Origin of the sequence: Thermosporothrix hazakensis, assembly GCF_003253565.1 — a bacterium.
Lineage (GTDB): Bacteria > Chloroflexota > Ktedonobacteria > Ktedonobacterales > Ktedonobacteraceae > Thermosporothrix > Thermosporothrix hazakensis.
On record NZ_QKUF01000027.1, the window covers coordinates 1 to 55,763 of the forward strand.

The window sequence follows — 55,763 nt, forward strand, 5'->3', positions numbered from 1 at the left end:
GTGACCGGGTCCATCCAGCTGCCGGAAGGGGTAGAGATGGTGATGCCTGGTGACAACATCGAGATGACGGTGGAGCTGATAAACGGTATCGCAATGGAAGAGGGCGTGAAGTTCGCCATCCGCGAAGGTGGACGCACCGTCGGTGCTGGCTACTGCACCCAGGTTATCGAATAGGTTTCTTGCAGATAAATCAGGAGAGGCTGTCACAATAGCCTCTCCTCCCCTGTGAGAGACCATTTCCAGGAGAAAGAAATGGCAACGGGAACAAAACAGCGAATTCGCATTCGCCTCAAGGCGTTTGATCACCGCATTCTCGATCAGTCGGCAATGCAAATTGTGGATACCGCACAGCGAACCGGCGCTCGGGTCTCTGGACCAGTGCCTCTGCCCACGAAAATTAACAAGTATACGGTGATGCGCTCCACCTTTATTGATAAGGATGCTCGCGATCAGTTCGAGATTCGCACGCACAAACGCCTGATTGATATTGTGGATCACACAAACAAGACTGTCGAAGCCCTGACTCATTTAAATCTGCCCGCAGGCGTAGACATCGAGATCAAGCTGTAGGAAACAAAAACCTGACGGCTGTAGTGACCGAAAGTACACGAAGCGAGTAACCGGGCCTGAATTTCTGAGAAGAAACCAGTGCTCAGGGCATTATTGTGTTTTTTCGATGCCACGGCTCGGTGAAAGTGGCGACGATACAATGCGGGTCCCTACAGATGAGTAATGGCATTCAGGATCATGTGTCCATCTACAATTGAGCATGAGCGCTGAATGTATAGGATGAGGTAAAAGAGTATGTTAAATGCGTTGTTGGGCAGGAAGGTCGGCATGACCCAGGTGTTTGGACCGAACGGATCAGTCATCCCGGTGACGGTTATTGAAGTCGGCCCCTGCGTCGTCACCCAGATCAAGAAGGCTGACCGCGATGGCTATGATGCGGTCCAGATTGGTTTTGAGCAGGTCACAACGAAGAATGTTACACGGCCTGTTCTGGGACATCTCGGACACAGCCTGCCACTACTGAAGGCACAGCGAAAGCAGTTACAGGCTTATCAGCAAGAGCAGAAGGCCAACACTGAGAAGAGCGAAGAGGGCGAGGAGAAACTGAGCAAGCAGATGCGCAAACTGCTCAAGATTTCTGAGAATCGCCAGCGCCGCCCGGGACCGGAACTCGGCCCGTTCCGTGTACTGCGTGAGGTACATCTGCAAGAAGGCATTACCCCGGAGCAAGTGGAACTGGGGACAGTGTTTGATGCCAGCATCTTCAATGATGGCGAAGTTGTGGATATCGTGGGAACGTCCAAAGGTAAGGGCTTCCAGGGTGTCGTGAAGCGCCACGGTTTCGGTGGTGGTCCCCGCACTCATGGTCAGTCTGACCGCTGGAGAGCTCCTGGTTCAATTGGCTCTGGAACTACTCCGGGTCGTGTACTCAAAGGCACGCGTATGGCTGGTCGAATGGGAAATGCACGCGTGACCGCGAAGAAATTGCAAGTCATACAGTCTGATCCTGAGCGTAACCTGCTGGTGGTAAAAGGTTCTGTGCCTGGTGCCAATGGCGGCTTGCTCATGATTAAGAAGCATGTGATGAGGTAACCGACATGCCTTCGACAACAGTGTATAATCTGGCCGGAGAGGCCGTAGATAAGCTCGAACTGAGCGAGCAGGTTTTCGGAATTACTCCGAATATGGCTGTATTGCATCAGGTAGTGACGGCACAGCTCGTCAACCGCCGTCAGGGAACAGCCTCGACCAAGACGCGCGCAGAGGTTTCGGGTGGTAATAAGAAACCGTATCGGCAAAAAGGGACGGGCCGCGCTCGCCAGGGTAGCACCCGCGCACCGCAGTTCCGTGGTGGCGGCACCGTGTTCGGACCGAAGCCGCATCCCTATCATCAGGATGTGCCCAAGAAGATGCGCCGTCTGGCTATTCGTTCGGTATTATCTGATAAGCTGGCGAATGAGAATCTGATCATTGTCAACGATTTGAGCCTTGAGCAGCCGCGCACCAAAGATATGCTCGCCATTCTGGAGAAACTCCCAACGAGCGAGGGCAAGCGCGTGCTGATGATGCTGCCTCAGCGTGACGAAAACGTTGTTCTGTCGGCGCGTAACATTCCTACGGCGAAAGTGCAGCATGTTTCCTCGATCAACGTCGTGGAACTGCTCAAGCATGATTTTGTGGTCATGCCGATTAAAACCGTGAAATGGATTGAACTGGTCTTTGGCGAAGGTCTGAGCGCCGAGGAAGCCAGCAAAAAGATCGCTGAAGAGACTCCGGTTGAGTCTGGTAGCGAAGCGTAGCGAGGAGGGAAACTGTGGAAATCACAGAAGTGCTGCGCCGCGGAATTGTCACCGAGAAGACGGTGAAGCAGCAAGAGCAGAACAAATATACGTTTGAAGTGGCACTGAAAGCTACGAAAGTGGACGTTCGTCGTGCTATTGAGACGCTCTTTAATGTGAAGGTTGAGAAAGTCAACATCATGCGCATGCCTGGTAAGGCTCGCCTGCTCCGCAGAAGAGGGGCGTACCCTCGACCGATTGAGGCGCGCGAGTGGAAAAAGGCGATTGTCACCCTGAGCGAAGGACAGACAATCGACGCATTGAAGGCGTAAGGGATAGAGAAGATGCCAGTTAAACAGTATCGACCAACGTCTCCCGGGCGTCGTGGCATGTCTGTCTCGACCTTCGAGGAGATCACAAAGACAAAGCCAGAGAAGTCACTGACCGTTAAGCTGAAAAAGCACTCTGGCCGCAATAATCAGGGTAAGATTACGACGCGACATCGTGGCGGTGGGGCAAAGCGTGCCTATCGTCTGATTGATTTTAAGCGCAATAAGTTGGGCGTTCCTGCTCGCGTCGCAGCGATCGAATACGATCCGAACCGCACAGCCAATATCGCGCTGCTGCATTATCTGGACGGTGAAAAGCGCTATATTTTAGCGCCCGTTGGTTTGAAGGTTGGCGACCAGGTGATGGCCGGCCCTGAGGCCGAGATTCGCCCTGGCAATGCGCTGCCGTTAAAGAATATTCCGACCGGTACGACTCTTCATAATATTGAGCTGGAAATTGGCCGGGGCGGTCAGCTTGGCCGCAGTGCCGGTAGCGCCATCCAGCTTATGGCGAAAGAGGGAAATTACGCGCTTCTGCGTCTGCCCTCTGGTGAGCAGCGATATGTTCATATCCAGTGTATGGCAACCGTCGGCCAGGTAGGAAATGTGGATCATGAGAACCTGACGATTGGTAAAGCCGGTCGAGCCCGCCACATGGGCCGCCGCCCGACCGTTCGAGGCTCGGTGATGAACCCGCGGGACCATCCTCATGGTGGTGGTGAGGGTCGTGCACCGATTGGTGGTAAGCCTCAGACGAAGTGGGGCAAACCTGCGCTGGGCTTCAAGACTCGTAGGAACAAACGCACTGATCGCTTCATTGTTCGCCGTCGCAATGCGGGCAGGAGGAAGTAAGTAAATGTCGCGCTCAAGAAAAAAGGGACCGTACATACACGAATCGCTCAGGAAAAAGGTTCTTGCGCTCAGACGCAGCGGCGAGAGACGCGTAATTAAAACCTGGTCTCGCGCTTCCATGATTTTTCCTGAAATGGTCGGAATGACTATTGCTGTACATAATGGAAAGACTCATGTGCCGGTTTATGTAACCGAGAATATGGTGGGTCATAAGTTAGGAGAATTTGCCCCCACAAGGCATTTCCGTGGTCATGCGGGTGGCAAGAATGAAAAGACCACTTCGGTGAGGTAGAGATGCAAGTCAGAGCTATTGCTAGAGATCTCGGCATATCGCCGCGCAAAATGCGTCTGGTTACAAACGCGGTGAAAGGGCTTCGCGTGAATGAGGCTCTGGCTGTTCTTCAGTTCTTGCCCAACGCAGGTGCGGAGCCTGTACGGAAGGTGGTAGCCTCAGCAGCGGCAAACGCGGAGAACAACTACAATCTGAATCCAGATGACCTGTACATTTTGAATATTGTGGCGGATGACTCATTCCGCATTAAGCGTGTGAAGCCACGTTCACATGGCCGAGCAGCCCGCATGCTGCGCCGTTTCTGCCATGTGACGGTCATCGTCTCGGACGACCCGGCGGACGCAGGCCGCTAAGTTAGAGGAGGATACTCTTGGGACAGAAGGTACACCCCATAGGGTTCAGGCTCGGCGTCGTAAAAGGCTGGCAGTCCCGCTGGTATGCCGAGCGGAATTATAAAGACGTTCTAGCGGAAGACTTTGCTATCCGCAACATTATCAGTAAAGAGCTTTCCGGTGCCTCCGGGGCTCGTGTTGACGCTGCGATCTCTCGTGTAGAGATCGAGCGTGCAGCACCAAAGCAAGTGCTGGTGAAGATCAATACCGCGAAACCCGGTATCGTGATCGGGCGCAGCGGCGAAAAGGTCGAACACCTGAAGCGCTTGCTTGAGGCGAAGACGCAGAAACGCGTCCGCATTGAGATCATCGAGATCCGACAGCCTGAGCTTGATGCATATCTGGTAGCACGCACCATCGCTGATCAGCTTGAGAAGCGCGTGGCCTTCCGGCGTGCTATGAAACAGGCTGTTCAGAAATCCATGCGTGCCGGCGCAAAAGGCATTAAGGTCATTGCTGGTGGCCGTCTGGGTGGCGCGGAAATCGCCCGCACAGAAAAGGAAGTAGAGGGCAGTGTTCCTCTGCATACCCTGCGTGCTGACATCGACTATGGTCTTGCCGAAGCGCATACGACATTTGGTGTTATCGGTGTGAAAGTCTGGATCTATCGCGGGGACATCCTCTCCAGCAAGCGCCGTGAGGCCCTCACTGCTGGTGCAGGCGTTGCTCAACCTTCCGCCCCGCGCGAGACTGGCGAACGCCGTCCAGAACGCCGCAGAGGCGAGGGCGGCACACGTGGTCAGCGTCCTCAGGGAGACCGAACACGTGGTGGTGAGCGCCCCCAGGGCCGTCGTGCACCTGGCGAGCGAGGGCCACGTCAGCAGGGTGAGAGATCCCGTCCGCCGAGAGCACCTCGCGGTCCACGCCCACAGGGGGAGAGACAGCCGCGGGCAGCACAGCCTTCCGAAGTGCAGCAGCCTCAGGCACAGACACCACCTCCTGCTGAGCCGAAAACACAGTCCGAAGGCACGCAGAGCGAGTAGAGGAGAGCGAAGCCATGTTACTGGCACCATCGAGAACTAAGTATCGTCGTCAGCATCGTGGTCGCATGAAAGGGGTTGCCACTCGTGGTGCAACCCTTGCCTTTGGCGACTTCGGTTTGCAGGCGCTTGAACCTTGCTGGCTGGAAGCCCGCCAGATTGAGGCCGCTCGTATCGCGCTTACCCGTTATATGAAGCGCGGCGGTAAAGTCTGGATCCGGGTATTCCCTGATAAGCCAATCACCGCCAAACCTGCTGAAACCCGCATGGGTAGCGGTAAAGGCGCTGTCGATCACTGGGTTTCCGTTGTTAAACCCGGGCGCGTTATCTTCGAGATCGCAGGTGTGAGCGAGGAAATCGCGAAAGAGGCCTGCCGTCTTGCCAGCCACAAGCTTCCGATCAAAACACGCTTTATCACACGAGGGGAGGCGGAGAGTGTCGAAGCTTAGCGAACGCAAAAAGCAGATCAGCGAAATGAATATCGCTGAGGCGCAAAAGGAACTCAAAGAGGCACGGCAGAAGCTGTTCAATCTCCGCTTACAACAACAGCGTGGAGAAGTGAAAAATACTCGTGTTTTTGCGCAAACCCGGAAAGATATCGCACGCCTGTTGCATCGTCTATCGATGTTGGAGAAAGAATAATGACGCAGCAAGTCGCAAACACCACGCCTGTCTCTACGCGCCGTGTGCAGAAGGTCGGGCGTGTGGTCAGCAATAAGATGGACAAGACGATTGTCGTCGAAGTCGAATCCCTGAAAAAACATCGCATCTATAAGCGAAGATATAAACAGACCAAGAAGTTTTATGCGCACGATGAGAATAACGCCTGTCAGCCTGGCGACCTCGTTCGCATCGAAGAGAGCCGCCCGCTGAGCAAAACCAAGCGCTGGATGCTGGTTGAAATCCTTCAGCGTGGTTCTGGCATTGTACCCGTCGAAGAGGTTCTGGCCGAAGATGAAGCTGAGCAGTCGGCGGAGGGAGAAGAGTAAATGATCCAGCCACAGACACGCTTGAAGGTGGCCGACAATACCGGAGCTAAAGAAATTATGTGCATCCGGGTGATGAGCGGCTCTGCAAAGAAGTATGCAGAAGTGGGCGACATTATTAAGGCCTCTGTAAAAGTAGCAACACCAAACGGACAGGTGAAAAAGGGTGATGTGGTCAACGCGGTGGTTGTACGCGTCGCAAAAGAATATGCCCGTAAAGATGGGTCGCATATTCGCTTTGACGAGAATGCAGCCGTCATTCTGGCTCCTGGTAACAACCCGCGTGGTACCCGTATCTTTGGCCCCGTCGCTCGCGAACTACGTGAGAAGAACTTTATGCGTTTGGTTTCGCTTGCACCTGAAGTGCTGTAGCGAGGGAAGAAATGGCAGTAAAGCAGAAAATCAAAAAACCCTTGCACCTTGCAAAGTTGCGCATTAAGAAGGGCGACACCGTCCTGATTCTGGCCGGCAAGGATAAGGGGAAAGAGGGAACAGTTTCGCGGGCTATCCCTCAGATGAATAAGGTCATTGTTGAAGGCCTTAATACCGTCAAGAAACATGTGAAGCCGCGAGGACAGACACAGCAGGGCGGCATCATTGAGAAGGCGATGCCCATTCATGTCTCGAACGTGATGCTCAAGTGCACTGAGTGCAATACCCCCACCCGTGTGGGCATTGAGCGTCGCGAGATGGGACAGGATAAGAAAATGCGCCCGGTGCGCGTCTGCAAAAAGTGTGGTAAAGTTATTCAGGATCGGACGAGGAGTAGTTAAACGTCATGGCAGCACGCTTGAAAGAAAAGTATCGCCAGGAGGTTGTGCCAGCCCTGCAACAGGAGTTTAACTACAAAAATCCGATGCAGGTCCCTGCCGTCAATAAAGTTGTTATCAATATCGGCATGGGCGAGGCAATCCAGAACGCGAAGGCGATGGATGCCGCTGTCTCTGACCTGGCTGTTATCACCGGGCAGCGTCCCGTGATCACGCGGGCAAAACGCTCGGTCGCTTCCTTCAAATTGCGTGAGGGGATGCCGATCGGGTGCATGGTGACCCTGCGTGGTGAGCGGATGTATTACTTCCTGGATAAACTGATGAATGTTGCGCTGCCCCGCTTGCGCGACTTCCAGGGTGTTTCGCCAGAGGCTTTTGATGGCCGCGGAAACTATACGCTTGGTCTGAAGGAGCAGCTGGTCTTCCCGGAAATCGACTACGATAAGGTCGACAAACTCCGCGGTATGGAGATTACTATTGTAACAACGGCCTCTTCTGATGAAGAGGGCCGACGGCTGCTCTCTTTGATGGGCATGCCCTTTAAGAAGCGATAATCTGGAGGGCGAAAATGGCAAAAATTTCGATGATTATGAAGTCGCTCCGCAAGCCCAAATACAAGGTGCAGCAGCATAACCGCTGTCAGGTCTGCGGTCGACCCCGTGCATATATGCGTAAGTTCGGCTTGTGCCGCATCTGCTTCCGTGAGCGTGCGCTTCGCGGTGAGTTGCCCGGCGTCACGAAATCGAGCTGGTAGTCGCGATTTAGTGGAGGAGATTCCATGAACATGACCGATCCCATTGCGGATATGCTTACTCGTATTCGCAATGCGATAAGAGCACGGCACACTCGCGTACTGATTCCAGCGTCGAAAATGAAGCTGGCGCTTGCGCGTGTGCTCAAAGAAGAAGGCTATATCAAAGATATCGAGATCTTGAAAGATAATCCGCAGGGCACGCTTCGTCTGACACTCAAGTATGTCGACAAGAAGCCGGTGCTGAACGAGCTCAAGCGCGTCAGCAAGCCGGGCCTGCGAGTGTACACCAAGCGTATGAATATCCCTCGGGTCCGCGGTGGTCTGGGGATTGCCGTTCTCTCGACGCCGCAAGGCCTGATGACTGGCTCTAAAGCCTATAAGCAGGGTCTCGGTGGCGAGGTCATCTGCTACGTTTGGTAGAGGGAGGTATTGTATGTCTCGTATTGGACGGGCTCCAATCCCAGTACCACCCGGTGTGCAGGTGAACTGGACCGAAGATAATGTTGTTTCGGTAAAAGGTCCGAAGGGAGAGCTTTCGCGCAAGATCGATCCGGCTCTGATTCTTAAGCTGGAAGATGGCAAGCTCATTGTCGATCGCCCTTCCGACAGCAAGGAGCATCGCTCAAAGCACGGCCTGTATCGCACGCTGATTAGCAACATGGTAGTTGGCGTTACCACAGGCTTTAAGAAAGAACTGGAAATTCATGGCGTCGGCTATCGCGCGGTGAAGCAGGGAAATAACCTGGTGATCCTGGTCGGTTACTCTCATCCCGTTGAGGTGGAGCCCCCCGCTGGCATCACTCTGAATGTTGAGGGCACCGATCCCGGCACGAAGGCAACCCGCATCAGCGTGAGCGGTATTGATAAGCAGCTGGTTGGCGAACTGGCAGCCAGCATTCGCCGGATTCGCAAGCCTGAACCCTACAAAGGGAAGGGCATTCGCTATGCTGGCGAGAAGATCCGCATGAAGGCCGGTAAGGCCGGTAAAGTCGGCGGCAAGAAGAAGTAAGCTCTTATCTTGAATATATCCGGGGCGCACGGTACAGAGCGCGAGAAAGTCGCTGTTGTACGGCGCCCGGAGCCTGAAAAACTCTGTGGTTCTGTAGGCAAAGGGTGGTGTTGAGCAAAGAGAAACGTAGTGCCGACCACGTCTCTCATGTCTGTTCCCACTACTCTGTGTTCTCTGAGAAAGAAAGGAGATGCGAGAGCTCGCACTTGCGAACTTTCGCACCTGAACTATGATTAAGAAGTTTCATGCAAATCAGGCGCGGCTGCGGCGGCACCAGCGGATGAGACGCCATCTACAGGGCACTACGGCACGTCCACGCTTGAACGTTTTCCGCAGCGGAAAGCATATCTATGCACAGCTGATCGATGATACTACGGGCCACACGCTGGTTTCGGCTTCGACAATTGAGGAGAGCCTGCGTGGCTTCCAGCCTGAACCCGCGGCCCCTGCCGCTCAGCCAGAGGTAGCGCAGCAAGAAGAGATTGTCGCTGTTGAGGAAGTGGCGGCAGAGGCAGCCACCAGCAAAAAGGCAGCGAAGAAAGCGGCAAAAGGCAAGCAGCAGCCCGCTGCTCCGACTGCTCTCCCTGCCGCCCAGAAAAAGCCGAAGAGAACTCCGGTCGAGATGCTGGCTCCAATCGCCAGTAACCGGAAGGTTGCTCTTGCACGTGAAGTTGGCAAGTTGCTGGCTCAGCGCGCACAGGAAAAAGGTGTGAAGCAGGTGGTTTTTGACCGTGGAGGCTATGCCTATCATGGGCGAGTCGCAGCACTCGCTGAAGGCGCTCGTGAAGCGGGTCTGGATTTCTAAGGCCACGGAAAAGCCTTTTTGGAGGATGCCTTAACGAACAAGGCAAGGAGAAATATGGCGAGAATAGATGCATCAAAACTGAACCTGGAAGAGACTGTGGTGGAAGTCAGCCGCGTCTCCAAGGTGGTCCAGGGTGGCCGAAACTTCAGCATTCGTGCCCTGGTAGTGGTCGGTGATCGCAACGGTCATGTGGGCTTCGGCTTTGGTAAGGCCAGCGAGTATACAGAGGCTATCCGCAAGGCTGTCGAGGATGCGAAAAAGCATCTCGTGGAAGTTCCTCTGTCTGGCACAACGATTCCATATCTGATTAAGACAACTTTTGGCGCTTCTGAGGTTCTGTTAAAGCCTGCTGCTCCTGGTACCGGCGTTATCGCCGGTGGTGCGGTACGTGCTGTTGTTGAGGCTGCTGGCATTCGCGATATCTTGACGAAGACGCTTGGTAGCACCAATAAGGCGAATACGGTGCAGGCGTGCATGAAGGCCCTGCGTGAGCTGCGCGCTCCCGATGAAGAGGCTGCCCGCCGTGGCAAGACCGTTGCCGATATCCTGGGCAAGAAACGCGCCGAGCAACTGGCCGCCGCCGCTACTGCCGCTGCTGAGCAGGCCGCCGCTGCAAAAGCTGCCCGCGAGGAAGAGGCACGTGAGAGCCGCGCTGCCGGTCGCCGTGGCGGTGAGCGCCGCGAGCGCCGTTCCGGTGGCGAGCGCCGTCGATAGGAGAATGCAATGCCAAAACTACGTATTAAATGGGTAAAGAGCGCAATCGGCTACCCACAAGATCAGAAGGATACGATTCGTTCGCTGGGCCTTCGCAAGCTCCAGCACACTGTTGAGCATGAAGATCAGCCCACGATTCGTGGTATGATTCGTAAAGTGCAGCACCTGGTGCAGGTTGAGGAGACGGAATAAGTGAGCCCGATTACACTTTCCAATTTGCGGCCCGCCCCTGGTTCACATAAGTCCGAGCGTCGCGTTGGTCGCGGCCACGGCTCCGGTCGTGGCAAAACTGCCGGACGAGGTACCAAGGGTCAGAAGGCGCGTTCCGGTGGCAAAATCCATCGCGCTTTTAATGGCGGCCAGAACCGCCTGTCAAAGCGTTTGTCGTTCGTTCGTGGTCAGGGCAATAGCAATGCCCCTTTCCGCGATGAATATACTATAATAAATGTTGTAGCCCTTAATCAGTTTGAAGCAGGCTCCCAGGTGCGCCCCGAGGATCTGGTTGCACAGGATCTGGCTACGAAGGCGCAGAGCCGTGGCTTGATTAAGATTCTGGGAGAAGGCGAAATTGATCGTCCTTTGACGGTGTATGCCCATAAGTTCTCGGCCAGCGCACGTGAGAAGATCGAAGCGGCAGGTGGTACAGTCGAGATCATCCCGACGAAGGTCTATCCGAAGACCAAACGCCGCAAAGACGACAAGGCTGCAACCGCGAATCAGCAGGGTGCCGGGGAGTAATTCCCTGGCCTCTTGCTCGTTGTTGTCTCTGTGAGGCTTTGTCTTCCAGCCCTTCCCTCGGGTGCCTGCTCTCGGGCTCTCGGGGTGAATGGCGGTTGGAAATCTTGCAACACGCATCTGCGCCAGGGACCCTGTACTGCTTGCAAGGCGGGCAGGCGCTTTACTGCTACCCGCGGCGTCTGGTGACGTGAAAGGAGGCTCCCATGTGGGAAAAGCTGCGTAGCATCTGGACAGTACCCGATCTACGCAATAAAATCCTTTTCACGCTAGGCATGTTGATTCTCTGCCGTGTCCTGGCCCATATCACGATTCCCCTGACCGGGGAAGAGCGAACGGCTCTGGTTGCTCTCTTCCAGGGCAAAACGGACCCCAATCTCGGCCAGCTTCTGGGTCTGCTGGATATTTTCTCTGGCGGCTCCCTGCAAACCTTTTCGATTGTTGCGCTGAGTGTGTATCCGTATATCACTGCCACTATCGTTATGCAGCTCCTGCAACCCATTATCCCGGCGTTGCAGAATCTTGCCTCTCAAGGAGAAGCCGGACGCCTGCGCTTTAGCCAGATCACTCGTTGGGTCACCGTTCCTCTTGCGTTTCTGCAAGCGGTCGGACAGTGTGCTCTGTATCAGCAGCAGAATGTGCTGAAGCACTTCAGCCTTGTTGACCCGCAATACGCGTTGCAGTCATACTCAATCCTCTTTTCTCTCACCGCCGGCGTGCTTGTCCTGGTCTGGTTCGGTGAGCTGATTACGGAAAAGGGTATCGGAAACGGGATCTCCATTGTCATTTTTGGCAATATCGTGAGCCGGATTCCGAATACTGTCCATCAGGGCTATGTTTCTGCCACCTCCAGTGGAGGCAATGGCAGTGGCATCGTCAGTATCGGCATTTTTGTGCTGATCGCTCTGGTGACTCTGGTCGCTATCGTCTATATTTACCTGGGACAGCGCCGTATCCCGGTTCAATACCCGACGAAGCGCATGGTTGGTAGAGGCTTGTTGGTAGGCTCGGCGCAAACCACCTACATTCCCATGCAGGTCAACAGTGCTGGTATGATCCCGCTGATCTTTGCTCAGTCTATGATGCTCTTCCCGGCGGTGATCTCTAAATTCCTGACAACCAGTAGTATTACCTGGCTGAAAGATGCTTCTATTTGGGTTTCGACCTGGCTTGTCAACCCCGGTCTCTGGTACTACTGGCTGATCTATGGCCTGCTGGTTGTTGCCTTTACCTACTTCTATGCTTATGTGATGTGGCAACAACAGAATATTCCAGAAAACCTGCAAAAACAGGGAGCGTTCATTCCTGGTTATCGTCCCGGTCAGCCAACAAGCGATTACCTGTATGCGATCCTGAACCGCATCACGCTTGGCGGCGCTCTGTTCCTGGGTATCATTGCGGTCCTCCCCTTTATTGCGAATGTGGGTGGCAGCCAGTTACTGGGAACGGCGTCTCTCTTGATTGTTGTGGGCGTTGTTCTGGATACAGTACGACAACTGGAATCTCAGATGGTTATGCGTAACTATTCTGGTTTCCTATCCTAAGGGGAGTCAGCCGGAGCAGTGGCTGTTTCACTGCACTTCCATCTCTGGTCTGGTAGGCGTTTGTATGGGAGTGCAACGGCGCACTCCCTTCAATTCCGTCGGAGGAAAATCGTGAATATCATCCTGATCGGTGCTCAGGGGTCCGGAAAGGGAACGCAAGCCGAAAGGCTCGCTCACAAACTTGGTATTCCCCACGTTGCTAGTGGTGATCTGTTTCGTAAGGCGATTGCGGACAAAACGGAACTGGGTGTACAGGCAAAAGAATATCTTGACCGCGGGGAACTCGTCCCCGATGATATTACGGTCGCTATGATTCTCAAGCGTCTCAGTGCTCCCGATTGTGCCCGTGGCGTCCTCCTTGATGGCTTTCCGCGCACGATTGTACAGGCTCAGGCTTTAGACAGAGGTTTGGCAAGTGCAGCTCGCTCGGTCGATTGTGCTGTCTATCTACAGGTGCCCCGCGACGTTCTGGTCGAGCGCCTCTCGGGACGCTATATCTGCCGGGCCCATCAGCATCCCTACAATATTCGCACCAATCCCCCGAAAGTTCCGGGAGTCTGCGATATTGATGGGAGTGAATTGTATCAGCGCGAGGATGATCGCGGCGAAATGATACAACGTCGGCTTGACATCTTCTTTGGCGAGACAATCCACCTGCTCGATTACTATCAACAGCAGGGAAAGTTAATTGAAATTGATGGAAATCGCTCGATTGAGGCGGTCCATCAGCAGCTCTACTCCGCTATTATGGAGCGGGTGGGCGAGAAAGAGCGCGAGTAAGGCGGGCTGTACCCTGTCGATACAGGGTACCCCTCTTGACAAATGCGCTGTTTTCACGCAAAGTCTCGTGAAGAAAGATATCTCCCCTCGTGATAATGAGGGGAGAGCGCTCTTCTGTAGAGTGTATGTATTTGATCCGGTTGCAGCCGTGTTCCTGCTTGTAATCCTGAGGCCCGCACATGCTTCAGGGTCTCACTGATGGAGGATGAAGAAGAGAAACAATGGCACCTATTCTCAAATCAAAGGAAGAGTGTGCGAAGATCCGGGAGACCGGACGCATTATTGCGGCCATCCTCGCCGAGCTGCGCTCTGCGGTGCGTCCCGGTATCACGACTGCGGAACTGGATCATCTGGCAGCAGAGGCCCTGAAACGCTTTGGCGCAAAGTCAGGCTCTCTGGGCTATCATGGTTACCCTGCTTCTATTTGTACGTCTGTAAACGAAGAGGTTGTACATGGTATTCCCGGACCACGTGTGTTGCAGGAGGGTGATATTATCACGCTCGATCTGGCTGCCAGCTACCAGGGCTGGTATGCCGACTCCGCAGTCACGGTTCCGGTTGGCTCTGTCTCTGCGGAGGCCAAACGCCTGCTTAAGGTGACAGAGGATGCCTTGTACCGGGGAATCGCTGCTGCCCAGGCTGGAAATCGTCTGCATGATATCAGCAGAGCGATTCAGCACCACATTGAGGCTGCTGGCTATTCGCTGATTCGCGAGTATGGTGGGCATGGGATCGGTCGTAGCATGCACGAGGACCCCGATGTGCTGAACTATGTTGAGCCCGCCTATCCGAATATGCGACTGCGGCCCGGTCTGGTGATCGCGATTGAGCCAATGGTCCTTCTGGGCTCCGAGGCAACCCGCGAGCTGGATGATGGCTGGACAGTCGTCACTGCCGATGGTCGGTATGCGGCTCATTTTGAGCATACTGTGGCTATCACGGATGGAAACGCGGAAATCCTGACACTGGGAGCGTAAGAGAGAAACGGAACGCTCTTTTTTCCGAGGGTGCTTCCCCCCTCTCGACGTCCAATGGAAAGTATGCTATAATCCGTAGTTGGCTGCAGCAGTAGGTACTGCTGCCCTTTTGTACTTCTAAGAGTATCGAAGTTTTGATTCTGCCCTGTATTCGGATGGATCAGAAACTATCCGTGTGCGCTCCGCGTTCTCGGTTCGTCCGACAAGCACAACAGTGGACGCGCCCGCTCCGAATGCGGCAAGAATGCTGAAAAGTAGTACCTCAAGAAGTAGAACAGACGAAACTGGTAAAAGCCGAAACCCCGGGCGTGGGGCGAACGGTGTTTTGAGCGGAGAAAGACTTTCTGTTCTGGGGCTTTTCAGGCGCATGTGTTGGCTGCCATATGTGCTCTCCTTGCAAGCCGGAACAGAGATAGAGTAGAAAAAAAGTCTGTCCGCAATCAGGAAAGGATGCTATGCCTAAGAGTGACGAAATTTCAGTAGAGGGTACTGTTGTAGAGGCCCTTCCAAATGCCATGTTCAAAGTGAAGATTAACGAGAATCACGAGGTCCTGGCTGTCCTCTCAGGACGTATTCGCATGAATTTTGTGCGTATCGTTCCAGGCGACAAGGTCAGAGTTGTGCTATCCCCGTATGACCTGAAGCGAGGCCGCATTACATGGCGTGTGAAAGGTTGATGTGGAGTTAAGGCATCCTTCTATATCCTGACGCCACTGATGCCTGAAATCACCTGGGGCATTGAGTGGTGAAACGTAGAGTATTCAGCGTTTTCTGGAAGCAAGCAAAGCGCAAGAACAGAAAAGACGCGTTGTCATGCTTCCTTTTTGCCTGCATGCCGCTCTTTCGTGCTGGAGGGTGGGGCCGGTGAAAAAGCGCAAGTGTCGATAGATTGTTGAGGAGGGCAAATTCATGAAAGTTCGCGCCTCTGTAAAACCACGCTGTGACGGTTGCAGGATCATTCGTCGCCATCGTGTGGTAATGGTTATCTGTAGTAAAGATCCAAAGCATAAACAGAAGCAAGGCTAAAAAAGGCGTAGTAGGCTTCTCGTCTTGCCCATGGGTGAGACTGAAGAAAGCCTGATGCTGGAGGGAAAGATGGCAAGAATTGCTGGCGTTGACATTCCCCGCGAAAAGCGTGTGGAAATCTCGCTGTGCTATATCTATGGAATCGGGCTGACGACAAGCCGCAAGATTCTGGAAAAGACTCGCATTAATCCGGACACTCGTGTAAAAGACCTGACCGAAGAAGAAGTCAATCGCCTGCGTGAAGTAATTGACCGCGAGTACAAGGTTGAGGGTGATCTGCGCCGCGAAGTTGATATGAACATCAAGCGGCTGATCGAGATTGGCTGCTATCGTGGCATGCGCCATCGTCGCAACCTTCCAGTGCGAGGACAGCGCACACGCACGAATGCGCGCACTCGCCGTGGGCCAAAACGGACTGTTGCTGGCAAGAAGAAAGCCACGAAGAAGTAATGCGGGAGAGAGTGAGAAAGAATGGCAGACAAGAAAAAGACTACTGGCAGGGTCAGGCGGCGTGAGCGCAAGTCTGTGCCACGTGGACAGGCCCATATTCAAGCAACCTTTAACAATACCATTGTTACTCTTACCGACCCCAACGGTAACGTTATTGCCTGGGGTAGCGCTGGCGCTCAGGGCTTCAAAGGCTCGCGTAAGAGCACCCCGTATGCTGCTCAGGTAACGGCTGATAATGCCGCTCGTAAAGCAATGGATCACGGTCTCAAGCAGATTGATGTTTTTGTGAAAGGACCGGGTTCCGGTCGCGAAGCTGCAATTCGTTCTTTGCAGGCCGCAGGGCTGACCGTGACTTCGATTACCGACGTTACACCTATTCCGCACAATGGCTGCCGACCGCCGAAGCGGCGTCGTGTCTAAGCTTGCTGTTATCATGCTGTGCGTGTGAGGAGGAATCATTTAGATGGCACGTTATACCGGCCCGGTCTGCAAGCTGTGCAGGCGTGAGGGGGTAAAACTTTTCTTAAAAGGTGACAAGTGCATCCAGAAATGCACTCTCGATAGACGCAGCACTCGCCCCGGTCAGCATGGTGCGAGTCGCGCACGTAAGGAATCCGTGTACGGCAAGTTGTGGCGTGAGAAGCAGCGGGTTCGCCGCACCTATGGGGTGCTTGAGCGCCAGTTCAGCAAGCACTTTGAGGAAGCCGCCCGCCGCCCTGGTAAGACCAGCGAAAACCTGCTCCAGATCCTGGAGATGCGCCTTGACAACCTTGTCTATCGTCTGGGCTTCGCCGACTCTCGGGCGCAGGCGCGCCAGCTTGTCAATCATGGCCATTTCGAGGTCAATGGACGCAAGACGGACATTCCGTCCTTCATTGCCAAGCCGAACGATGTAATCACTGTGCGCGAGCACAGCAAGAGCATGGAGTACTTCAAGGCTCGTGCTCTCCTGCTCGATCAGAAGAGCATTCCTTCCTGGCTTTCCCTGGATAAAGATGCGCTTTCTGGCCGGGTCCTGTCTCTGCCTTCACGAGCAGAACTTGAGCTGCCGTTTGATGAACAGCTCGTTATTGAGTACTATCAGCGGTAACACGTTGAGTCGCGGTGGGTCTGTCCCTGTCCCCTTCCTCTCGAAGGCGCTCAGGGATGTTAGAAGCTCTTGGACTACCTGCGGTTTCGCTATCTGATCCCTTCGCAATGCGGCTTGACTGGCAGCATTGGGTAGAAGGGGTCAGTGTTAGGGACGAACTCTGGTAGAAAAAGAAAGGCGGGTTAGAACCTTGCTAGACAACATTACTCTGCCTCGGATTAAAAATACAAAGACACAAGGGAATTATGCAAGTTACGATATCGAGCCGTTAGAGGCGGGGTACGGTATGACCCTGGGCAACGCGCTACGGCGTGTTCTGCTGTCATCTTTGCCCGGTGCAGCAGTGACCTCGATTCGCATTGAAGGGGTTCAGCATGAGTTTCAGGATATCCCCGGCGTTATGGAGGATGTCACCGATATTGTGCTGAACGTCAAGAAGCTGCGTCTGCGCAGTTTCTCTGACCATGCCGTTTCTATGCGCCTTGAGGTAAACGGTGAGCGCGAGGTTACGGCTGCCGATATTGTTGCTCCCAGTACGGTAGAGATTGTCAACCCCGACCTCCATATTGCGACCCTGGATAATGAAAATGCCCATCTCGATATGGAACTGGTCGTTGAGACTGGACGGGGCTATGTTCCTGCCGACTCGAAGGAAGATCAGCCGATTGGTGTGATCCCGGTCGATGCCATTTTTAGCCCGGTGCAAAAGGTCAACTATACGGTTGAGCATACTCGTGTCGGTCAGATGACCAACTACGATAAAATCGTTCTTGAAATAAATACGGATGGTACGATCACGCCGGATGAAGCTCTGCGGCAAAGCGCGGACATCCTGGTACGCCACTTCACTTTGCTGGCGAACTACCGTGCGTCCTTGCCTGAGCCTGAGAAGGCTCCGTTGAGCAGCTTGCCCATCCCTCAGAAGATCTATGATACTCCCATCGAGGAACTGGATCTCTCGGTCCGCGCCTATAACTGCCTCAAACGCAGTAACATCACAAAGGTTGGACAGATCCTCTCGATGAATGAAGAAGATCTTCTTGGTGTGCGCAATTTCGGTGAGAAGAGCTTACAGGAGCTGCGCGAACGTTTGCTTGCTCGCAACTTCTTGCCCAATGCTCGCACCAGTGCTGTTGGGGCCGATTTGGACGGCGATCACGAAATGGAGGAATGAGTTGAGGCACCGAGTTGCCGGAAACCGGATGAGCATGCCTGAGCCGCGCCGCCGTTCTGCGCGCCGCAATCTGATGGCTGGCCTCATTCGGTATGACCGCATTAAAACAACTGAAGCACGCGCGCGTGCTATTCGCGCTGAAGCGGAAAAATTGATCTACGCAGCGGTTCAGGGCCGCCAGCAGGCATGGGACTACCTGACCTCTGTTGTTTCCGATAAAGAAAAGGCCGAGCAGATCCTGGCTTTCGCTCGCAAGGGCCGCTTCTCTCTCAAGGCGTCTATTGCCAGCAATGAGGAGCGCGCCGCCCAGCTGAAAGCTCCTCTGACCGAGAAGGGACGCAAGTTCCTTGAGGACAAGCTTGCTGCTCGCCGCGAAGAACTCTTGAAGATCATCTCCAACGAAGATGAGGCGGAGAAGGCGCTGAATGCGGCTTACCAGGCTATGGTGATTGAGCTCCGCGCGCGCCGCAAAATTCTGAAGGCCCTGCCCGATGAATTGGTGGTAAAGAAGATTTTCGAGGAACTGGCTCCGCGCTATGTCAATCGCCGCGGCGGCTATACTCGTATCACCAAACTTGGTCGCCGTAAGGGTGATGCCGCTGAAATCGCTCAGATCGCCCTTGTCTAAGCTTTTTTGAAAGGGCGCACCCTGGTGCGTTACCTGATTTGACGTATGAATATTGCGTGCGGTATTGAGTATGATGGTACCGACTATCATGGCTTCCAGCGTCAGCCCAGAAGCCACGGTGCAACGGTACAGGGTGTACTGGAAACTGCGATTGAGCGGATTTCCGGGGCTTTCTCGGTCGTTTCCAGCGCAGGACGAACCGATGCTGGCGTGCATGCAAGCGGACAGGTGATCAACTTCCGCCCGCAGAAGCTGCTGCGTCCTGACGCCTGGCGTCGCGCTCTCAATGCCGTTCTGCCTGATACGGTTGTGGTTCGCTGGGTTCGGGAAGTCCCCGAGACTTTCCACGCCCGCTTTAGCGCCTTGAGCCGTTCCTATCGCTATTCGATCTGGAATGATGCCGCTCCTACCGCGTTGCGGAGCCGCTATACGCTGTTTTGCCCGCGCGCGCTGGATGTTGCGCTTATGCAAGAGGCGTGTCAGTTTTTGCTCGGGACTCATGATTTTGGGGCCTTTGGTCATAGCCCCTATGACTCTGACCCGACAAAACCAGGACCACATCATTGTATTCGTACGATGTTGGAGGCCCGTTGCACGCGTGATCCGGTACAACCAGAACTTATCTATTGTGATTTTTCTGCCAACGCCTTTCTCACGGGGCAGGTTCGCAGAATGGTCGGCACTCTGCTCCTGGTCGGTCAGAAACGACTAAGCGTGGCGGAGTTCGCCGAGATTGTGCGACGGGCCGAGAAGACGCACCCTGGTTCAGCGGCTCCATCGCATGGGCTGTGTCTGGTACGGGTTGAGTATCCTGAAAAATTTGGAGTTAATGCATAATGAGAAAGACATATAGCGCCAAGGCCGCTGATCTGCAACCCAAATGGTATGTCATTGATGCCGAGGGGCAGGTGCTGGGCCGCCTGGCATCGCAGATCGCGCAGATCTTGCGCGGCAAGCACAAACCCACCTTCACTCCGCATATGAATTGCGGCGACTTTGTGATTGTGGTCAACGCCGAAAAAGTCGCTGTTACTGGCAAGCGCCTCGATCAGAAGGTGTACTATCGCCACTCTCAATACCCCGGCGGCTTGAAACAGGAGACGCTGCGTCAGCGCCTCTCCGGTCGCTTCCCGGAACGCGCTATCGAGCATGCTGTTCGTGGCATGGTGATGCATAATCGCCTGGGCAAAGATATTATGAAGCGACTCAAAGTCTATGCTGGCCCAACACATCCACATGAGGCTCAGAAGCCGGTTACCTGGACAGGCCCTCAGTCCCTGTTGCAGCAGGCCGGTCAGGAGAAGTAAAGAAGAGGAGATCCTACCTTGGCAGATACCAATAGAGGTGACTACTACTACGGTATGGGACGGCGCAAGACGGCGGTCGCCCGCGTGCGCCTCTTCCCAAACGGTGATGGTAGCGTGACGGTCAACGGCAAAGCCGCCAACGATTATTTTGGTGGCCGCGATGCTTTGCTTGCTACGATCACGGCTCCCTTCCGCGAGTTGAATCTTGACGGGTACAATATCACCGTCCGTGTTGTGGGCGGTGGCACGAGCGGTCAGGCTGGCGCCATTCGCCACGGTCTGGCTCGCGCTCTGGTTCGCATGAATCCCGACTTTAAGGCGGCTATGCGTAAAGCCGGGTTCCTGACCCGCGATCCTCGCATGAAGGAGCGAAAGAAGCCTGGTCTGAAACGCGCTCGTAAGGCTGCTCAGTACACGAAGCGTTAGTTTCTCCGTGCTTATCTTTCAAACAGAAAATGCATATGCTCCCTGCCAGTGTTTTGCCCTGGCAGGGTTTTTTTTAACCACTACATTCAATGTGTGAAGGAGCTTGTATGGTGGAGGATAAGTCTTTCTGGCTTTCCATCCAGAATCAGGATTATGATGTTCCTGATGGCTATTCTGCAACCTCTCTACTCTCTGCTTTGTTGCCCGCGCTTGGCTCAAGTGATCCCGAGTTGCGCGATACGCTGTCCTATTCGATCCTCGCTCGCTGGATCGAACGCGGTCTCTATACTCCCGCAGAGCTGCGCTCGCTTGCTCGTCGCATGGAAGAACAGCTTACTGTTGGCCTTGGGGAGTACGAGACTGATACGGTCTTCCTCCGCTCATTCTCGGTCTTGATCCTGGCTTGTGTGCTCGAATATGACAATGAGCATCCCTTCCTGACCGAGGAGGAAATTCGATCCTGTCTGGAAGCCGCGCTGCTTTATTTTCGGGCCGAGCAGGATCGTCGCGGGTATGTGCCAGGTAAGGGATGGGCGCATGCTATCGCTCACGCGGCTGATCTGTTGCTGACGCTGGCGCAGAATCGATATATGCAAAGGGCTGATCTTATTCGTATTTTGACCGCTATCGCTGATCTGATAACAGAACCGATTCCGTTTGTATACCTCTATCGCGAAGATGAGCGTCTGGCCTATGCCGTGATGGGCATATTGCGGCGCGATCTGCTGAACGGAGAAGACCTGAAGCTGTGGTTGCGGCGGCTGGCCCAACCTCCCGGACTGGAATTTTCCTGGACACAGGAATATACCAGTGAAGAACGGGTAAGCGCTTTTCACAATACGCAGACGTTTTTACGTAGCCTTTATTTTCAACTTACCCTGGTTGAGCGTCCTCCTGCCATTGCTCAGGCGCTGGTGTATGAACTCGTTCAGATCTTGCGTGAGATGGATACTGGCTTTTATGAGCTCTCCTGAAGAGGATATGAAAAAAAGCAATGCTGGCAGACATCAACAGCCTGCCAGCATGCTTGGCTTCATTTTAGTCGGTATTCTCGGCGCTCACAAGGCTGTACACCGGGGTACACCACTTGCGGTACTCCGCTCGCTTGCCGCGCACGATGTCAAAGTAGAGTTCTTGCAACCGGGTCGCGATCGGGCCAACGTTGCCGGTACCGATAGGGCGGCGATCGATCTCTATAACGGGTGCGATCTGTGCTCCTGTGCCACACAGGAAGACCTCATCTGCGTTATAGAGCTCTGTTCGATCAACCACACGCTCACGGGTTGGAATCCCGAGTTCGCGCTGCGCTACCTGTATAACGGTGTCGCGCGTAATCCCGAGGAGGATGTTTTCTGAGGGGGCCGGGGTGACGAGTTCTCCATCAAGATAGAGGAAAATGTTTTCAGCGCTTCCCTCTGACACATGTCCCTCGTTGGTGAGCATAATGGCTTCGTCAAAGCCGTTCTGAAGGGCTTCGCTCTTAGCAAGCGCTGCGTTCACGTAGCCACCACACACTTTTGCACGGGCCGGGATCGCGTTATCATCTATACGCCGCCAGGAAGAGACACCACAGCGCAAGCCGGTAATCTCAATGTAGTTTCCCAGTGGCTCAGAGGTGATAATGCAATCGTCCTTCAGGCCGTGAAGACGTACGCCGATAATCTGATCGCTTTTATAGATCACCGGGCGCAGATACACGTCCTCGCGTTGCCCGTTGCGCCGAACCAGCTCAGTGCTGATTTCGATAAACTCATCAACTGTGTAGGGGAGAGACATTTGTAGGATCTTGCAGGAGCGTTCCAGTCGCTCAAAATGCTCGCGAAGCCGGAACAGGTAGATCTGTTGATCCTCTGCGTTCCAGTAGCCTCGAATTCCCTCGAAGCAGCCAGTCCCATAAGCAAAACCATGTGTGCGAACGGATATTGTCCCCTGTTCAAAAGGGAGAAAATCCCCGTTCATAAAAAGGACTTTTGCACCCATACGCTTCTGGCAGAGAGCAGCGCCGTTGCGGCCCCCTGCATCCTCCTTTGTCTGTTGCTTGGATATCTTCTACTACAAGTGACAGGCAGAGCAAAGAGCGCCTTACAAGATCTTTTTCCCGAGGGCCGACAGGATAAGCTCGACAGCAAGCCGGGCGGTCGAATTTTCGTGGTCCAAAATAGAATTCACTTCTACGATATCCATCGAGACGATTTGTCGTGAGTCGGCAAGAACCTCCATTGCGGTATGAGCTTCCCGATAGCTCAAGCCGCCCCGCACTGGTGTCCCCACTCCCGGGGCCTCACGTGGGTCGATTGAGTCCATATCAAAGCTCAGATGGATCGGGCGGCCATTGCGCCCCGCTATCTCAACTGCCCGTTTGCTTACCTCAAAGATGCCGTAATGATCGATGTCCGACATCGTGAAGACGCTTACATGGTGCTGCCGTAACAGCGCTTTTTCTTCGTTGTCAAGGTCACGCGCCCCAACAATCACAATATTTTCTGGCTTGATCTTTGGAGCCCATCCTTTGATATGGGTGAGCTTGTGGTTGCCCAACCCGGACAGTGCTGCTAAAATCATACCATGAATATTGCCTGAGGGGGTGGTTTCTTCTGTATTAAAGTCGGCGTGGGCATCAACCCAAATGACGCCAAGGTTCTTATGCACACTGGCAACACCGCTGATCGAGCCGAGTGCAATACTGTGGTCCCCTCCAAGAATCAAGGGGAACTCTCCGTCCTGCAATGCCTGCTCGACTGTATCGGCAAGTTCTTCTGATGCTTGAACGATTGGTTCAAGATACTTGAGCTTTGGATGTCCGACCGGGCGGCTTTCCGGCTGAGGAATGTGAATGTTGCCTATATCATGAACGCTGTAGCCGAGACGTCGAAGTTGTTCGTTCAGTGCGGCATAGCGAATTGCGCTTGGACCAATATCTACGCCGCGTCGATCTGCTCCCAGATCCATGGGAGCGCCAATAACACGGATACGCATATAGAAACCTCTTGTTCAACATTGAACAATGTTATTTTTCTATCCCCATTATAGTCATTGCTCTACCGTTTGTCTATGGTTATTTCGTGTATCCAATGCGCATGGCTCTGAATGGGGTACCATTGGTTGTCTGCACGCTTGCATTGGTATAATCCTTTTCATGTATACGTTCTACAATCAGGTAGGAATTATTTGATGCAAAACAGAAAACCAGGGAGTGAGATCCTGAAATAGTTTAGTTGCCCGCGAGACATGTTATGCCAGTTCCCGGGATACTGGAAGAGCCGGGGGCGCCCGGACAGGCGGCAAGGCGGACTGTTAGCGCAGGCTTGATGATATGAGGATTTTTGCATGCTGCGATTTTTTTCTTGTTGCGGAAAGTGAGGTACACCCCGATGTTTTCTTTTCGATCACCCGGGCGGTTCAGGCGTGCCTCCTCACTGCTGCTCTCTTGCTTGCTGCTGCTGACGGTGGTTACTGCTTGTAGCTCTGGTGGAAGTAGCGGAAAGACGTCGAATGCTCAATCGCCCCTTGCGGCGGAACAAGTCTTGAAATATCCAAATGTAGGTATTTCCGATCCTGCATCCCTTGACCCTGCTCTGATCGCCGATGAGAATACGCGTCTGATTGCTTCGATGCTCTATAGCGGCCTGGTCAGGCTGGACAAGAATCTTAATGTGCTTCCAGATCAGGCAACCTGGGATATTTCCCCTGATGGCAAAACCTATACGTTTCATCTCAAATCCGGAGTGCGTTTCTCCGATGGCTCTCCGGTGACGGCTGGCGATTATCTCTATTCCTGGTCCAGAGCGCTCTGGCCGGAACTGCAAGCTCCGCATGCTTCTCTGCTTGAAATCATTGAGGGAAGCGAGGCCGTGGTGACGGGGAAGACAAAGGAGCTCAGTGGCGTGCGGGCACTGGATGCACATACGTTGCAGGTAACGCTGGTTCGACCCGCTCCTTATTTTCTCTCTGCTCTAACAAATTGCGTGTTTATGCCGGTGAATAAGAAACTCATCGAGCGTTATGGACAGCAAAATTGGTCGCTGCATGTTGCGGGGGAGGCCGTTGGCACGGGACCGCTGCGGGTGAAGCAATGGTTCCATAATGTGAAGATGGTCTTTGAGCCAAACCCGTTCTATTATGGGAAAAAGACACAGTTAAAACAGGTTGATATGCTCTTTATCAATGATCCTGTGGTGGCTTTGAAGGCGTTCCGGGCCGGACAGTATAGTTTTATCTGGAAGATCTCTCAGGGCGATCAGAATAATGCTCGTGTGATTAAAGGCTTTACCAGCGCTTCTCTGGCTCAGACCAGTCTGCTTTTCTTTGATACGACAAAGCCGCCGTTTGACAATAAAGCCGTGCGTCAGGCCTTTGCCTATGCGCTGGATAAACAGGGGCTCTCCGCTTCAATGTGGAAGAATGCCGCTATCCCTGCCCCGACGATTGTGCCGCCGGGTATTCCGGGCTATCAGCCTGATGCGACCGGCATTCCCTATGGACCAACGAAAGCAAAGTCGCTCCTGCAAACAGTCTACCCGGATGTGACTAAATTCCCTGATGTAACGTTCTCATATCCGAGTGCACAAATGACCTCAGGAGAAGCGGGTACATTACGCAAAATGTGGCGGGAGGCACTCGGCATCAATGTCGAGCTCCGCGCAATGGAGACAATGGCATATAACCAGGAGGTTCGTCAGCACCAGGTCCAGCTCGGGTTTACACAGTGGAGGGCGGATTTCCCTGATCCCTATGACTGGCTGTATACCAATCTCTGTTCTTCTTCTCCTATGAGTGAGGGGTTATGGAAGAACGCTGAGTTTGATCGGCTGGTGAAAGAGGCTGAGACCAGGACAGGCAATGAGCGCCTGGCCCTGTATCAGCAGGCTGAAAGGCTCGCGATCGAGGAAGCTGGCTGGTTGCCACTCGGACATCATACGCAGGCTGCGATCATTCCTTCCTGGCTCAAAGGGGTCAGTCTGAATGCCGCCGGGCTCTATTTTGGAGACTGGTCAGAGGTCGCTCTTTTACAACACTGATCGCGGTAATGACCGACCAGACTAACGCGCGTTCGGCTTGAAAGCAATGAAAGTCTGGTGTTATACTGTGGATGGATTTTGAAAGGCATTCCCGCCCAAAACAGGGCGGGTTTTCCTATGCGCTCTCATTATACTTTTTTGTTCCTTGAAAGAACGGTTTATGTTGGGAGTTTCACCACTACTCAGTGAGCAATGGTGCTCCATGTGCAATGCAGCAAGCTGGCCTGAGGTGGCCGGTGCCTAAGGAGGTACTTTCATAATGGCTATTGATGTGATGAACCCGTACGAAATGGCGGTTGCTCAGTTTGACGAAGCTGCGGAGCGACTGGGCTTATCACAGGCGATGCGTGCAATTCTGCGGAAACCAAAACGCGAATTGATTGTCAATTTCCCTGTCCGCATGGACAACGGCGATGTTGAAATGTTTACAGGGTACAGGGTACAGCACAATATTAACCGGGGACCGGCGAAAGGTGGGATTCGCTTCAGTCCAGAGGTGTCGTTAGACGAGGTGCGTGCTCTGGCGATGTGGATGACCTGGAAATGCGCGGTTGTTGGCATTCCCTACGGCGGAGCCAAAGGCGGTGTGATCTGTGACCCGCATAAGATGTCTATGGCTGAGATCGAACGCCTGACGCGCCGCTATGCAACCGAGATTTCGATTCTGATCGGCCCTGATAGCGATATTCCCGCTCCTGATATGAATACCAACCCTCAGGTGATGGCCTGGATTATGGATACCTATTCCATGCATCAGGGGTATTCGGTGCCGGCTGTGATCACCGGGAAGCCACTTGCAATCGGCGGGAGTGAGGGCCGCCTTGAAGCAACCGCTCGTGGTGTGCAGGTGGTGGCACTGGAAGCGATGCAAGACATGAATATGCAGCCTGAGAAATGCCGGGTTGTGATTCAGGGCTTTGGAAACGTTGGCGGTATTGCTGCCCGGCTGCTACATGAGTCCGGCTGCAAAGTCATCGGCATCAGCGATATCTCCGGTGGTCTCTATAATCCAGATGGGATTGATATTCCGAAGGCTACCCGCTTTTCACGCGAGCATGGAGGCCTGAGAGGTTTCCCTGAGGCCGAGGAGATCACCAATGCCGAATTACTGACACTCCCCTGCGATGTGTTGATTCCCGCGGCGCTGGAAAATCAGATTACCGGACATAACGCGGCTCAGATCAATACTCGCCTGATTATTGAGGCGGCGAACGGACCGACAACGCCTGAGGCCGATGCGATTCTGAATGAGCGCGGTATCACGGTGGTGCCTGATATTCTGGCAAACGCTGGCGGTGTCACGGTGAGTTACTTTGAATGGGTTCAGGACCTGCAACGCTTCTTCTGGGCTGAGGATGAGATTAATATGCGCCTGGAAAAGATTATGAAGCGCTCATATCAGGCTGTGAAAGCAAAAGCAGAGGAGCAGCGAACGAATCTGCGCATGGGAGCGTATCTGCTGGCTGTTGCACGGGTAGCAGAAGCGACAGAAATTCGCGGTGTATATCCGTAAGCGTGGTTTCTTGCATCTCCATAAAAAAGCGAATGCCGGTGTACGGGGTTTCCTACACCGGCTTTTGTGTGTTTTCTGTCTGCTCGCTCGGCTGAATATCGAGAATTTTGATCCAGGTTTCGGTGCGGTTCTCATCCTCGGAGGCCTCCAGGCTGAAGATGATATCCACGTGTTTGACCCCCTTGAGCCGCTCAAAAAGGTGCCCACCTCTGGGGACAGTAGCCCAACGTTGCTGACCGTGTTCTTCGGGATGCTCCAGCAGCACGCTCAGATTGAGGCGCTCAGAGCGTCCGGTAACCCGACTCCGAAGCAGGCGTAGATGCTCCATTTTGAAGACTGGCTCAGGATTACTATTGCCAAACGGGCCAAGCCGGCGGATCTGGAGATAGAAATCATAAGTGAGCTGCGAGAGGGTGATCTTCTCAAACACCAGGTCAATGGTGCGGGGCTGTCCGGTAATCAGCCGTTCCAACTCTGCCTGTTCCTCCTCGTCTTCAGTCTCCTCAACGATCGCTGTGAGCGGCGAGCCGGTCCAGTTCAAGAGATGCTCATACAGCTCGGGAATGGCGTCGCTGGCAATCGTAAAGCCTGCTGCCTGCGTGTGGCCGCCAAAGCGCACAAATTCGCCGGGGAAGCTGCGCAACGCCTCAATAATGTTATAGTTCTTCTGGCTGCGCGCTGAGCCCCGGCTGAGTTGGGTTTGCTGATCATGGCTGACAACCAGCACGGGTTTTTGCAGCTCATCGGCTAGCTTTCCGGCAACCAGCCCGATAATGCCTTCGTGCCAATCCTGGCCGCTAACCAGAATTACCGGGTGCGCAGGGTGTTTCTGTGCCTCTTCACGCACAAAGCGCATCAGTGTCTCGGTTTCCTGTTGCCGGCTCAGATTCAGCGCATTGAGTTCGGCTGCGAGTCGGGCGCCTTCTTCTGGATCGTCGGTCGTGAGCAGACGGAACGCAATGCCTGCATCTTTCATCCGGCCCGCGGCATTGATACGAGGCGCCAGGCTGAACGCAATATCGCGCTCACGAATTGAACCCAGGCGCAACGTTGTATGCTTGATCAGCTCCAGAAGGCCGCATTTTTGAGTCCTATTGAGGCGTTGCAGGCCAAGCTGTACCAGAATATGGTTTTCGCCAAGTAGGGGCGCTATATCAGCGATTGTGCCGATTGCAACCAGGTCCAGTAATTCCAACAGCTCTTCTTCTGGTCGCTGATAGACCTGATAGAGCGCCTGAGCCAGCTTGAAGGCAATGCCAACCCCACAGAGATAGCGTTCTCCATAGGGACAATCAGGACGCCAGGGATTGACCATTGCGACGGCGGCGGGCAGTTCGGCTGGCGGGTGATGGTGATCCGTGATGATGACATCCATAGCGAGCGAGCGAGCATAGGCAACCTGTTCAACATCGGAACTGGCACAATCGGTTGTGACGATGAGGGAGGTTCCGCGGGCCTTCAACATATCCAGGGCGGGAAGGTTCAAACCACAACCGTCATGCAGGCGGTCGGGGATATGGAAGCTCAGCGGGGCATCGGGCTGTTTCAGGCGTCGCAGGGCGCGATAGAGCAGGGCCGAGGAAGTGACACCGTCGGCATCGTAGTCCCCATAAACCGTGATATGCTCCTTGCTTTCCAGTGCCTGCTGTATCCGTGTGACGGCTTTCCGCATATCGATAAGCTGAAAAGGGTCACGCGTGTCCTTGAAGTGAGCGTTCAAGAAGCGCTGCATCTCTTCAGGAGAGGTAATCCCGCGATTATGCAGCAGTTGTGCCTGTACAGGTTGGATTCCGTATCGAGCCGCTTCTTTGAAGAGGTCGCCCGGGAGGCAGGGCATTACCTCCCATGATGGTGATGCTTTTGTTGATGATCGCTCGTGTGATGCCACGTTTCCTTTATCCTTTACTAGTCAGGTAGCAGTCGTAGAAAAACTTCGTTCCCGAGGAGCCTGCCTTTCTTTGAGAGGCGTAACCAACCATTCTCGTGCTCTAAGAGTCCAGCTTCCTCAACGAGCTGAAGTCGATCGCCAACGAAGCGGGCAAAGGGAAGAGAGAAGCGCTGCTCAAACGTGGGCAGATGCAGCCCCTGGGCGGTGCGCAATGCCAGAAAAGATGTTTCGGCCATTGCCTGTTCAAGTGAGACGGTTTCGCTCTCAACAATGGGAAGCGTACGGGCCTTGAGTTGTTTGATATACTCGCGCGGCTCGCGCTCGTTGGAGAAACGCTTGCCATCGAAGAACGAGTAGGCTCCCGCTCCCATCCCAATATAGGGGAGATTCTGCCAGTAGGTCAGATTATGCTTACTCTGGTGTCCGGGGAGCGCCCAGTTCGAGATCTCATAGTTCTGGTAGCCAGCGACGCGAAGGTGCTCGTCCGCGTATTCATACATATCTGCGCAGAGGTCCTCGTCTCCGGGCACAATGCGCTTCTCTTCAACCCATTTATAGAACGGGGTGCCTTCCTCAACGATGAGCGAGTAGAGCGAGAAGTGTTCCGGGTGGAGCTCAAGCGCCTGCTCAAGCGTGTCACGCCAGTGTTGCATGGTCTGACCGGGCAGGCCAAACATAAAGTCCAGATTGATCGAGGTGAATCCGGCGGCCCGTGCATAGTGAACGGCCTGCGTGATCTCTTCCGGGGTATGGATACGACCGAGCGTTTTTAACAGGTGAGCATCATAACTCTGAGCTCCCATACTCAAGCGGTTGATGCCAGCCCGGCGCAATCCTTCCAGTTGCTCCTGTGTCAGGGTGCCGGGGTTGGCTTCTAGCGTGATCTCAGCATCCTCGTCGACAGCAAAGGCCGAGCGGCAGGCATCGAGCAGACGAGAGATCTGTTCGACGCTTAACAGGCTCGGGGTGCCACCTCCAAAAAAGATAGTACGTGAGCGACGCGGAGAGCCATCGGGTAGGCGCGCCATCTCGCCTGCAAGCTCTATTTCTGTTAACAAGGCGCGAACATAGGGCTCGCGCATGGGAAGAATACCCGCGTAGGTATTAAAGTCGCAATAGTAGCAGCGGGTATGGCAGAAAGGAATATGGAGATAGAGAGCGGCGGTTTCAAGCAGCCTCTGGATCTCCGTTTCTGGTTTGGTTGTACCGGTTGCAAACGTGGTCATATCTTTGTGTTTCTCTTTTGATGAAAAGAGAGCGGGGAAGGTCGAGCACACAGTGTTTGTACTCGCTGGATTCCCCGCTCATTGCTATGGTGTTTTTGCTGCGTTACGATGATTGGACGGTTGCCCTGCTCTATCATCCACCATAGGGCGACTGTTGCGTTGGTGGCGAGACTGGCAGATTTGACGGCATATTAGCCGAATCCAGCTTCATCTGATCATCCACCTGCGAGATCTTATCACCCAGGCGGGCCTTTTCTTTGAGCACCCAGACAGTATAGGCATTATCTTTCACGTTCTTCAGCGTCTTCTCGTCGACGTTGCGTGATTTCTCAATGCCTGTGATTTTGAGAATACGATAGGTGCCACCGTCGTTAATCACCGGGCTTACCTCGTTCACAGTTCGCTTTGGATCGAAGAGCCAGAGATCTCCGGCTACGCCGACCTTCGAGACGCGGTCAATCGAGTACTGGCCTGGGATCATCCAACCGAGCTCACCGCCTTTGTCTTTGGTATCGGAATCCTTTGACTGCTCTTTCGCAAGCTTGGCGAAGTTGGCCCCTTTCTTGAGCTGGTCGAGCACTTTCTTCGCAGCCTCGGGCGTGTCAAGGATGATATGGCTGGCCTGAACCTGATAGGAAGGCGATGTCACCTGGTCGGCCTGGTACTTTTTCATGTTATCCTGGCGCACCTTCACAGTGAGCATATTGCGCACATCCTCATTGCTCAGGTGGTTATCCTGAAGGAATTTGTCATAGGTCAGCGATTTCGGCATTCCCTGTTTGAAGTCATTGAGTGCCTTATCAACCATCTGCGGCGTCGGGTTAATTTGATTGCTCAGAGAGGCGTGCTGAGGGTCCGCAAGCCACTGGCGAATCAAAATGTCCTCAAGGAGAAGATCGGTACTTTCCGCGCCGACCTGTTGCTGCGTGTAAAGCTGCTTCTGGTTTGGGATATCGTTTTGTACAATCGCGTTATAGCGCATTTGCAGATCATTCAGCTTTTTCTGTTCGGTATCCTGCTTTGCCTTTTTCTCGTTAAGCTGTTTTTCCAGGTCGGGCTTTGCGTCGGCAGAGCTGCTTTTCAGCTTGTTTTGCAGGTCCTCAACCTGTTTATTAAGATCGTTGACAACTTTCTGCTGTGGATCGATCTGCTTTTTCAGATTATCGCTTTTTGTTTGAAGCGCTTCGATATCATTGGCGCGCAGCTGGGCTTTGACAGCGACCATTTTGCGATAATCGGCCTGTGGAACTTTCTCACCGTTTACCGTGACAAGCGGGCTATTGGGGATAACGATATTGATATTGATCCAGAAACCGACAAGAAGAGCGACAATAATGACGGCGAAGACGATAACAAGGGACCAAATAGCGCGGCGTTGTAGACTGAGTTTTTCTTTTTGGGAAAGGTGCCCTCCCCAACCAAATATCAGAGGTTTGCCGTCGCGGCGTGCCTCAACGTGCGCCGTCTGTCGTTGATATTTGCGAATTTTTGCAGAGCGTGTAGGTCGCTTATTGCTGGGGCGACGCGCTGCCTGAGTTTTCATTGAAACCTCCAGTAAGGATATCCCTGGCCGAAGCCGCGTCAGGAGGAACACAAGACGGTGAGACAAGAGCACCGGGGTGGTGTCTCTTGCCTCCTCTTATCCGTCACTACATCCCACGCATATGTTCTGCTGTGTAGGGGAGCAGGGCCATATAGCGGGCCTGCTTGATTGCTGTGCTCAAGCCGCGCTGGTGTTTGGCGCAGGTACCAGTTTTGCGGCGAGGTTCGATCTTGCCACGATCGGAGATGAACCGTTTCATGAAGCGGTTGACATCCTTATAGTCAATCTCGCGAATATGCTCGTGGCAGAACTGACATACCTTACGGCGTGAACCGCGCTCACCGCGCTCCCGACGCGGACGAGGCGACGGTGTTGCCGGAGCGCTTGTGGTTGTAGCTGATGCTGTATCCGTACGTTTTTGCACGAACTTTCTCCTTCATAATCAGAAGGGATGCGCGTCCAGATCTCCCAGGTCGTTGCTCATATCGAGGAAGGAGTCAGCGTCATTACTGGCAGCGGGCTGCTGGTTTTTCGGCGTCAGCATTTCCATATCGGTTGCGGTCACATCAACCGCTGTGCGCTCGACATTGTTACTGTCGGTGTAGCGGCGGATATTGACCCGACCTTCAATGTAGACTTTGGACCCTTTGTGCAGAAAGCGCGAGCAGGTCTCGGCCAGCTGCCGCCAGGCCACGATATTGAACCAATCTGTTTCACGCTCACCGCTTGCAGACTTTGTTCTTTTGCTTACTGCCAGTGAAAACTTGACCATTGCTGTCCCATCGGGCAGATAGGACAATTCGGGATCGCGTCCCAGGTTCCCGATCAATATAATCTTGTTCATGTCTCAGCTAAATCCTTTCGACTGCTTCCAGCCCGACTCTTCTTGCAGGAGAACGAACGAACTATCCCGGACGACTTGACTGATACTAGGCCTGAACGGACTCACCTTCGGAGCTGGCCGGTGTGGAAGACTCTTCCTCTGTAGCCTGAGGGGCCTCTTCAGCAGGTGCTTCCTGAGCGGGTGCTTCGGTTGCCTCTGTCTGCTCGGCCTGTTCTGCTTTCGCTGCTTCTGCGGCGGCGGCAGCCTCGGCTGCACGTGCTTCGCGGGCCTCGCGCTCGGCTCGCTCTGCGCGCTCCTTCTGGACAGCCTTCGGATCGCGTTTCTTGACCATGTACCGGAGAATAGTTTCCGTGACCTTCATTGTGTACTCAAGTTCGCTCACGGACTCAGGGGTCAGGATCATGTCAATAAAGATGTAATATCCGTCGCGGTGGCGCTCGATGGGGTATGCCAGACGCCGGCGTCCCCACTGATTTACCTTTACAATCTGGCCGCCATGATTAGCGACGATCTGTTCGATACGCTCTAAAAGGGCGCGTATCTGATCTTCGTTGGCTTCGGGATTGAGAATGAACCCGAGTTCATAATCTCTACGCACGAAGTCAACCTCCTTCCTTTGGGTTTGCTTCTGGTCTGACACGCGGTGTCGCCAGAGCAGGTGGAGCATCAACCATTGTTGACGCATAACAGATGCCGCACGTTTCCCCTTTCTCCCAGTGACACACGACTGCTTACCAGCTTTTCTGCTGTTGCGGAGGCTGGCACCGACGTTGTCTGGAGAAATAAAGGCGGTTTAGCGGCTCACTACTGTATTTTTCCCCACTACGGGCGTGGGATGAAATGCCTGTTCCTCTGTCATCATATGATGATACAGAATGCTTTATGATGAAACACATCACGAGCGGGCATTTAATACCACGCTATTATAGCATTGTTCGCTATACCTGACAATAGAGTCGAGCAAAACCACGAATTTCGTTCGAGCGTTAGTTCTCCTTCTCATCGCTCTATTCTTTTCATACTCCGCAAAAGTGGCAAAGCGGAAAGAACCAGGACATTTGAGGCCAGCAGTTGCGACTGTCAATGCTCTTATGTTATAATGCGTTGCGCAAGCGGGGGCATTCTTGAAAAAGGCTTCTCTGCGCCTTTGATGGAACAACGTTTGAAGGGTTTTGACTTGTTTGAACTCCTCTCAAGAAGTCGTCAGGCATCTTCCCGAATGGAACTGGTATAGTCTGACGTTGTCTCTGAGGGGGCGCATTCCCCGCGGATCAGTAATAAGGAAGAAGAGAGAAATGAAGCAGAAACTGAAAACACACAAGGCAATGGCAAAGCGGGTTTACCGAACCGGCTCTGGCAAGTTCCTGCGCCGTAAGGGCAATATCAGCCACCTGCGCCGCAGAAAATCGGCAGCCGCAATTCGCGGTTCTGACAAGAAGTTCCAGCTTGCAACGGGCGATACACGCCGTCTCAAGCGTCTGCTTCCTTACGCCTTTTAGGCTTTAGCGAGAAGAACGGAGGATTCATAAAGAACTATGCCAAGAGTTAAGCGTGGTGTAACCGCTCACAAGAAGCATAAAAAGTTTTTGCGCATGTCAGAGGGTCAGCGCGGAACACGTCGCCGTTTGTTCCGTCCTGCACATGAAACCCTGATGCGCTCGATGGCGTACATGTATCGCGACCGCCGTAACCGCAAGCGCGACATGCGCCGCCTCTGGATCACACGTATCAATGCGGCAGCCCGCATGCACGGCATCTCTTACAGCGTTCTGATGCATGCCATCCATGTTGCAAATATTGATGTGGATCGCAAGATTCTGGCTGAGATGGCTGTCAACGATCAGGCTGCTTTCAGCTCGCTCGTTGAAAAGGCAATGGCAGCCGTGAAGTAGCAGGTTGGACGTTGCACGTTATTCTGCAATAAGCATTTTTCAATCGAGGGTGCGCCGGATCATTGATTCCGGCGCATTATTTGTTCTATGACGTTTCTTTCCAGTCCATCGAATCCACGTATCACCCGACTCCAGAGCCTGCATACAACGCGTGGACGCAAGAAGACCGGTCTGTTCCTGATGGAAGGGCCACACCTGTTGGCTGCCCTGCTGGATGCGCAGTTGCTCCCGCAAGAGGTCTACTACCATCCCGCTTTACTTGAGCGAACCCCTGAAGGGCGGGACCTCTTGCAACGTATCCTGCGGCTGCTCCCGCAACAGCGCTTGTTTGAGGTCAGTGAGCGCGTGATTGAAGCGATTGGCGAGACCCAGACCTCTCAAGGTGTTGTCTGTGTGCTGGCAATGGCGGACTTTGCGCCGGAGCCCGTTCGGGCGCGACGGGCGGGGGGTAAGCGTCCCGCCCTGTTGATTCTGGATAATCTGGCGGACCCGGGCAATATGGGGACAATTCTGCGTACAGCTCTGGCGGCTGATGTCGAGACGGTCCTGCTAACGCCTGAGTGCGTGGATTATTTCAATCCAAAGGTTGTGCGGGCGGCTGCTGGCGCTCATCTCCTGCTGCCAGTGCAGCACAATATGAGTTGGGATGCAATCACCGAAGCGGTGCAGCAGCATTGTGGGGGGCGTGTGCTTCTGGCAGAGGCTGGGAGCGCGCAGATGTATTATGATCTGGATCTGGCGCAACCATTTGCGTTGGTGATCGGCAACGAGGCCCACGGCCCTTCTGCCGAGGCACGCCAGCGGGCAACAGAGTCCATTTCGATTCCCCTTGCTTCTGGAGTGGAGTCGCTGAACGCGGCAATGGCAACAGGGATTATTCTGTATGAGGCGGTGCGTCAGCGCAGGCAGGGACGCGCCTTCCCAATCTAAAACGCAAGCTGACAAAAAAGAGGCCTCTCATCAAAACGTGAGAGGCCTTTTGCTTTTTGATCTAGAAGCCTGATTGTGGCCAGCGTGGGCTGCTTCCCGGGAAGGATTCAGGCGTTTGACTGTTGTTGTTTCCGGCTGCCTGATGCTCACCCGACCAGGAGGGCAGCGGCGGTGTGGACTGGTTCCAATCCCAGTTATCAGGGAAGCTGATCTGATTCTCCTCAAACGAGGCCGGTGTAAACGCGGGCATTCCCTGGGGGAGCGAATCGAAGGTCCCTTCCTGAACCTCAGCGGGCTGTGCGGTCGCGCTGACGGTACGGAATACGCCACTGAAAGTCAGCGGGTTCTCGCTGCTATCCTCTGCGGTGAGACCCATACCACTGTTTGCCATGTAGTATTCTTGATCTTCACGCAGTTTGAAGGCTTCCACCGAGGCACGGAGCTGCTCAACAAGGCGGGCGAGGCGTTCCATGTTTCCGGACGCTTCGCGGGTATTGACGCTACTCTGCTTCGTGGATTCGGCAACCTCATGCATGATACGCACGATTGCGCTGGATGATTGGAGCTGTTGCATGGCCGCTTTGTTAATGTTTTCAACTTCGCGAGCCTGATGTTCAATGGCGGAGAAGATTGAGCTCAGTGCGATACCGGCTTCCTGTGTCAGTCTACTACCAGCAGCAGTTTCGCGCTGGGTTTCCTGCATCGAGAGGGCCACTGCGCCGATCTCTTCACGAACGCCGCGTACGATACGACCGATACTGGTTGCCTGATCCTTTGCGCGTTCTGCCAGACGGCGGATGTCGGCTGCGACCGCGCCAAAGCCTTTACCGTTCTCACCTGCCATAGCTGCCTGAATAGCGGCGTCCAGTGCAAGACGGTTCGTCTGGTGCGCGATGGTGGTCATTGCCTCAGCGATTTCGTCAATCTCACGCGAGCGCTCGCCAAGCATCTGGACTTTCAGCGCTGTGCCCTGCACGTTCTCGTTAATACGGCCCATTCCTTCTACGGCCTGTTGTAGTGCGTTACGACCACCATGAGCGTCTTCACGCGCTTTATTCGCAACATCGAAGAGCATCTGTGAGCGTTCTGCCACTTGCCGACTTGAGGCTGCCATGTTCTCGACCTCAACCCCGGCTTCGCCCATCTGCTGAATCTGGACGTCAGCCGTTTCCACAAGCTGCGTCATACTGTCAAGAATGGTTGAGGTTGTTTTTTCAACTTCGCTTGCCACAACTTTGACGCGGACAACCAGGCTTCCAAGCTCTTCCACCATGTAGTTAAAGGAGTCGGCCAGCACTCCCAGCGCGTCAGCCGTGACCTCTGCCTGTACGCGCAGATCACCTTCACCGACACCGCTGACCTCGCTGACCAGCTTTTCGACCTGCCCTTGCAGCGAGTCGCGTTGTGCCTGCGTCTCCTGGATCAGGCGTACGATGTTGTCGAGCATGTTGTTCATCGACTGGGCAACAGTGTAGATCTCATCACGGCCCTGTAGCTGTGCTCGGGCATTGGTCTCACCTTTGGCGATCCGCTTGGTCAGGGTGGCCAGATGGAGGAGCGGGTTCGTGATGGTCAGGTTCACGATGTAACCGATGAAGATAACGAAGACCATTGTGACGAGCAAGGCGATAATGGTCGCGAAAATAAGCGCGTTGGTAATAGATGGGCCTGTTGTGGCGGTCTGGGTATTTATCTGGTTCGCGATGGTATCGATCTGCTTCCAGGAATCATTGAGCGCCTTAAATGCATCATCCAGCGCTTTCTTGTCTGCATCGGCGGTTGGGTTGGCGGTAATGGTCGATGCCTCCAGATGCTTGAGCAGGTTGTTCTGCGCATTCATGAAGTCAGGCCAGAGCTTCTCGCGCACGTTCTTGAAGAGCTTCTGTTGTTGATCCAGAATGCCGGGGTCGGGGAGATCCTGGCTCAGGGTTGCTTTAATGCGCCCCATTTTAGCCGATGTATTGACTTCATATTCTTGCGTGAATTTGGTGATATCTTTATCGACCTGTCCTTGCTTCTGGTGGACCTCCTGAATAATGGTCGGAAGCTGTGCCTGATATTGACTCTGGGCCCAGATAGGATATTCCAGGCGGGGTTGTGTCGAAAGATCTTTGAGTGCGGTATCAATGTGGGTGCTTTGTTGTACCATCGCGGCGGTTAGCTTCAACTGCTCGCTGCGATCGTTGACCGTGTTGGTAAAGAACCATCCCAGAACCCCGATCACAATGCCGGGGATAACCGCCGCCAATAAGAACGCACTGAAGAGGCGGCGAAAGATAGGGATGTTGGAGATGAATTTTAGCATGGTATGCAGCGTCCTCCATAGGCGGCAGGTACTTCTGACAGTTTTATGTACGAGTCAGAAAAGTAAGGTAGTGTTGTACGGCGAAATAGCTCAATGCCAAAAATAGATCAACTTGCAGTGTACCCGACTTTTCGTGGAAATGAAATATTAAAAAGTGCGAGTGGCCTTTTTTTCCTATGCATGTGCGGAAATGCGTGCTATACTGTGGACGAAGAGAAAACTCAGAAGTCGAAGGAGCCTTCAGATGGATACACACTCTGTTGCGCACTGGCCGTTTCAAAAGGTGCTGGTTGCGAATCGCGGTGAGATCGCACTTCGTGTGATTCGAGCCTGCCGCGAACTGGGCTTACGCAGTGTTGCGGTCTATAGCGATGTCGATAGAAACGCGTTGCATGTTCGTATGGCCGATGAGGCGTATCATATTGGCCCGGCGGTGGCAGCGCAGAGCTATTTGTCTATTCCAGCGTTGCTGGATGTTGCCAGACGTTCTGGGGCACAGGCGGTACATCCTGGCTATGGTTTCCTATCAGAGAATGCCGAGTTTGTGCGAGCCTGTACGGAGGCCGGTCTGATCTTTGTTGGCCCGCCCGCTGAGGCGCAACTGGCAATGGGTGAAAAGACAGCAGCACGGCGGACCGCCAGCGAGGCTGGAGTTCCCATTGTGCCGGGTGCGATGGCCGACGTTGCCGATGACGCAGAGGCGGTCGCTATCGCCGAGAAGATCGGGTATCCGCTTCTCTTAAAGGCGGCGGCTGGTGGTGGCGGCAAGGGCATCCGTTTTGTACGTGACTCGCGTGAGCTGCTCCCCTCATTGCGAACGGCACGAAGTGAGGCCATGAGCGCTTTTGGTGATAGCCGGGTCTATCTTGAGAAAGCGATTGCGCCTGCCCGTCACGTTGAGGTTCAGTTTATCGCCGATACACATGGCAATGTGGTTCATCTGGGGGAACGCGAGTGCAGTATTCAGCGTCGCCATCAGAAACTGATTGAAGAGTCTCCGTCTCCGATCGTCGATGCTGAGTTACGCGAGCGCATGACGTCTGCAACCATTAACCTTGTGCGCTCGATTCAATATGTCAATGCGGGCACCGCTGAGTTTCTGGTTGGGCCCGACCGCAACTTCTATTTTCTTGAGGTCAACGCACGTGTTCAGGTCGAGCATCCCGTCACGGAATGGGTCACGGGCATCGATCTGGTGCAGGAACAATTTCGCGTCGCTGCCGGGTTGCCGCTCTCCTTTACGCAAGAGCAGGTGGAACTGAGAGGTTCCGCAATTGAATGCCGTATTTCAGCGGAAGACCCCGAAAACCGTTTCCTGCCCGCGACCGGGACAGTACAGGCGTTGCAGGAGCCCTCAGGTCCGGGCGTACGTGTGGATAGTAGTCTCTATGCCGGGTTACAGGTCCCGCTCTACTATGACCCCTTGCTCTCCAAGTTGATCGTCTGGGGGAAAGATCGCATGCAGGCTATTGCTCGCTTGCGTCGTGCGCTGGATGAGTATCATATTGTCGGTGTCCGCACGACGATCCCGTTCGCCCGCTGGCTGATGGATCATCCCCGCTTTATTGCCGGTGATATGTCCACCGATTTTATTGCGGAGGAATGGGACGCCCGCTTGCTGCAAAAGGAGCCGGAGGCCGAGGAGCAGCTTTCAGAAGAACAGGTTGCTGCGATCGCTGCTGGCCTGCTCCTTCATGCAAAGATTGAGGATGAAAAACTCCGTCGCCAGCCGCTGGCGCAGAATGGACATGAGGGGCGCAGTCGCTGGCGTGATGCCGTGACACGCTGGTAGAAACGCTACAAGAAAGAAGGAGCAGGGGTATGAGTAGCGCTGCTCCTTCTTTCTGTTTATTCCTTGACCGGTTCCGGCAGCGTGAACGCGGGTGGGTTCTGGCCTTTGCGTTTGGCGGCTGCCTCTTTCAGCCGCTCAACCGACTCGTAGGGCACATAGCGTGCGCCAAGCGGTGTCGGGTGGATTCCGGGGCCGTGGAAGTCGGTGCCACCGGTCGGGATCAGATTATACTCCTTTGCAAGCGCAAGCAATGCCTGAACGTCTTCATCGCTATAATCCCCGTAGTAGGATTCCAGACCGACCAGACCGGCGTGACAGAGCTCAGGTAGCCAGTTACGAAGTTCGTCCAGTCCGGGCAGCGAGACCGGATGGGCCATCACGGGCAGGCCGTTGGCGCTGGCGATCAGGCGCACGGCATCGGCGGGAGAGAGCTTGTAGCGCGGTACATAGGCGATGCAGCCGCTTCCGATATACTGCTCGAAGGCCTCTGCCACACTCTGAACATAGCCTGCTTCAACCAGGGCCTGTGCAACGTGTGGACGGCCTACGGCACCGGCTGCCAGCTCACGTACACGATCCCAGGAAATGTTGATGCCGTTCTCATTCAGTAGCTCGACCATCCGCTTGCCTCGCAGTTCGCGGGCATCACGCAGTATCTTAATGGTGGCCTGGAATTCGGGACGCTTATATTCAAGATAGTAGCCCAGAACGTGAATTTCGGATTTGCCGACTGTGGTGTTAATCTCGATGCCTGGGATAAACTCAATGTCGCGGGCTCTGGCCGCTTCTGCCGCTTCGTCCAGACCGTTTGTGGTATCGTGGTCGGTCAGGGCAAGCACGCGGAGCCCCGCTTCTTGCGCTTTTTCCAGCAGAATTGTGGGGGAATAGAGTCCATCGGAGGCTGTTGAATGTGTATGTAAATCGACGGTGTTATGCATAGATTGTTTGTGGTCCTTTTCTCTTATCGTGAAGGGTGGCCGCAAGGGCCAAGCCGAGTATGGACCTGGCCTTTACGGACACCCTTCAATTGTATCAGGTCAAATCGCGCGGACTAGCGAGCGTAGTCGACAGAGCGCGTTTCGCGAACCACGCACACTTTGATCTGGCCAGGATAATCGAGGCTCTCTTCGATCTTGTGTGCGATATCGCTGGCAAGCTGTGCCGCCGCATATTCGTCTACTTCTTCTGGCTTGACAATAATGCGGATCTCGCGACCTGCCTGAATAGCAAACGATTTCTCGACACCGGTAAAAGAATTCGCGATATGCTCCAGCGCCTCAAGTCGCTTGATGTAGAGATCAACCGTTTCGCGGCGAGCGCCCGGGCGAGCGGCTGAAATCGCGTCGGCGGCCTGTACAATAGCTGCTTCGAGTGTTTGAGGTTCGGTCTCGCTGGCATGGTGCGCGACGATGGCGTGAATGATCTTCGGCGATTTGCCGAAGCGGCGCACGATCTCGCCACCAACAATGGCGTGTGGGCCTTCTACTTCCTGATCGACTGCTTTGCCCAGATCATGAAGCAGAGCTGCCGTCTTGCAGACATTGACATCCGCGCCAAGCTCATGCGCCATTGTTGCAGCCAGAATAGAGACCTCCACCGAGTGAGCAAGGACGTTTTGCCCGTAGCTGGTGCGGAAGTGCAGCCTCCCCAGAATCTTGAGGAGATCGGGCTGAAGGCCATGCACATTGGCTTCCATCGCGGCGTTTTCACCGGCCTCGCGAATAATGTTGTCCACTTCCTGACGGGCTTTCGCGACGACATCTTCAATACGAGCCGGGTGAATGCGGCCATCAATAATCAGCTTGGTCAGGGCGATACGGGCAACTTCTCGGCGCACCGGATCAAAGCCGGAGAGGATCACTGCTTCGGGGGTGTCATCAATAATCAGATCAACACCGGTAGCTGCTTCCAGCGCCCGAATATTGCGTCCCTCGCGGCCAATAATGCGCCCCTTCATCTCGTCGTTCGGCAGCGGCACCACGGAGACCACGGCCTCAGCGACCTGATCCGAGGCGCAGCGCTGAATGGCGAGAGTGATAATTTCGCGGGCGCGAGTCTCGGCTTCAACACGGGCCTGATCCTCGATCATCCTGATCCGCTGCGAGGCCTGCGTTCTGACCTTTTGCTCAATTCTGCTGAGCAACTGTTCTTTTGCCTGCTCTTCTGTAAGCTGAGAAATGCGTTCGAGTTCCTGAAGCTGCTGCTGTTTGAGCTTTTCCACCTCTTCGCGGAGTTGCTCTAGCTGGCGCTCTTTGGCGGTGAGCTTCTTGTCTCGCTGCTCAATCTGCTCAAGTTTCCGCTCCAGCGCCTCCTCTTTGAGCTGAATCCGGTGCTCCTGGCGTTGTAGCTCTGAGCGGCGCTCTGCATTTTCTCGCTCTATGGTCGCGCGGAAGCGTGCCGTTTCTTCTCGCGCTTCACGGAGGGCCTCACGCTGCTCTGTCTGCACTTCCAGAAGTCGTTGCTCGCTGGCTTCTTTCAGGGCGCGCAGGCTCTCATCGTATTGTCCTTTTTTCTTTAATGATCCTAGCCAGTATCCGACGAAAAGAGCGAGCAAAGCTCCGATCACCAGAACGACAATAGCCAGGATAATATCTGTTGCGGTCACGTCGTCCTACCTCCAGTAGTGACGGTAACAGGCCTGTAATAAGGCGAGTATGAATCCGTTATTGCTGTTATTAGCACATAATCTCTCTATTTGAATCATCAGAATACTGTGGGATTTACAAATGTATACTATGCGCCAAGAATACTATACTAAGAGTGTTAACATTACGTCAAGCACAAAAAAGGGGAAGATTTTCTCTATCAGTGCAAGAAAGTATTACTGAAAGTAGAAAGATGCACTTTCGCAGAAAGAGAAGAAAGGCGAATGCGGAGGCCGGGTAGACGGTATTTTATACCGTCCAATGCCCGGTCATAAATTGTAGGGTAAAGAATGCCAGCAATGGCAGGGAAATCATCAGATAGCCATTATGAAACCAGGGTTTCTTTCCTAATCGTGCCAGAATGATGAAGCCTGCAAAGATTTCCAGCACAAACCGTTGTGTTGAGGCAAGCGGATCGTAGCCGCCGGCGCGTGGCAGGCTCGGCCAGAGTACCGAGTACACCAGTGCCAGGAGACCGAAAAGGATGAAGGTCCACTGGTGTCGGGCGAAGCGCTCTTTTCCGAAGATTGCCATCAGTAGCAAGACCAGGAAGCCAAGCAGAGCCACCAGATCAATAATGTTATGGGCCGTAAAGAAGGTAAAAGGTGAGTGCGTGACAATCTGCTCAATGGTCAGGTAGATTGCCACAAGCGGAAAACTGAGCGATTCACGCCAGAACACCTGTGCATGCATAAACGCCAGCGGATCGCCGATACTGTAATAGAGCCCGAGCATGTAAATCCCGAGTGCAAGCGGGATCAGCAGCACGGCTATCAGATTGGGGATCTGTCGCAGGACATAGGGAAGAAGGCGCCGTTCACGCCAGCTCAGACAGAGTTCGGGCCAGTGCTGACGAGCATATTCACAGACAAAGATGATCGCAACGAAGGTGCCAATAGAGCGGGTCAGCATCGAGAGCGCTCCGATAATCGCTGCTGTCCACCAGGCGCCACGCCGCATTGCATAGAAACTGGCGATCATAAAGAAAATAAAGAGGGACTCATTGTAGGCCGCAAAGAAAAAGTGTGCAGTTGGAAAGATAGAGAGATAGAGCACCGTTTTATGCGCGGTTTCACGATCGAACTCGGTCTCAACGAGCCGAAAGAGGACGACCAGAACACCGAGAAATGCCAGGTTTGAGATCACCATCCCGGCGAGCAGCAAGCTGTGTGAAGGCATGATCGGCTGAATCAGGCGCATCAGAGCCGGGAAGAGTGGGAAAAAGGCCGCATTGTCGAATTTGAGATACCCGTCTGCGGCAATACTGGTGAAACGCACGGCATCCCAACGGTGCCAGGTGTAGAGAAGCGCCGACGCCGAGAGTTTCCCGGTCCAGTAGTTTGGCACAAAAAAGAGTATCCCCCCAAAATAGGTGAGTAGAAGAAAAACGAAACGTGTGATAAGGTATATAGGGAGAATTGAAAGTGTTGCCTTGAACCAGGGAGCAAGAAATGCAGGCAGCGCTCGGGATAGTTTTCTGTCCTTTTCTATCTTATCTTGTTCCTTTGAAGTATCTTTGGTTGTTGTTTGCATAATAAAAATACCTGCCAGGCTTTGAATTTGTCATCAGGTCTACTACTAGTAAAACGGTATAAAAGCGGGTCTTTCCAGTTCTTCAGAAGATAAACTGGTACTTATTTCTTGTTCTGTCGGAGCAGAGACGAACACTTGCTTCTGTGCTGCCCCTGCATGTTCTGCTCAAAAGGGGCGCTTTGGAGCACATTCGTTATATAGCTTTTGAAAGTATAGCGGAATTTGTACATGCTGTCACCTTTCCAGGGAGGATAAGTATGATGAACCAGCAAGGATCGGGAACCGGTCCCCTTTCTAAGGGGTCTTCGTCACGGGGCACTGGTCCCCTGTCGGTTTTGCGGAAGACACATGTTGTAACGTGCTTTCTTATGAGGACTGATGAGCGCCCGGCTCGTATTTTGCTTGCTCGTCGGAGCCAGCGTGTGGGGAGTTATAATGGGGCCTGGGCCGGGATTAGTGGCTTTGTTGAGGAGGGAATGACGCCCCTTGAACAGGCCTATACCGAGATTCAGGAAGAGACGGGGCTGAACCGCGATCAGCTTCGCTTGCTGAAAACCGGTGCGGTTGTACAGCATGTAGACGAAGCGTTGGGGCGCCATTTCTTTATTCACCCGTTTCTCTTTGAGGTGGTGCCGCCGTTTACGATTCAACCCGATTGGGAGGCGACCGAAATGCGCTGGATTGTTCCTGATGAGCTAACACGCTTTGAGACGGTTCCGAAGCTGCCAGAGGTCTATCAATCGGCGTTGCATGGAGAACCCGCATAGTGCCGGGCGAAAAGAGGAGGGCGCGGGAGGGGAAAAGCTTGCTCCTACCCGCGCTTTTGCTTGCCTGGGGTCTAGAGGCGCTCGATCAGCGTCGCGATGCCCTGGCCGACGCCGATGCACATGGTCGCAAGCCCATAACGTCCGCCGCGCTGTTCAAGCTCATACAGCAGTGTGGTCATTAATCTGGCTCCGCTACAACCGAGGGGATGACCGAGGGCGATTGCGCCTCCATTGACATTCACTTTCTCCGGCTCGATGTCCAGTTCGCGGATACATTGCAGCACTTGAACCGCAAAGGCCTCATTGAGCTCGATCAGGTCGATATCCTGAATGGTCAATCCAGCGCGTTGCAGCACTTTGCGGGTAGCCGGTATCGGACCAAGCCCCATATAGGAAGGATCAACTCCTGCCACTGCCGTTGCAACTATGCGCGCACGGGGATGCAGCCCAAGCGCTCGGGCGCGGTTATGTGCCATCAGAACCAGTGCCGCGGCCCCGTCATTGATGCCTGCCGCGTTTCCGGCGGTTACGCTGCCGCCCTGGCGAAATACCGGCTTGAGAGCGGCCAGCTTCTCAAGCGTGGTGTCAGGGCGTGGGTGCTCATCCTGAGAGACAACCTGCGCTTCTCCCTTTTTCTGTGGGATCGTGACCGGTGTGATCTCAATGGCGAAACGCCCCTCCTGTTGAGCCGCAACAGCGCGTCTATGGCTGCGCAGGGCGTAGGCGTCCTGCTCCTCGCGGCTGATATGGTAGCGCTCCGCGATGTTCTCGGCGGTCTCACCCATGCTGTAGGGAGGATACAGCGCTGCCAGCCGCGGATTGATAAAGCGCCAGCCAAGCGTTGTATCTTCCAGTTTGAGAGAGCGTGCGAACGCTGCGTCACTTTTACCCAGGACAAAGGGGGCGCGCGTCATGCTCTCGACGCCGCCCGCGACGAAGGTATCTCCGTCTCCGGCCTGGATGGCATGGGCAGCGCTGTTGATCGCCTGCAAACCGGAGCCACAGAGCCGGTTGACGGTCTGCCCGGCAACCTCAACGGGCAAGCCTGCAAGTAGAAGAGACATGCGGGCGACATTGCGGTTATCTTCGCCCGCCTGGTTAGCGCAGCCAAAAATGACATCCTCAACGCTTGCTGGCTCGATGCCAGCGCGTTGAATGGCCTCTTTGATGACCAGCGCCCCGAGATCGTCGGGACGGACATCTTTGAGAATGCCGCCGTAGCGCCCGATTGGAGTGCGTACCGCTGAAAGGATAACCGCCTCTTCCATCGTGAACCTACTTTCGTCCAGCTAACCTATTTGCCCTGGAAATTCGGTTTCCGTTTCTCGATAAAGGCTCGCATTCCCTCGCGCATGTCTTCGGTAGCGAAGAGCAGGAAGAAGTTTTTCCGCTCAATCTCTAATCCCTCTTCGAGCGAGGTTTCAAAGGCCGCTGCTACCGCTTCTTTGGCCAGGCGAACCGCGATCGGTGCCTGCTCAGCAATCTTGTGGGCCAGCTCCAGCGCAGCCTGAAGATGCTCTCCCCGGGGAACGACCCGGTTGACCAATCCCAGTGCCGCCATTTCCTGCGCTGTTACCTGCGCGCCAGTCAGCACCATTTCCATCGTGCGATACTTCCCGAGCGTGCGGGCAAGACGCTGTGTGCCTCCTGCGCCGGGGATGACGCCGATGGCGATTTCGGGCTGCCCAAACCGAGCGTTTTCGGAAGCGACAATCATGTCACAGAGCATTGCGAGCTCGCAGCCTCCGCCCAGGGCATACCCGCCGACGGCGGCAATGGTTGGCTTTTTGATTTGCTTGATGCGTTTCCAGCCCTCAAAGCTGCCAAGCATCATGTCTATAGGGGACTTATCGGACATCTCTTTGATGTCCGCTCCGGCGGCAAACGCTTTCTCGCCTGCCCCGGTGATGACGATACAGCGGATCGCATCGTCGCGATCAAATTCCTCTAACGCGTCTGCCAGTTCGTTGACAAGCTGGAAGTTGAGCGCATTGAGCTGATTTGGGCGGTTGAGCGTAAGGATGCCAACGCGCTCATCACGTTCGGTGAGGATATACTGATACTGTGCCATAGTCTCCCTTTCACATAAAATAGCGTCCTGTACAAACAGAAAGAGATAGTATTCTCTCTGTAGTATACGACATGTGTGGCGGCGTGTGTTGCCTCACTGATTGACAACTCGGATATAACGTACCGTCACAGTCCCGATAAGGCAGTAGAGAATAGCCAGCGTAAAAAGCAGTTGAAAGCCGAGTGTGCTTTGTCCGATGCGGTAAAAGTGGTCGATCAAAGGGCCTCCAATGACTGGAGCGATAATCTGTGGAATTGCGAGCGCGATGTTCCAGACGCCCATATCCCGGGCAAAGGTCTCCCGTGATGGAAGGGTGTCGGCAACAAGGGCCCAGTCCACGCTTTGATAGGCCCCATAGCCAAGCCCGAAGATCAGCCCGGCAGAGATGACGATGGGGAGCGAACTGGAGACGATGAAGATGAGCCCAACCAGCGCCATTAACGTTCCCGAGATATAGATAATGCGTTTTCGCCCGAAACGGTCCGAGAGCCAGCCCGCGACAAAGGCGCTGATAAGGCTGGTAATCGAAACGAGGATGATAAAGTTGCTCGTTTGCAGGGCAGGAGAATCAACGCGCACGACATCTTGCATGAAGTAGAGTAGATAGGTCTGGATCGTATACACACTCAGCATCACAAAGAGCCGGGTGACAAGTACCCAGGCAAAACTGGGAGTGCGGCGCGGCGAGAACTCAAAGATGCGTAAGAGGCCAATAGCCGCGATGATCTCAAGAATTACCTGTTGCGCTTCGCTGCTGATCTGGATGCCGACGGGTCGCAAAAGATTCCAGAGCGCAAGCAAACCCCAGACAAGTGCAAGGCTTAGCAGGGTGATACCAGTCGTTAGCAGGTGCGAGCGCGTGAGCCAGGGCTTGCGCTTCGGGGTCTGCACGGTAACGCTCTCGCCACGCTCACGGACGACCAGCACCGTGACAAGCATTAGCACAAGCAGGACAACAATCACAATGCCATAGGCCAGCCAGAGACCGGTGAAATACGTTGGCTTGCCAGTATCGATAAGAAGCCCCGAAACAAGCGTCCCACCGATGGTCCCGGCAATCTGAAGCAGGCCCATTGTGCCGGACACCTGTCCTCGTTGTGCGGCTGGCACAATATCGGGGAGGAGAGCGTGAAAGGGAGCCTGAACCGCGTTACTGGTAAGTTGGACCAGGAGATAAGCAAGCATTAACTGAAGCAGATCAGGTGCAAGCGCCATCCAGAGCAGGGCCCCGGCATTCAGCAGAGTGCCAATCAGGATATAGGGCCGTCGCTTGCCCAGGCGCGCTAGCCGTCCCGTTGTTCGATCGCTTAGCAGCCCGAAAAACGGGTTCGCGAACAGTGCGACAAATGCGCCCGGGATCAGCACAAAGGCGAGCGCTGCACCCTTGCCGGGCTCACCAACCAGCTTGAGAACCTGGCTTGGTAGGATGATAAAGCCCAGGGCTGCCCAGTGGAAGCTCAGGCCGAACCAGAAAATACTGATGGCGAGAATCTGGGACCAGCGCAGGCGTGGGGAAAGCTCAGTATCCATTGGGTGGTGTTTTCGCTCCTTCCAGACCATGTGAGAATGCTCGTATTCAACGAGTATACGGTCTAAGCTATGCCGGTAGGCAGGGGCATTTGTCCCATATGCGCTTGATCGATGAAGTAATTTGCTGCATAATAAGGGGGTGAAGTCCTCCTTTGCTTGAGACCAAAAAGAGAGCGCTCCTTGCTACGAATGACGATAGTACCTTTTCCTTTCGATTTTGTTGACACCAACAACCCCCTTTGTTAGAATGGCATACCCCTATATATTGTTGAAAACACCCTACTGTAACACAACATGTTGGGAAATTCCCCCCTTTTTGCTCTTGACTGGGTGAAGGCTTTATGTTACTGTAATACCACGTAAGCAGTCGCAGAGCTGCAAGAAAATGTGCGCTATTGCGCTTGCTCTAACTGAAGAGTGAGCGGCTTCGGCGCGAATGGAATCAACAAGTGTTTACCACCTGGCAGCATTTGCTGTCATCTGACTTGTCTTTCTCAAAATAAAAACGTTCTGAAAATCCTGCCTTTTTGAACGAAGTTCTAACTCCTTTTGACGAGGGGTGTTTTTATGCCCAAAAACAGGGTGTGAAAAGGCGCAAAATACAATTTTATACTTCTTTGAGGCGATAACGGGGCGCGTACAGCCTGTGGTTTTCGGGCTGTAATAGGTAGCGTGTTCCCTGCTGTCTGGCCTGATCCACGAAGGGACAGGCTTTTTTGATTGTAATTTTACGAGAGGTAACAGGCGATGTCTCAAGTAATAAGTTCAAGTAACGCAAACTCTGCCACTCAGTCGACACAGCACGATGTGCCCGCTTCCTCCAGAGGATATAGCCCGGAGGCGCTGCGCCGTATTCTGGATGAGGTGTGTCATGGCTTCGGACCAGAAATAAGCGTGGATGAGCTGTTCCAGGCAGTTCATGCATCGGTTTATGCCGGTATTTCTGATGCGGAGTTGTGGCAGGCGATGATTATGGCGGCCCGCACAAAGGTTGAGTTCGAGCCCGCCTATACCTATGTTGCAGCCCGTATTTTGCTGGTTTCGCTCTATAACGAGGCGTTGCAGACGACCAACGAGAATCGTGTGCGTCTGGCTGATGCCGCCGAGTTCTACAAGACCTATCTCAAGGAATACGTCGAGTTTGGAACCAGCAACGGCTATCTGGACCCGCGCTTCAAAGAGTTTGATCTGGAGAAACTGGCAAACGCGATCCATCCAGAACGCGACCTGTTCTTTGCCTATCCCGGCCTGCAGATTCTGTATGATCGCTATTTCTTGCAGCATAAGGGACGCCGCTTTGAGTTGCCTCAGTTGCTGTGGTTGCGTGTGGCGATGGGGGTAGCGCTGAGTGAGAACGAGCGTGAGACACGCGCCATCGAGTTCTATGAGCTGATCTCGCAGTTCTACTTTACGCCCGCAACGCCGACGCTCTTTAATGCCGGTACTGCGCACCCGCAGCTTTCGTCCTGCTATCTCACGACCGTTGATGACGATCTGTTTCATATCTTTAAGTGCATCCAGGATAACGCCCTGCTTTCCAAGTGGGCGGGAGGCCTGGGAAATGACTGGACACGCGTTCGTGCTCTCGGTGCTCATATCAAGGGAACCAACGGCATCAGTCAGGGTATTATCCCGTTCTTGAAGGTTGTTAACGATACCGCGGTTGCTGTCAATCAGGGAGGCAAGCGCAAGGGTGCCGTCTGTGCCTATCTGGAAAACTGGCACCTTGACGTTGAAGAGTTCCTTGACCTGCGCAAGAACACCGGTGACGATCGCCGCCGCACACATGATATGCATACCGCGCTCTGGATCTCTGACCTCTTTATGCAGCGTGTGGAGCGCAATGAGCAGTGGACTCTGTTCAGCCCTGATGATGTCGCCGATCTGCATGATCTCTATGGTGCGGCCTTCGCCCGGCGCTATGAAGAGTACGAGCGCATGGTTGAGGAGGGCAAGCTGACGCACTATCGCCGCGTTTCCGCTGTCGAGCTCTGGCGTAAGATGCTGACGCGCCTGTTTGAGACTGGCCATCCCTGGATCACCTTTAAAGATCCGTCGAATGTGCGTTCGCCGCAGGATCATGCGGGCGTTGTGCATAGCAGCAACCTTTGCACCGAGATTCTGCTGAACACCTCAAACGATGAGACCGCTGTTTGTAATCTCGGTTCGATCAACCTTGCCGCCCATATCAATGATGGCAAGCTGGATCATGAGCGCCTGCAAAAGACCGTCCGTACGGCGGTGCGCATGCTGGATAACGTGATTGACATTAACTACTATCCGACTCAGGAGGCCCGGAACGCGAACCTGCGTCATCGTCCGGTCGGCCTGGGCTTGATGGCTTTCCAGGATGCGCTGTATAAGCTTGGCATCAGCTACGCCAGCGAGGCCGCCGTTGAGTTCGCTGATCGCAGTATGGAAGCGATCTCGTACTATGCCATCCTCGCCTCAACGGAGCTGGCTGCTGAGCGTGGCGCTTACGAGAGCTACAAGGGCTCCAAGTGGGATCGTGGAATGCTGCCGATTGATAGCATTGCCTTGCTTGAGCAGGAGCGTGGTGAGCCGATCGAGATGGATCGCAGTGTAACAATGGATTGGGATAAGGTGCGGGCCGCTGTGAAAGAGCATGGCATGCGCAACAGCAATGTGATGGCGATCGCACCAACAGCAACGATTTCTTCCATTGTCGGCGTCAGCCAGTCGATCGAGCCGAGCTACAAGAATCTGTACGTCAAGAGCAATCTTTCCGGCGAATTCACTACGGTGAACTCGTACCTGATCGAAGACCTGAAAAAGCTTGAGATCTGGGATAAGAACACACTTGAGGCCCTGAAGTACTTTGATGGCTCCCTCAAGGAGATGACGTTCCTGCCCGAGGATGTGCGCATGCGCTATCAGACTGCGTTCGAGATTGAGCCGAAATGGCTGATTGAATGCGCAAGCCGCCGTCAGAAGTGGATTGATATGGGACAGTCGCTCAACCTGTACCTGTTTAACCCGAGCGGCAAGAAGCTCAGCGAGATGTACTTGCTGGCATGGCACAAAGGCCTGAAGACGACGTACTATCTGCGTACGCTGGCCGCGACTCAGGTCGAAAAGTCAACGATCGATATCAATAAGTTTGGCATTCAGCCGCGCTGGATGAAGAACGCCAGCCCATCCAGCTCGATTCAGGTCGAGCGTGAGAAGCCGCAGTTCCAGCAACTCCCTGAGACCATGTCGATGAATGTGTGCTCGCTGGATGGCGACTGCGAGGCCTGCCAGTAAGAGATTGTGCGGGAGTGGGGAAATACTCTCCCCACTCTTCTTCCTGAATGCTAGTACCGAAAAACTGTGTAAGGAGCCACCTTGTAACGATGAGTCTTTCTTTTGATGATACCCCGGCTCAGTTGCAGCGAGCCAGTGAAGAGAGAGCGCAGAAAAAGCGCCTGATTAATGGCTGGCATGTCGATGTAAACCAGTTGATGCCGTTGAAATATCACTGGGCCTGGGAACATTACCTCAATGGTTGTGCTAACCACTGGATGCCGACTGAAGTTCCCATGACAAAAGATATTGAGATCTGGAAGTCGGACCGTCTGACGCCAGATGAGCGCCTTGTGATTATGCGCAATCTGGGCTTCTTTGCGACGGCTGAGAGCCTGGTGGGCAATAACCTTGTGCTGGCTATTTTTAAACATATCACGAACGCGGAATGCCGCCAATATCTCTTGCGTCAGGCTTTTGAGGAAGCGATTCACACTCATACGTTCCTCTATATCGTTGAGAGCCTCGGGCTCAACGAGCGGGAAGTGTTCAACATGTATCATGATATTCCCGCAATCAAGCGCAAAGATGAGTTTGAGATGCAACTGACTGCCGATGTGCTTGATCCCGATTTCTCAACCGAGACCTTCGAGGGCATGCAGAAATTCCTTGAAAACCTGATCGGCTACTATGTCATTATGGAAGGTATTTTCTTCTATAGTGGCTTTGTGATGATGCTCTCGTTCCACCGCCGGAACCTGATGACCGGTGTTGGAGAGCAGTTCCAGTATATCCTGCGTGACGAGACCATTCATCTGAACTTCGGTATCGACCTGATTAATGGCATCAAGGCTGAGAATCCAGAGTTATGGACTCCGGAGTTTCAGGCGCATGTGGTCGATCTGATCAAGCATGCGGTGGAACTGGAAATCGCTTATGCGCAGGACTGCTTGCCGAATGGAATTCTGGGTCTGAATGCTGATCTCTTCCGCGACTATGTCCAGCATATCGCTGATCGGCGTTTGGAGCGCATTGGCTTGCAGCCGATCTACCATTCGCCACATCCGTTCCCCTGGATGAGCGAGACCATCGATCTGAGCAAAGAAAAGAACTTCTTTGAGACTCGCGTCACCGAGTATCAGGCGGCCTCCACGCTTGAATGGGAGTAAGATGAGCACCTCACCCGTGCAGACAAACTGAGGTCTCCTCTCTCTCGTTGTCATCTGCCCCGGAACATGGACACGTTCCGGGGCCTTTTTCTTTTTTGCTCTGGAACATGTACCGTAAGCAAAAGCTATGAGAACGTGGCATAATATCATCTATATTGTGTATTATAGCTGTGCAGTGGAGAACATGCCAGAATGAGCAAATTGATGACGATGCGTGATGCAGTGGCGCATTACGTCCCTGATGGTGCCTCGATTGCGGCAGGAGTGGCGTTGGAGCCACTGATTCCCTTTGCCTTTGGTCATGAGCTGATCCGCCAGCAAAAGCGTGAGCTGACGCTGATTGGTCCGATTTCTGATATGCTCTTTGACCAGTTAATAGGAGCGGGCTGTGTCAGCCGGATTCAGGCGGCATGGGTTGGTAATGTGAGCGAGGGCCTGGGTCATTGCTACCGACGTGCTATTGAGAAGGGCGTACCGCGTTCGCTGATGGTACAGGAGTTCAGCAATCATACAATCGGGCTGGCTCTACTGGCTGCCTCACTCGGCGCGCCATTTATTCCCACTCGATCGCTGTTGGGAAGTGATATCCCCCGCCAGAACCCGCATTTTCTGCTCTCTTCTTCTCCTCTAGATGGTTCCCCGGTGCTGCTTGTGCCGGCGCTTCGTCCTGATGTCGCCCTTATTTCTGTCCAGCGCAGCGATGAGCAGGGCAACGCGCATCTTTGGGGAAATCTCGGTATCAGTCAGGAAGCGATGCTCGCTGCGCAAACTGTGATCCTGGTAGCGGAAGAGATCGTTGCGCGTGAGGTGATTGCCAGTGACCCGAATCGTGTGATCGGGCCATCCTATAAGGTCAGAGCGGTCGTTCATGAGCCCTGGGGAGCGCACCCTTCTGCCGTTCAGGGCTATTACAACCGGGATCACGCCATGTTTGCTGACTACCATCAACGAACGCGCACGCAGGAAGGATATCGGGCGTGGCTTGAGGAATGGGTTCTAAGCGTGCCGGATCGAGCGGCATATGTCCAAAAACTTGGACAGGAGCGCCTTGCAAGCCTCCGGGTTCGTGAACACCGGTATGCTGCTCAGGTTGATTATGGCTATTGAGGAGGGAGTCATCATGCCTGCTACTCACTATTCGCCGCGTGAACTAATGGTGGTTTGTGCTGCCCGCGAGATTCGCGACGGTGAAAATGTCTTTGTTGGGATGCGTCTGCCATTGCTGGCCTTCGCGCTGGCAAAACGAACGCATGCGCCCAATTGTATCGGGCTCTTTGAGGCTGGCATTGTGCGCGACACGCCTTCCTCCGAGCTTCTGTATACGATGGGTGACGCACCTAATATCACTGATGCCCTGTGGACGACCGGCACGGTAACGCTTCTGGGCTTGATGGCCGCCGGTGATGTGCAACTGGGCTTTATTGGCGGGGCCGAGATTGATCGCTATGGCAATCTCAATACCTCAGTTATCGGGAACTGGCGTGACAGACCCCGGGTTCGATTGCCGGGCAGTGGGGGCGGCGCTGATATCGCTTCGCTGGCGCAACGGCTGGCGATTATCATGCCCCATGAGCGCCATCGCTTTCGCGAGCGGGTTGATTTTGTAACCAGCCCGGGCTATGGCTATCCTGATGAGCATGGCCCGGCAGGCGTCTCCTGGCGAAAGCGAGTCGGGTTGCCGCGTGGCGGCCCGGTCGCCCTGATTACCACAATGGCGGTGTTTATCTTTGATCCCGAGACTGGAGAGGCGCTGTTACAATCCTATCATCCGGGAACGAGCATCGAGCAGATACAGGAACAGACGGACTGGCCGTTGCGCCTTGCTCCTTCTTGCCGTGAAACCAAGCCACCAACGGAAGAGGAACTACGTCTGATTCGTGAATGTGATCCTCACGGCGTCTGGACTGCCTGAGGCTACGACAACGCCCCATAGTAGGTTTTCTGAAGCTTCCGAGCAAAGTTTCTGTCAGGATGGTATCCGCCGCATTGCCCGCGCTCCTCAAGCAGGAGCTTGCCCACCAGTTGCAGGCGCAGGGGCGGCCATGTGTTGTTGCTATCCGCGCCATAGCGCCAGAGATAGCGCTGCTCATATGGCGTGAAACCGGCCTGGATGCTTTTGTCATGGATGAATTGCTCCGCTTCTGGTCGCTGAAATGGTTCAAGCGTAATCTGCTCAAAGATATTGAAAAAGCTGCTGGTATCTTCCTCGCGTTTCAAATAGGTTGAGAGCGGCAGGCAGCTGGCAAGCACCAATACCAGCCCATAGGTTCTGGTGAGCGAGCGAAGGTTGCGAAAGAATGTGGCCGTAAAGTGACGCTGTTTACAGAGGGACTCAAACTCATCGATGCAGAGAACGGGAACGCGGTTAGTCGCTCGAAAGAGTTTGAGTCCCTGTTCAAGTGTAAGCAGGCCTCTTTCGCGTATCTGAGCGGAGAGTCCGAGCGCCTCAGTGGCTTCACGCGCGAAGCCGGTAATGGTGCGACAGCTTGGCGTTGCAGCGTCGAGATAGCCGATACAGAATCTGACTCCCAGTTCTAGAGGTGCACTGAGGCGTAAATAATCGATCAGCCAGGTTTTGCCGATACGACCCGGGCCGACAATGATAGTCGAGGCCTGACGGGAGACACGATGGATGAGGGTCTCTCGTGCCCGATGTCGTCCGTAGAACTCATGGATATCGGTCAAGGGCTCATTGAAGAGAAACGGCGAGGCGTGCCGTTTTCGTTTGGGGGGATGTGCTATGGTGAGCGAGATCGATGGAGCAAGTTGAAGGAGTCCCAGGTCCTGTGGGCTTCTCCCGTACAACGAGCAGAGTTTCTGCCGAAAATGCCGGTTCGGAACGGTAATTCCGCTCTCCCATCGACTGATGGTAACTCCTGTGGTGCCGAGCCGCTCGGCCAGTTCTTCCTGTGTCCAGCCCAGAGATTCGCGGGCGCTGCGGAGTAGCTGATTAGGTATAGCCTCTTCTGGTTTTTTCACCTTTTCCCCTTCCTTCTGTTTGCGTAAAGCAACACTCCTGATACCACGTAGAGAAGGTGTATCTCCTCTGGAATGCAGTTGAGAATACCTGTATTGTAGCACTGGATTTGGGGAGTGGAAATAGCTGTAAGGAGTTTCCGGGAGAATTTAATGTATTTTTTATACTGGACATGAAAAAAGGATGAGCACTGAATGGCTCATCCCTCTTGCATTGTATTGATGCATTTAGTGGGCAACAGTGTACCCTGCATCATCGAGTGCTGCTTCAACGTCTTTCATGGAAACCTGGTCAGGCTGGTAGTCAAGCCGGACGGTCTTTGTGTTGAGGTCAACATCAACCTTCTGCACGCCCGACAGGCCGCCAAGCGCTCCCTTGATTGCATGAACACAGTGATCGCAGCTCATATCGGGGACAGAAAGCACTACTTCCTGAATGTTTGCCATGTGAATGCCCTTTCTCTGTTGCATGAGCGCAAGGCCCACGGAAAAGTCGTTGTGGTTTGTCTCCCAACCCCCCTGGGTATGGGTACGACTTGTAGTATATCACGATTTGAGAAAGCAAGC

General features: G+C 54.0%; 62 protein-coding genes and 3 pseudogenes. 48 read left to right on the plus strand and 17 right to left on the minus strand.

Features of this window, described 5'->3' with window-relative positions; genetic code table 11:
* The 37 genes and pseudogenes from EI42_RS24875 to EI42_RS25055 form a co-directional block, all read left to right on the plus strand.
* The coding region (locus EI42_RS24875) for an EF-Tu C-terminal domain-related protein (protein WP_487248051.1) at positions 1-174 on the plus strand (174 nt) is incomplete at its 5' end.
* A 78-nt stretch (positions 175-252) separates the two neighbouring features.
* Positions 253-570: a 30S ribosomal protein S10 gene (rpsJ, locus tag EI42_RS24880; RefSeq protein WP_111325352.1), complete on the plus strand. Its 318-nt coding sequence runs from the start codon at positions 253-255 to the stop codon at positions 568-570.
* Between the two features lie 234 nt (positions 571-804).
* Positions 805-1,602, plus strand: coding sequence for a 50S ribosomal protein L3 (rplC, locus tag EI42_RS34015; protein ID WP_346268201.1), 798 nt, complete (start codon positions 805-807; stop codon positions 1,600-1,602).
* A 5-nt stretch (positions 1,603-1,607) separates the two neighbouring features.
* Entirely contained in the window at positions 1,608-2,309 is a 702-nt protein-coding gene (gene rplD / locus EI42_RS24890) for a 50S ribosomal protein L4 (RefSeq protein ID WP_111325353.1), read from the plus strand.
* Between the two features lie 14 nt (positions 2,310-2,323).
* The gene (gene rplW / locus EI42_RS24895) at positions 2,324-2,620 is read left to right on the plus strand and encodes a 50S ribosomal protein L23 (RefSeq protein ID WP_111325354.1); all 297 of its coding nucleotides are present in this window, start codon (positions 2,324-2,326) and stop codon (positions 2,618-2,620) included.
* Between the two features lie 12 nt (positions 2,621-2,632).
* A complete protein-coding gene (gene rplB, locus EI42_RS24900) occupies positions 2,633-3,469 on the plus strand; it encodes a 50S ribosomal protein L2 (protein WP_111325355.1) in 837 nt (278 codons plus the stop codon).
* Between the two features lie 4 nt (positions 3,470-3,473).
* Complete coding sequence (gene rpsS, locus EI42_RS24905; RefSeq protein ID WP_111325356.1) at positions 3,474-3,761, plus strand: 30S ribosomal protein S19; 288 nt, start codon at positions 3,474-3,476, stop codon at positions 3,759-3,761.
* A 2-nt stretch (positions 3,762-3,763) separates the two neighbouring features.
* Entirely contained in the window at positions 3,764-4,114 is a 351-nt protein-coding gene (gene rplV, locus EI42_RS24910; protein WP_111325357.1) for a 50S ribosomal protein L22, read from the plus strand.
* Between the two features lie 17 nt (positions 4,115-4,131).
* Positions 4,132-4,791: pseudogene (gene rpsC / locus EI42_RS34020) on the plus strand (30S ribosomal protein S3); the annotation flags it as partial.
* Positions 4,792-5,150: 359 nt separating this feature from the next.
* On the plus strand, positions 5,151-5,582 hold the full coding sequence (gene rplP / locus EI42_RS24920) for a 50S ribosomal protein L16 (protein ID WP_111325359.1): 432 nt from the start codon (positions 5,151-5,153) through the stop codon (positions 5,580-5,582).
* Positions 5,569-5,775, plus strand: coding sequence for a 50S ribosomal protein L29 (gene rpmC / locus EI42_RS24925; RefSeq protein ID WP_111325360.1), 207 nt, complete (start codon positions 5,569-5,571; stop codon positions 5,773-5,775). Before rplP ends, rpmC begins: the two co-directional genes overlap by 14 nt.
* Positions 5,775-6,122: a 30S ribosomal protein S17 gene (rpsQ, locus tag EI42_RS24930; protein ID WP_111325361.1), complete on the plus strand. Its 348-nt coding sequence runs from the start codon at positions 5,775-5,777 to the stop codon at positions 6,120-6,122. Before rpmC ends, rpsQ begins: the two co-directional genes overlap by 1 nt.
* Positions 6,123-6,491 (plus strand): 50S ribosomal protein L14, encoded by a 369-nt coding sequence (gene rplN, locus EI42_RS24935; protein ID WP_111325362.1) that lies wholly within the window; start codon positions 6,123-6,125, stop codon positions 6,489-6,491.
* A gap of 11 nt (positions 6,492-6,502) precedes the next feature.
* Complete coding sequence (rplX, locus tag EI42_RS24940; RefSeq protein WP_246046331.1) at positions 6,503-6,892, plus strand: 50S ribosomal protein L24; 390 nt, start codon at positions 6,503-6,505, stop codon at positions 6,890-6,892.
* A 5-nt stretch (positions 6,893-6,897) separates the two neighbouring features.
* Positions 6,898-7,443, plus strand: a complete 546-nt coding sequence (rplE, locus tag EI42_RS24945) for a 50S ribosomal protein L5 (RefSeq protein ID WP_111325363.1) — start codon at positions 6,898-6,900, stop codon at positions 7,441-7,443.
* 14 nt (positions 7,444-7,457) lie between these two features.
* Entirely contained in the window at positions 7,458-7,643 is a 186-nt protein-coding gene (locus EI42_RS24950; protein WP_111325364.1) for a type Z 30S ribosomal protein S14, read from the plus strand.
* A 24-nt stretch (positions 7,644-7,667) separates the two neighbouring features.
* The gene (gene rpsH, locus EI42_RS24955; RefSeq protein ID WP_111325365.1) at positions 7,668-8,063 is read left to right on the plus strand and encodes a 30S ribosomal protein S8; all 396 of its coding nucleotides are present in this window, start codon (positions 7,668-7,670) and stop codon (positions 8,061-8,063) included.
* A 13-nt stretch (positions 8,064-8,076) separates the two neighbouring features.
* Complete coding sequence (gene rplF, locus EI42_RS24960; protein WP_111325366.1) at positions 8,077-8,652, plus strand: 50S ribosomal protein L6; 576 nt, start codon at positions 8,077-8,079, stop codon at positions 8,650-8,652.
* 280 nt (positions 8,653-8,932) lie between these two features.
* Positions 8,933-9,010 (plus strand): annotated as a pseudogene (locus EI42_RS34995) (50S ribosomal protein L18); the annotation flags it as partial.
* A gap of 264 nt (positions 9,011-9,274) precedes the next feature.
* Complete coding sequence (locus EI42_RS24970; RefSeq protein WP_170142903.1) at positions 9,275-9,457, plus strand: 50S ribosomal protein L18; 183 nt, start codon at positions 9,275-9,277, stop codon at positions 9,455-9,457.
* 54 nt (positions 9,458-9,511) lie between these two features.
* Positions 9,512-10,006: pseudogene (gene rpsE / locus EI42_RS24975) on the plus strand (30S ribosomal protein S5); the annotation flags it as partial.
* 174 nt (positions 10,007-10,180) lie between these two features.
* Entirely contained in the window at positions 10,181-10,363 is a 183-nt protein-coding gene (rpmD, locus tag EI42_RS24980; RefSeq protein ID WP_111325368.1) for a 50S ribosomal protein L30, read from the plus strand.
* A gap of 9 nt (positions 10,364-10,372) precedes the next feature.
* On the plus strand, positions 10,373-10,909 hold the full coding sequence (gene rplO, locus EI42_RS24985) for a 50S ribosomal protein L15 (protein ID WP_111325425.1): 537 nt from the start codon (positions 10,373-10,375) through the stop codon (positions 10,907-10,909).
* Between the two features lie 203 nt (positions 10,910-11,112).
* On the plus strand, positions 11,113-12,450 hold the full coding sequence (secY, locus tag EI42_RS24990) for a preprotein translocase subunit SecY (RefSeq protein WP_111325369.1): 1,338 nt from the start codon (positions 11,113-11,115) through the stop codon (positions 12,448-12,450).
* An 18-nt stretch (positions 12,451-12,468) separates the two neighbouring features.
* A complete protein-coding gene (locus EI42_RS24995) occupies positions 12,469-13,230 on the plus strand; it encodes an adenylate kinase (RefSeq protein ID WP_246046330.1) in 762 nt (253 codons plus the stop codon).
* Positions 13,231-13,451: 221 nt separating this feature from the next.
* Complete coding sequence (gene map, locus EI42_RS25000; RefSeq protein WP_111325371.1) at positions 13,452-14,207, plus strand: type I methionyl aminopeptidase; 756 nt, start codon at positions 13,452-13,454, stop codon at positions 14,205-14,207.
* Positions 14,208-14,662: 455 nt separating this feature from the next.
* Entirely contained in the window at positions 14,663-14,884 is a 222-nt protein-coding gene (gene infA, locus EI42_RS25005; protein WP_111325372.1) for a translation initiation factor IF-1, read from the plus strand.
* Positions 14,885-15,116: 232 nt separating this feature from the next.
* Entirely contained in the window at positions 15,117-15,233 is a 117-nt protein-coding gene (rpmJ, locus tag EI42_RS25010; protein ID WP_111325373.1) for a 50S ribosomal protein L36, read from the plus strand.
* 69 nt (positions 15,234-15,302) lie between these two features.
* Complete coding sequence (gene rpsM / locus EI42_RS25015; RefSeq protein ID WP_111325426.1) at positions 15,303-15,683, plus strand: 30S ribosomal protein S13; 381 nt, start codon at positions 15,303-15,305, stop codon at positions 15,681-15,683.
* Between the two features lie 21 nt (positions 15,684-15,704).
* Positions 15,705-16,103 carry a 30S ribosomal protein S11 gene (rpsK, locus tag EI42_RS25020; RefSeq protein WP_111325374.1) on the plus strand — a complete coding sequence of 133 codons (399 nt, stop codon included), beginning with the start codon at positions 15,705-15,707 and terminating at the stop codon, positions 16,101-16,103.
* Between the two features lie 43 nt (positions 16,104-16,146).
* Entirely contained in the window at positions 16,147-16,773 is a 627-nt protein-coding gene (gene rpsD / locus EI42_RS25025) for a 30S ribosomal protein S4 (RefSeq protein WP_111325375.1), read from the plus strand.
* 190 nt (positions 16,774-16,963) lie between these two features.
* Entirely contained in the window at positions 16,964-17,947 is a 984-nt protein-coding gene (locus EI42_RS25030; RefSeq protein WP_111325376.1) for a DNA-directed RNA polymerase subunit alpha, read from the plus strand.
* 1 nt (position 17,948) lies between these two features.
* On the plus strand, positions 17,949-18,575 hold the full coding sequence (locus EI42_RS25035) for a bL17 family ribosomal protein (protein ID WP_174843902.1): 627 nt from the start codon (positions 17,949-17,951) through the stop codon (positions 18,573-18,575).
* A gap of 45 nt (positions 18,576-18,620) precedes the next feature.
* On the plus strand, positions 18,621-19,412 hold the full coding sequence (gene truA / locus EI42_RS25040; protein WP_111325377.1) for a tRNA pseudouridine(38-40) synthase TruA: 792 nt from the start codon (positions 18,621-18,623) through the stop codon (positions 19,410-19,412).
* Positions 19,412-19,882, plus strand: coding sequence for a 50S ribosomal protein L13 (gene rplM / locus EI42_RS25045; RefSeq protein ID WP_111325378.1), 471 nt, complete (start codon positions 19,412-19,414; stop codon positions 19,880-19,882). Before truA ends, rplM begins: the two co-directional genes overlap by 1 nt.
* 54 nt (positions 19,883-19,936) lie before the next feature.
* Positions 19,937-20,308 carry a 30S ribosomal protein S9 gene (gene rpsI / locus EI42_RS25050; protein ID WP_111325428.1) on the plus strand — a complete coding sequence of 124 codons (372 nt, stop codon included), beginning with the start codon at positions 19,937-19,939 and terminating at the stop codon, positions 20,306-20,308.
* A 107-nt stretch (positions 20,309-20,415) separates the two neighbouring features.
* Complete coding sequence (locus EI42_RS25055; RefSeq protein WP_170142895.1) at positions 20,416-21,282, plus strand: DUF2785 domain-containing protein; 867 nt, start codon at positions 20,416-20,418, stop codon at positions 21,280-21,282.
* A 64-nt stretch (positions 21,283-21,346) separates the two neighbouring features.
* Here EI42_RS25055 and EI42_RS25060 read toward each other — a convergent pair whose 3' ends face one another.
* A complete protein-coding gene (locus EI42_RS25060) occupies positions 21,347-22,288 on the minus strand; it encodes a branched-chain amino acid transaminase (RefSeq protein ID WP_111325380.1) in 942 nt (313 codons plus the stop codon).
* Positions 22,289-22,390: 102 nt separating this feature from the next.
* Positions 22,391-23,284: an arginase gene (gene rocF / locus EI42_RS25065; protein ID WP_111325381.1), complete on the minus strand. Its 894-nt coding sequence runs from the start codon at positions 23,282-23,284 to the stop codon at positions 22,391-22,393.
* A 395-nt stretch (positions 23,285-23,679) separates the two neighbouring features.
* Between rocF and EI42_RS25070 the strand changes: the two genes are divergently transcribed.
* Positions 23,680-25,326, plus strand: coding sequence for a peptide ABC transporter substrate-binding protein (locus EI42_RS25070; RefSeq protein WP_111325382.1), 1,647 nt, complete (start codon positions 23,680-23,682; stop codon positions 25,324-25,326).
* Between the two features lie 259 nt (positions 25,327-25,585).
* The gene (locus EI42_RS25075; RefSeq protein WP_111325383.1) at positions 25,586-26,839 is read left to right on the plus strand and encodes a Glu/Leu/Phe/Val family dehydrogenase; all 1,254 of its coding nucleotides are present in this window, start codon (positions 25,586-25,588) and stop codon (positions 26,837-26,839) included.
* 52 nt (positions 26,840-26,891) lie between these two features.
* On the opposite strand, the gene recJ is transcribed toward EI42_RS25075, so the two are convergent.
* The 6 genes from recJ to rpsF all read right to left on the minus strand — a co-directional run bounded on the left by recJ (position 26,892) and on the right by rpsF (position 33,025).
* Positions 26,892-28,727: a single-stranded-DNA-specific exonuclease RecJ gene (gene recJ, locus EI42_RS25080; RefSeq protein ID WP_137686135.1), complete on the minus strand. Its 1,836-nt coding sequence runs from the start codon at positions 28,725-28,727 to the stop codon at positions 26,892-26,894.
* A 17-nt stretch (positions 28,728-28,744) separates the two neighbouring features.
* Positions 28,745-29,953, minus strand: a complete 1,209-nt coding sequence (gene hemW / locus EI42_RS25085; protein WP_111325385.1) for a radical SAM family heme chaperone HemW — start codon at positions 29,951-29,953, stop codon at positions 28,745-28,747.
* 133 nt (positions 29,954-30,086) lie between these two features.
* Positions 30,087-31,496, minus strand: coding sequence for a peptidylprolyl isomerase (locus EI42_RS25090; RefSeq protein ID WP_111325386.1), 1,410 nt, complete (start codon positions 31,494-31,496; stop codon positions 30,087-30,089).
* 106 nt (positions 31,497-31,602) lie between these two features.
* Complete coding sequence (gene rpsR, locus EI42_RS34490) at positions 31,603-31,920, minus strand: 30S ribosomal protein S18 (protein WP_111325387.1); 318 nt, start codon at positions 31,918-31,920, stop codon at positions 31,603-31,605.
* A gap of 18 nt (positions 31,921-31,938) precedes the next feature.
* The gene (locus EI42_RS25100; RefSeq protein ID WP_111325388.1) at positions 31,939-32,340 is read right to left on the minus strand and encodes a single-stranded DNA-binding protein; all 402 of its coding nucleotides are present in this window, start codon (positions 32,338-32,340) and stop codon (positions 31,939-31,941) included.
* An 85-nt stretch (positions 32,341-32,425) separates the two neighbouring features.
* Positions 32,426-33,025 carry a 30S ribosomal protein S6 gene (gene rpsF, locus EI42_RS25105; protein ID WP_111325389.1) on the minus strand — a complete coding sequence of 200 codons (600 nt, stop codon included), beginning with the start codon at positions 33,023-33,025 and terminating at the stop codon, positions 32,426-32,428.
* A 610-nt stretch (positions 33,026-33,635) separates the two neighbouring features.
* Here rpsF and rpmI point away from each other — a divergent pair.
* The 3 genes from rpmI to EI42_RS25120 all read left to right on the plus strand — a co-directional run bounded on the left by rpmI (position 33,636) and on the right by EI42_RS25120 (position 35,162).
* A complete protein-coding gene (gene rpmI, locus EI42_RS25110) occupies positions 33,636-33,839 on the plus strand; it encodes a 50S ribosomal protein L35 (protein ID WP_111325390.1) in 204 nt (67 codons plus the stop codon).
* 36 nt (positions 33,840-33,875) lie between these two features.
* A complete protein-coding gene (rplT, locus tag EI42_RS25115) occupies positions 33,876-34,232 on the plus strand; it encodes a 50S ribosomal protein L20 (protein WP_111325391.1) in 357 nt (118 codons plus the stop codon).
* An 87-nt stretch (positions 34,233-34,319) separates the two neighbouring features.
* Positions 34,320-35,162 carry a TrmH family RNA methyltransferase gene (locus EI42_RS25120; protein WP_111325392.1) on the plus strand — a complete coding sequence of 281 codons (843 nt, stop codon included), beginning with the start codon at positions 34,320-34,322 and terminating at the stop codon, positions 35,160-35,162.
* A 61-nt stretch (positions 35,163-35,223) separates the two neighbouring features.
* Here EI42_RS25120 and EI42_RS25125 read toward each other — a convergent pair whose 3' ends face one another.
* A complete protein-coding gene (locus tag EI42_RS25125; RefSeq protein ID WP_111325393.1) occupies positions 35,224-37,467 on the minus strand; it encodes a methyl-accepting chemotaxis protein in 2,244 nt (747 codons plus the stop codon).
* A 244-nt stretch (positions 37,468-37,711) separates the two neighbouring features.
* Here EI42_RS25125 and accC point away from each other — a divergent pair, with 244 nt between their 5' ends.
* Positions 37,712-39,259: an acetyl-CoA carboxylase biotin carboxylase subunit gene (gene accC, locus EI42_RS25130; protein ID WP_111325394.1), complete on the plus strand. Its 1,548-nt coding sequence runs from the start codon at positions 37,712-37,714 to the stop codon at positions 39,257-39,259.
* A 56-nt stretch (positions 39,260-39,315) separates the two neighbouring features.
* On the opposite strand, the gene EI42_RS25135 is transcribed toward accC, so the two are convergent.
* The 3 genes from EI42_RS25135 to EI42_RS25145 form a co-directional block, all read right to left on the minus strand.
* On the minus strand, positions 39,316-40,197 hold the full coding sequence (locus EI42_RS25135) for a PHP domain-containing protein (protein WP_111325395.1): 882 nt from the start codon (positions 40,195-40,197) through the stop codon (positions 39,316-39,318).
* A 113-nt stretch (positions 40,198-40,310) separates the two neighbouring features.
* Positions 40,311-41,864, minus strand: a complete 1,554-nt coding sequence (gene rny, locus EI42_RS25140) for a ribonuclease Y (RefSeq protein ID WP_111325396.1) — start codon at positions 41,862-41,864, stop codon at positions 40,311-40,313.
* A 289-nt stretch (positions 41,865-42,153) separates the two neighbouring features.
* Positions 42,154-43,251, minus strand: coding sequence for a mannosyltransferase family protein (locus EI42_RS25145; RefSeq protein ID WP_170142897.1), 1,098 nt, complete (start codon positions 43,249-43,251; stop codon positions 42,154-42,156).
* A 443-nt stretch (positions 43,252-43,694) separates the two neighbouring features.
* Between EI42_RS25145 and EI42_RS25150 the strand changes: the two genes are divergently transcribed.
* Complete coding sequence (locus EI42_RS25150) at positions 43,695-44,204, plus strand: NUDIX domain-containing protein (RefSeq protein ID WP_211326339.1); 510 nt, start codon at positions 43,695-43,697, stop codon at positions 44,202-44,204.
* 71 nt (positions 44,205-44,275) lie between these two features.
* Here the strand turns inward: EI42_RS25150 and pcaF are convergent, their stop codons facing one another.
* The 3 genes from pcaF to EI42_RS25165 all read right to left on the minus strand — a co-directional run bounded on the left by pcaF (position 44,276) and on the right by EI42_RS25165 (position 47,805).
* Positions 44,276-45,472 carry a 3-oxoadipyl-CoA thiolase gene (pcaF, locus tag EI42_RS25155; protein WP_111325398.1) on the minus strand — a complete coding sequence of 399 codons (1,197 nt, stop codon included), beginning with the start codon at positions 45,470-45,472 and terminating at the stop codon, positions 44,276-44,278.
* Between the two features lie 26 nt (positions 45,473-45,498).
* Positions 45,499-46,275 carry an enoyl-CoA hydratase-related protein gene (locus EI42_RS25160; RefSeq protein WP_111325399.1) on the minus strand — a complete coding sequence of 259 codons (777 nt, stop codon included), beginning with the start codon at positions 46,273-46,275 and terminating at the stop codon, positions 45,499-45,501.
* Positions 46,276-46,368: 93 nt separating this feature from the next.
* Complete coding sequence (locus EI42_RS25165) at positions 46,369-47,805, minus strand: MFS transporter (protein WP_170211507.1); 1,437 nt, start codon at positions 47,803-47,805, stop codon at positions 46,369-46,371.
* A gap of 747 nt (positions 47,806-48,552) precedes the next feature.
* Between EI42_RS25165 and EI42_RS25170 the strand changes: the two genes are divergently transcribed.
* From EI42_RS25170 to EI42_RS25185, 4 genes are all read left to right on the plus strand, one after another.
* Complete coding sequence (locus tag EI42_RS25170; protein ID WP_111325401.1) at positions 48,553-51,072, plus strand: ribonucleoside-diphosphate reductase subunit alpha; 2,520 nt, start codon at positions 48,553-48,555, stop codon at positions 51,070-51,072.
* A gap of 89 nt (positions 51,073-51,161) precedes the next feature.
* Positions 51,162-52,220 (plus strand): ribonucleotide-diphosphate reductase subunit beta, encoded by a 1,059-nt coding sequence (locus EI42_RS25175; protein WP_111325402.1) that lies wholly within the window; start codon positions 51,162-51,164, stop codon positions 52,218-52,220.
* A 192-nt stretch (positions 52,221-52,412) separates the two neighbouring features.
* Positions 52,413-53,327, plus strand: coding sequence for a CoA transferase subunit A (locus tag EI42_RS25180; protein ID WP_111325430.1), 915 nt, complete (start codon positions 52,413-52,415; stop codon positions 53,325-53,327).
* Between the two features lie 13 nt (positions 53,328-53,340).
* The gene (locus tag EI42_RS25185; protein ID WP_170142898.1) at positions 53,341-54,132 is read left to right on the plus strand and encodes a CoA-transferase subunit beta; all 792 of its coding nucleotides are present in this window, start codon (positions 53,341-53,343) and stop codon (positions 54,130-54,132) included.
* Positions 54,133-54,134: 2 nt separating this feature from the next.
* On the opposite strand, the gene EI42_RS25190 is transcribed toward EI42_RS25185, so the two are convergent.
* Together EI42_RS25190 and EI42_RS25195 are read right to left on the minus strand one after the other, a co-directional pair.
* Positions 54,135-55,199 (minus strand): helix-turn-helix domain-containing protein, encoded by a 1,065-nt coding sequence (locus tag EI42_RS25190; protein ID WP_137686134.1) that lies wholly within the window; start codon positions 55,197-55,199, stop codon positions 54,135-54,137.
* 225 nt (positions 55,200-55,424) lie between these two features.
* Positions 55,425-55,643 (minus strand): heavy-metal-associated domain-containing protein, encoded by a 219-nt coding sequence (locus EI42_RS25195; RefSeq protein ID WP_246046329.1) that lies wholly within the window; start codon positions 55,641-55,643, stop codon positions 55,425-55,427.
* Positions 55,644-55,763: the final 120 nt, after the last annotated feature.

What these genes read in the sequence shown, in the direction of transcription:
- rpsJ (WP_111325352.1), top strand. Translation starts at nt 253, where the DNA reads ATGGCAACGGGAACAAAACAGCGAATTCGCATTCGCCTCAAGGCGTTT.
- rplC (WP_346268201.1), top strand. Translation starts at nt 805, where the DNA reads ATGTTAAATGCGTTGTTGGGCAGGAAGGTCGGCATGACCCAGGTGTTT.
- rplD (WP_111325353.1), top strand. Translation starts at nt 1,608, where the DNA reads ATGCCTTCGACAACAGTGTATAATCTGGCCGGAGAGGCCGTAGATAAG.
- rplB (WP_111325355.1), top strand. Translation starts at nt 2,633, where the DNA reads ATGCCAGTTAAACAGTATCGACCAACGTCTCCCGGGCGTCGTGGCATG.
- rpsS (WP_111325356.1), top strand. Translation starts at nt 3,474, where the DNA reads ATGTCGCGCTCAAGAAAAAAGGGACCGTACATACACGAATCGCTCAGG.
- rplV (WP_111325357.1), top strand. Translation starts at nt 3,764, where the DNA reads ATGCAAGTCAGAGCTATTGCTAGAGATCTCGGCATATCGCCGCGCAAA.
- rplP (WP_111325359.1), top strand. Translation starts at nt 5,151, where the DNA reads ATGTTACTGGCACCATCGAGAACTAAGTATCGTCGTCAGCATCGTGGT.
- rpsQ (WP_111325361.1), top strand. Translation starts at nt 5,775, where the DNA reads ATGACGCAGCAAGTCGCAAACACCACGCCTGTCTCTACGCGCCGTGTG.
- rplN (WP_111325362.1), top strand. Translation starts at nt 6,123, where the DNA reads ATGATCCAGCCACAGACACGCTTGAAGGTGGCCGACAATACCGGAGCT.
- rplX (WP_246046331.1), top strand. Translation starts at nt 6,503, where the DNA reads ATGGCAGTAAAGCAGAAAATCAAAAAACCCTTGCACCTTGCAAAGTTG.
- rplE (WP_111325363.1), top strand. Translation starts at nt 6,898, where the DNA reads ATGGCAGCACGCTTGAAAGAAAAGTATCGCCAGGAGGTTGTGCCAGCC.
- EI42_RS24950 (WP_111325364.1), top strand. Translation starts at nt 7,458, where the DNA reads ATGGCAAAAATTTCGATGATTATGAAGTCGCTCCGCAAGCCCAAATAC.
- rpsH (WP_111325365.1), top strand. Translation starts at nt 7,668, where the DNA reads ATGAACATGACCGATCCCATTGCGGATATGCTTACTCGTATTCGCAAT.
- rplF (WP_111325366.1), top strand. Translation starts at nt 8,077, where the DNA reads ATGTCTCGTATTGGACGGGCTCCAATCCCAGTACCACCCGGTGTGCAG.
- EI42_RS24970 (WP_170142903.1), top strand. Translation starts at nt 9,275, where the DNA reads ATGCTGGCTCCAATCGCCAGTAACCGGAAGGTTGCTCTTGCACGTGAA.
- rpmD (WP_111325368.1), top strand. Translation starts at nt 10,181, where the DNA reads ATGCCAAAACTACGTATTAAATGGGTAAAGAGCGCAATCGGCTACCCA.
- secY (WP_111325369.1), top strand. Translation starts at nt 11,113, where the DNA reads ATGTGGGAAAAGCTGCGTAGCATCTGGACAGTACCCGATCTACGCAAT.
- map (WP_111325371.1), top strand. Translation starts at nt 13,452, where the DNA reads ATGGCACCTATTCTCAAATCAAAGGAAGAGTGTGCGAAGATCCGGGAG.
- infA (WP_111325372.1), top strand. Translation starts at nt 14,663, where the DNA reads ATGCCTAAGAGTGACGAAATTTCAGTAGAGGGTACTGTTGTAGAGGCC.
- rpmJ (WP_111325373.1), top strand. Translation starts at nt 15,117, where the DNA reads ATGAAAGTTCGCGCCTCTGTAAAACCACGCTGTGACGGTTGCAGGATC.
- rpsM (WP_111325426.1), top strand. Translation starts at nt 15,303, where the DNA reads ATGGCAAGAATTGCTGGCGTTGACATTCCCCGCGAAAAGCGTGTGGAA.
- rpsK (WP_111325374.1), top strand. Translation starts at nt 15,705, where the DNA reads ATGGCAGACAAGAAAAAGACTACTGGCAGGGTCAGGCGGCGTGAGCGC.
- rpsD (WP_111325375.1), top strand. Translation starts at nt 16,147, where the DNA reads ATGGCACGTTATACCGGCCCGGTCTGCAAGCTGTGCAGGCGTGAGGGG.
- truA (WP_111325377.1), top strand. Translation starts at nt 18,621, where the DNA reads ATGAATATTGCGTGCGGTATTGAGTATGATGGTACCGACTATCATGGC.
- rplM (WP_111325378.1), top strand. Translation starts at nt 19,412, where the DNA reads ATGAGAAAGACATATAGCGCCAAGGCCGCTGATCTGCAACCCAAATGG.
- rpsI (WP_111325428.1), top strand. Translation starts at nt 19,937, where the DNA reads ATGGGACGGCGCAAGACGGCGGTCGCCCGCGTGCGCCTCTTCCCAAAC.
- EI42_RS25055 (WP_170142895.1), top strand. Translation starts at nt 20,416, where the DNA reads ATGGTGGAGGATAAGTCTTTCTGGCTTTCCATCCAGAATCAGGATTAT.
- EI42_RS25060 (WP_111325380.1), bottom strand. Translation starts at nt 22,288, where the DNA reads ATGGGTGCAAAAGTCCTTTTTATGAACGGGGATTTTCTCCCTTTTGAA.
- rocF (WP_111325381.1), bottom strand. Translation starts at nt 23,284, where the DNA reads ATGCGTATCCGTGTTATTGGCGCTCCCATGGATCTGGGAGCAGATCGA.
- EI42_RS25070 (WP_111325382.1), top strand. Translation starts at nt 23,680, where the DNA reads ATGTTTTCTTTTCGATCACCCGGGCGGTTCAGGCGTGCCTCCTCACTG.
- EI42_RS25075 (WP_111325383.1), top strand. Translation starts at nt 25,586, where the DNA reads ATGGCTATTGATGTGATGAACCCGTACGAAATGGCGGTTGCTCAGTTT.
- hemW (WP_111325385.1), bottom strand. Translation starts at nt 29,953, where the DNA reads ATGACCACGTTTGCAACCGGTACAACCAAACCAGAAACGGAGATCCAG.
- EI42_RS25090 (WP_111325386.1), bottom strand. Translation starts at nt 31,496, where the DNA reads ATGAAAACTCAGGCAGCGCGTCGCCCCAGCAATAAGCGACCTACACGC.
- EI42_RS25100 (WP_111325388.1), bottom strand. Translation starts at nt 32,340, where the DNA reads ATGAACAAGATTATATTGATCGGGAACCTGGGACGCGATCCCGAATTG.
- rpsF (WP_111325389.1), bottom strand. Translation starts at nt 33,025, where the DNA reads ATGCGTCAACAATGGTTGATGCTCCACCTGCTCTGGCGACACCGCGTG.
- rpmI (WP_111325390.1), top strand. Translation starts at nt 33,636, where the DNA reads ATGAAGCAGAAACTGAAAACACACAAGGCAATGGCAAAGCGGGTTTAC.
- rplT (WP_111325391.1), top strand. Translation starts at nt 33,876, where the DNA reads ATGCCAAGAGTTAAGCGTGGTGTAACCGCTCACAAGAAGCATAAAAAG.
- EI42_RS25120 (WP_111325392.1), top strand. Translation starts at nt 34,320, where the DNA reads ATGACGTTTCTTTCCAGTCCATCGAATCCACGTATCACCCGACTCCAG.
- EI42_RS25125 (WP_111325393.1), bottom strand. Translation starts at nt 37,467, where the DNA reads ATGCTAAAATTCATCTCCAACATCCCTATCTTTCGCCGCCTCTTCAGT.
- accC (WP_111325394.1), top strand. Translation starts at nt 37,712, where the DNA reads ATGGATACACACTCTGTTGCGCACTGGCCGTTTCAAAAGGTGCTGGTT.
- EI42_RS25135 (WP_111325395.1), bottom strand. Translation starts at nt 40,197, where the DNA reads ATGCATAACACCGTCGATTTACATACACATTCAACAGCCTCCGATGGA.
- EI42_RS25150 (WP_211326339.1), top strand. Translation starts at nt 43,695, where the DNA reads ATGATGAACCAGCAAGGATCGGGAACCGGTCCCCTTTCTAAGGGGTCT.
- pcaF (WP_111325398.1), bottom strand. Translation starts at nt 45,472, where the DNA reads ATGGAAGAGGCGGTTATCCTTTCAGCGGTACGCACTCCAATCGGGCGC.
- EI42_RS25160 (WP_111325399.1), bottom strand. Translation starts at nt 46,275, where the DNA reads ATGGCACAGTATCAGTATATCCTCACCGAACGTGATGAGCGCGTTGGC.
- EI42_RS25165 (WP_170211507.1), bottom strand. Translation starts at nt 47,805, where the DNA reads ATGGATACTGAGCTTTCCCCACGCCTGCGCTGGTCCCAGATTCTCGCC.
- EI42_RS25170 (WP_111325401.1), top strand. Translation starts at nt 48,553, where the DNA reads ATGTCTCAAGTAATAAGTTCAAGTAACGCAAACTCTGCCACTCAGTCG.
- EI42_RS25175 (WP_111325402.1), top strand. Translation starts at nt 51,162, where the DNA reads ATGAGTCTTTCTTTTGATGATACCCCGGCTCAGTTGCAGCGAGCCAGT.
- EI42_RS25180 (WP_111325430.1), top strand. Translation starts at nt 52,413, where the DNA reads ATGAGCAAATTGATGACGATGCGTGATGCAGTGGCGCATTACGTCCCT.
- EI42_RS25185 (WP_170142898.1), top strand. Translation starts at nt 53,341, where the DNA reads ATGCCTGCTACTCACTATTCGCCGCGTGAACTAATGGTGGTTTGTGCT.
- EI42_RS25195 (WP_246046329.1), bottom strand. Translation starts at nt 55,643, where the DNA reads ATGGCAAACATTCAGGAAGTAGTGCTTTCTGTCCCCGATATGAGCTGC.